The sequence below is a fragment of the Klebsiella sp. GN_Kp190 genome (assembly GCF_040061795.1).
Classification (GTDB): Bacteria; Pseudomonadota; Gammaproteobacteria; order Enterobacterales; family Enterobacteriaceae; genus Klebsiella; species Klebsiella michiganensis.
Map to the genome: position 1 here is coordinate 1 of NZ_JBEAFN010000027.1, position 57671 is coordinate 57671.

At 57.4% G+C, this 57671-nt stretch carries 51 protein-coding genes; 21 read left to right on the plus strand and 30 right to left on the minus strand.

All coding sequences use genetic code 11. The annotated features are described in order from the left end of the window. The coding region (locus ABLU67_RS14865) for a hypothetical protein (protein WP_348852361.1) at nt 1-229 on the plus strand (229 nt) is incomplete at its 5' end. 42 nt (nt 230-271) lie between these two features. On the opposite strand, the gene ABLU67_RS14870 is transcribed toward ABLU67_RS14865, so the two are convergent. The 3 genes from ABLU67_RS14870 to ABLU67_RS14880 form a co-directional block, all read right to left on the minus strand. Beyond that, a complete protein-coding gene (locus tag ABLU67_RS14870; RefSeq protein ID WP_201993336.1) occupies nt 272-1072 on the minus strand; it encodes a PhnD/SsuA/transferrin family substrate-binding protein in 801 nt (266 codons plus the stop codon). Continuing rightward, on the minus strand, nt 1065-2048 hold the full coding sequence (locus tag ABLU67_RS14875) for a fatty acid desaturase (protein WP_014229788.1): 984 nt from the start codon (nt 2046-2048) through the stop codon (nt 1065-1067). The genes ABLU67_RS14870 and ABLU67_RS14875 overlap by 8 nt, the downstream gene beginning before the upstream one ends. 104 nt (nt 2049-2152) lie before the next feature. Continuing rightward, nucleotides 2153-3292, minus strand: coding sequence for an MFS transporter (locus ABLU67_RS14880; RefSeq protein WP_348852362.1), 1140 nt, complete (start codon nt 3290-3292; stop codon nt 2153-2155). A gap of 94 nt (nt 3293-3386) precedes the next feature. Here ABLU67_RS14880 and ABLU67_RS14885 point away from each other — a divergent pair, with 94 nt between their 5' ends. After that, entirely contained in the window at nt 3387-4154 is a 768-nt protein-coding gene (locus ABLU67_RS14885; protein ID WP_201993337.1) for a helix-turn-helix transcriptional regulator, read from the plus strand. Here the strand turns inward: ABLU67_RS14885 and ABLU67_RS14890 are convergent. The 8 genes from ABLU67_RS14890 to ABLU67_RS14925 form a co-directional block, all read right to left on the minus strand. Then, a complete protein-coding gene (locus ABLU67_RS14890) occupies nt 4139-4891 on the minus strand; it encodes a proteasome-type protease (protein WP_102802954.1) in 753 nt (250 codons plus the stop codon). The genes ABLU67_RS14885 and ABLU67_RS14890 overlap by 16 nt on opposite strands. Nucleotides 4892-4909: 18 nt before the next feature. Continuing rightward, on the minus strand, nt 4910-5725 hold the full coding sequence (locus tag ABLU67_RS14895; RefSeq protein WP_048263754.1) for a transglutaminase family protein: 816 nt from the start codon (nt 5723-5725) through the stop codon (nt 4910-4912). After that, nucleotides 5722-6651: an alpha-E domain-containing protein gene (locus tag ABLU67_RS14900; RefSeq protein ID WP_004103215.1), complete on the minus strand. Its 930-nt coding sequence runs from the start codon at nt 6649-6651 to the stop codon at nt 5722-5724. The genes ABLU67_RS14895 and ABLU67_RS14900 overlap by 4 nt, the downstream gene beginning before the upstream one ends. Beyond that, nucleotides 6645-8084: a circularly permuted type 2 ATP-grasp protein gene (locus ABLU67_RS14905; RefSeq protein ID WP_014229793.1), complete on the minus strand. Its 1440-nt coding sequence runs from the start codon at nt 8082-8084 to the stop codon at nt 6645-6647. The genes ABLU67_RS14900 and ABLU67_RS14905 overlap by 7 nt, the downstream gene beginning before the upstream one ends. Before the next feature lie 207 nt (nt 8085-8291). Continuing rightward, complete coding sequence (locus ABLU67_RS14910; protein ID WP_348852363.1) at nt 8292-9182, minus strand: alpha/beta hydrolase; 891 nt, start codon at nt 9180-9182, stop codon at nt 8292-8294. A gap of 21 nt (nt 9183-9203) precedes the next feature. Then, nucleotides 9204-11984, minus strand: coding sequence for a glycoside hydrolase family 3 N-terminal domain-containing protein (locus ABLU67_RS14915; RefSeq protein ID WP_348852364.1), 2781 nt, complete (start codon nt 11982-11984; stop codon nt 9204-9206). Nucleotides 11985-12067: 83 nt separating this feature from the next. After that, nucleotides 12068-13459, minus strand: a complete 1392-nt coding sequence (locus ABLU67_RS14920; protein WP_122116768.1) for a carbohydrate porin — start codon at nt 13457-13459, stop codon at nt 12068-12070. Between the two features lie 99 nt (nt 13460-13558). Continuing rightward, a complete protein-coding gene (locus ABLU67_RS14925) occupies nt 13559-14917 on the minus strand; it encodes a glycoside-pentoside-hexuronide (GPH):cation symporter (RefSeq protein ID WP_025106155.1) in 1359 nt (452 codons plus the stop codon). A gap of 514 nt (nt 14918-15431) precedes the next feature. Between ABLU67_RS14925 and ABLU67_RS14930 the strand changes: the two genes are divergently transcribed. After that, nucleotides 15432-17180 carry an alpha,alpha-trehalase gene (locus ABLU67_RS14930; protein WP_201993347.1) on the plus strand — a complete coding sequence of 583 codons (1749 nt, stop codon included), beginning with the start codon at nt 15432-15434 and terminating at the stop codon, nt 17178-17180. 104 nt (nt 17181-17284) lie between these two features. Here ABLU67_RS14930 and emtA read toward each other — a convergent pair whose 3' ends face one another. Then, a complete protein-coding gene (gene emtA / locus ABLU67_RS14935; RefSeq protein WP_009651970.1) occupies nt 17285-17896 on the minus strand; it encodes a membrane-bound lytic murein transglycosylase EmtA in 612 nt (203 codons plus the stop codon). A gap of 95 nt (nt 17897-17991) precedes the next feature. Here emtA and ldcA point away from each other — a divergent pair, with 95 nt between their 5' ends. Next, complete coding sequence (gene ldcA / locus ABLU67_RS14940; protein WP_257198789.1) at nt 17992-18906, plus strand: muramoyltetrapeptide carboxypeptidase; 915 nt, start codon at nt 17992-17994, stop codon at nt 18904-18906. A gap of 92 nt (nt 18907-18998) precedes the next feature. Further along, nucleotides 18999-20732 carry a potassium/proton antiporter gene (locus ABLU67_RS14945; RefSeq protein WP_004851981.1) on the plus strand — a complete coding sequence of 578 codons (1734 nt, stop codon included), beginning with the start codon at nt 18999-19001 and terminating at the stop codon, nt 20730-20732. A 16-nt stretch (nt 20733-20748) separates the two neighbouring features. On the opposite strand, the gene dadX is transcribed toward ABLU67_RS14945, so the two are convergent. Beyond that, nucleotides 20749-21819: a catabolic alanine racemase DadX gene (gene dadX / locus ABLU67_RS14950; RefSeq protein ID WP_057173640.1), complete on the minus strand. Its 1071-nt coding sequence runs from the start codon at nt 21817-21819 to the stop codon at nt 20749-20751. A gap of 12 nt (nt 21820-21831) precedes the next feature. Next, nucleotides 21832-23130 carry a D-amino acid dehydrogenase gene (locus ABLU67_RS14955; RefSeq protein WP_025106152.1) on the minus strand — a complete coding sequence of 433 codons (1299 nt, stop codon included), beginning with the start codon at nt 23128-23130 and terminating at the stop codon, nt 21832-21834. Between the two features lie 321 nt (nt 23131-23451). On the opposite strand from ABLU67_RS14955, the gene ABLU67_RS14960 reads away from it, so the two are divergent. Continuing rightward, nucleotides 23452-24984 carry a SpoVR family protein gene (locus ABLU67_RS14960; RefSeq protein ID WP_004138526.1) on the plus strand — a complete coding sequence of 511 codons (1533 nt, stop codon included), beginning with the start codon at nt 23452-23454 and terminating at the stop codon, nt 24982-24984. Between the two features lie 59 nt (nt 24985-25043). Here ABLU67_RS14960 and fadR read toward each other — a convergent pair whose 3' ends face one another. Next, complete coding sequence (fadR, locus tag ABLU67_RS14965) at nt 25044-25763, minus strand: fatty acid metabolism transcriptional regulator FadR (RefSeq protein WP_004851987.1); 720 nt, start codon at nt 25761-25763, stop codon at nt 25044-25046. A gap of 245 nt (nt 25764-26008) precedes the next feature. Between fadR and nhaB the strand changes: the two genes are divergently transcribed. From nhaB to ABLU67_RS14980, 3 genes are all read left to right on the plus strand, one after another. Continuing rightward, the gene (gene nhaB / locus ABLU67_RS14970) at nt 26009-27562 is read left to right on the plus strand and encodes a sodium/proton antiporter NhaB (protein ID WP_348852384.1); all 1554 of its coding nucleotides are present in this window, start codon (nt 26009-26011) and stop codon (nt 27560-27562) included. Between the two features lie 128 nt (nt 27563-27690). Then, a complete protein-coding gene (dsbB, locus tag ABLU67_RS14975) occupies nt 27691-28221 on the plus strand; it encodes a disulfide bond formation protein DsbB (protein WP_025106150.1) in 531 nt (176 codons plus the stop codon). A gap of 116 nt (nt 28222-28337) precedes the next feature. After that, a complete protein-coding gene (locus tag ABLU67_RS14980; RefSeq protein WP_004103255.1) occupies nt 28338-28682 on the plus strand; it encodes a DUF1971 domain-containing protein in 345 nt (114 codons plus the stop codon). Between the two features lie 8 nt (nt 28683-28690). Here the strand turns inward: ABLU67_RS14980 and ABLU67_RS14985 are convergent, their stop codons facing one another. From ABLU67_RS14985 to ABLU67_RS14995, 3 genes are all read right to left on the minus strand, one after another. Further along, a complete protein-coding gene (locus ABLU67_RS14985; protein WP_004851995.1) occupies nt 28691-29137 on the minus strand; it encodes a YcgN family cysteine cluster protein in 447 nt (148 codons plus the stop codon). 94 nt (nt 29138-29231) lie between these two features. Beyond that, nucleotides 29232-29891, minus strand: a complete 660-nt coding sequence (locus ABLU67_RS14990) for a fumarylacetoacetate hydrolase family protein (RefSeq protein ID WP_102802992.1) — start codon at nt 29889-29891, stop codon at nt 29232-29234. A 17-nt stretch (nt 29892-29908) separates the two neighbouring features. After that, the gene (locus tag ABLU67_RS14995; protein ID WP_004138522.1) at nt 29909-30190 is read right to left on the minus strand and encodes a YcgL domain-containing protein; all 282 of its coding nucleotides are present in this window, start codon (nt 30188-30190) and stop codon (nt 29909-29911) included. Nucleotides 30191-30316: 126 nt separating this feature from the next. On the opposite strand from ABLU67_RS14995, the gene minC reads away from it, so the two are divergent. The 3 genes from minC to minE are packed head-to-tail and all read left to right on the plus strand — an operon-like array spanning nt 30317 to nt 32124. Then, nucleotides 30317-31015: a septum site-determining protein MinC gene (gene minC, locus ABLU67_RS15000; RefSeq protein ID WP_004852000.1), complete on the plus strand. Its 699-nt coding sequence runs from the start codon at nt 30317-30319 to the stop codon at nt 31013-31015. Nucleotides 31016-31038: 23 nt separating this feature from the next. Next, nucleotides 31039-31851, plus strand: a complete 813-nt coding sequence (gene minD, locus ABLU67_RS15005) for a septum site-determining protein MinD (protein WP_004103267.1) — start codon at nt 31039-31041, stop codon at nt 31849-31851. A gap of 3 nt (nt 31852-31854) precedes the next feature. Beyond that, complete coding sequence (minE, locus tag ABLU67_RS15010; RefSeq protein ID WP_002910902.1) at nt 31855-32124, plus strand: cell division topological specificity factor MinE; 270 nt, start codon at nt 31855-31857, stop codon at nt 32122-32124. A 64-nt stretch (nt 32125-32188) separates the two neighbouring features. Here minE and rnd read toward each other — a convergent pair whose 3' ends face one another. From rnd to ABLU67_RS15035, 5 genes are all read right to left on the minus strand, one after another. After that, on the minus strand, nt 32189-33304 hold the full coding sequence (gene rnd / locus ABLU67_RS15015) for a ribonuclease D (RefSeq protein ID WP_221687218.1): 1116 nt from the start codon (nt 33302-33304) through the stop codon (nt 32189-32191). An 81-nt stretch (nt 33305-33385) separates the two neighbouring features. After that, nucleotides 33386-35071, minus strand: coding sequence for a long-chain-fatty-acid--CoA ligase FadD (fadD, locus tag ABLU67_RS15020; RefSeq protein WP_014229806.1), 1686 nt, complete (start codon nt 35069-35071; stop codon nt 33386-33388). 208 nt (nt 35072-35279) lie between these two features. Further along, complete coding sequence (locus ABLU67_RS15025) at nt 35280-35864, minus strand: Slp family lipoprotein (protein ID WP_004852007.1); 585 nt, start codon at nt 35862-35864, stop codon at nt 35280-35282. Nucleotides 35865-35907: 43 nt separating this feature from the next. Further along, nucleotides 35908-36603 carry a tRNA (adenosine(37)-N6)-threonylcarbamoyltransferase complex dimerization subunit type 1 TsaB gene (gene tsaB / locus ABLU67_RS15030; protein WP_064377671.1) on the minus strand — a complete coding sequence of 232 codons (696 nt, stop codon included), beginning with the start codon at nt 36601-36603 and terminating at the stop codon, nt 35908-35910. 67 nt (nt 36604-36670) lie between these two features. Continuing rightward, nucleotides 36671-38581, minus strand: coding sequence for an ATP-dependent DNA helicase (locus ABLU67_RS15035; RefSeq protein ID WP_219538908.1), 1911 nt, complete (start codon nt 38579-38581; stop codon nt 36671-36673). A gap of 132 nt (nt 38582-38713) precedes the next feature. On the opposite strand from ABLU67_RS15035, the gene ABLU67_RS15040 reads away from it, so the two are divergent. Continuing rightward, entirely contained in the window at nt 38714-39058 is a 345-nt protein-coding gene (locus ABLU67_RS15040) for a RidA family protein (RefSeq protein ID WP_004113724.1), read from the plus strand. A gap of 170 nt (nt 39059-39228) precedes the next feature. Here ABLU67_RS15040 and ABLU67_RS15045 read toward each other — a convergent pair whose 3' ends face one another. From ABLU67_RS15045 to ABLU67_RS15065, 5 genes are read right to left on the minus strand one after another with little or no spacing between them, the layout of a single operon-like run. After that, complete coding sequence (locus ABLU67_RS15045) at nt 39229-40368, minus strand: alginate lyase family protein (protein ID WP_014229808.1); 1140 nt, start codon at nt 40366-40368, stop codon at nt 39229-39231. Nucleotides 40369-40375: 7 nt separating this feature from the next. After that, on the minus strand, nt 40376-41470 hold the full coding sequence (gene ugpC, locus ABLU67_RS15050) for a sn-glycerol-3-phosphate ABC transporter ATP-binding protein UgpC (RefSeq protein WP_014229809.1): 1095 nt from the start codon (nt 41468-41470) through the stop codon (nt 40376-40378). A 10-nt stretch (nt 41471-41480) separates the two neighbouring features. Beyond that, nucleotides 41481-42320, minus strand: coding sequence for a carbohydrate ABC transporter permease (locus ABLU67_RS15055; protein ID WP_009651976.1), 840 nt, complete (start codon nt 42318-42320; stop codon nt 41481-41483). A 9-nt stretch (nt 42321-42329) separates the two neighbouring features. Further along, nucleotides 42330-43271, minus strand: a complete 942-nt coding sequence (locus ABLU67_RS15060) for a sugar ABC transporter permease (RefSeq protein WP_025106147.1) — start codon at nt 43269-43271, stop codon at nt 42330-42332. 11 nt (nt 43272-43282) lie between these two features. Continuing rightward, a complete protein-coding gene (locus ABLU67_RS15065; RefSeq protein WP_048263761.1) occupies nt 43283-44572 on the minus strand; it encodes a sugar ABC transporter substrate-binding protein in 1290 nt (429 codons plus the stop codon). A 525-nt stretch (nt 44573-45097) separates the two neighbouring features. On the opposite strand from ABLU67_RS15065, the gene ABLU67_RS15070 reads away from it, so the two are divergent. Continuing rightward, nucleotides 45098-46336 carry an alginate lyase family protein gene (locus ABLU67_RS15070; protein ID WP_025106145.1) on the plus strand — a complete coding sequence of 413 codons (1239 nt, stop codon included), beginning with the start codon at nt 45098-45100 and terminating at the stop codon, nt 46334-46336. Further along, on the plus strand, nt 46336-48348 hold the full coding sequence (locus ABLU67_RS15075) for a heparinase II/III family protein (protein WP_148851781.1): 2013 nt from the start codon (nt 46336-46338) through the stop codon (nt 48346-48348). Before ABLU67_RS15070 ends, ABLU67_RS15075 begins: the two co-directional genes overlap by 1 nt. Nucleotides 48349-48362: 14 nt before the next feature. Here ABLU67_RS15075 and ABLU67_RS15080 read toward each other — a convergent pair whose 3' ends face one another. Continuing rightward, complete coding sequence (locus ABLU67_RS15080; RefSeq protein ID WP_004103292.1) at nt 48363-48542, minus strand: YoaH family protein; 180 nt, start codon at nt 48540-48542, stop codon at nt 48363-48365. A 90-nt stretch (nt 48543-48632) separates the two neighbouring features. On the opposite strand from ABLU67_RS15080, the gene pabB reads away from it, so the two are divergent. The 4 genes from pabB to ABLU67_RS15100 all read left to right on the plus strand — a co-directional run bounded on the left by pabB (nt 48633) and on the right by ABLU67_RS15100 (nt 53794). Beyond that, on the plus strand, nt 48633-49988 hold the full coding sequence (gene pabB / locus ABLU67_RS15085) for an aminodeoxychorismate synthase component 1 (RefSeq protein WP_148851782.1): 1356 nt from the start codon (nt 48633-48635) through the stop codon (nt 49986-49988). Nucleotides 49989-49991: 3 nt separating this feature from the next. Further along, entirely contained in the window at nt 49992-50570 is a 579-nt protein-coding gene (locus ABLU67_RS15090; protein ID WP_004852034.1) for a CoA pyrophosphatase, read from the plus strand. Between the two features lie 162 nt (nt 50571-50732). After that, the gene (sdaA, locus tag ABLU67_RS15095; protein WP_014229814.1) at nt 50733-52097 is read left to right on the plus strand and encodes an L-serine ammonia-lyase; all 1365 of its coding nucleotides are present in this window, start codon (nt 50733-50735) and stop codon (nt 52095-52097) included. A 131-nt stretch (nt 52098-52228) separates the two neighbouring features. Further along, entirely contained in the window at nt 52229-53794 is a 1566-nt protein-coding gene (locus ABLU67_RS15100) for an EAL domain-containing protein (protein WP_046878459.1), read from the plus strand. A 38-nt stretch (nt 53795-53832) separates the two neighbouring features. Here the strand turns inward: ABLU67_RS15100 and yoaE are convergent, their stop codons facing one another. Then, nucleotides 53833-55392 carry a CNNM family cation transport protein YoaE gene (gene yoaE, locus ABLU67_RS15105; protein ID WP_004852040.1) on the minus strand — a complete coding sequence of 520 codons (1560 nt, stop codon included), beginning with the start codon at nt 55390-55392 and terminating at the stop codon, nt 53833-53835. A 446-nt stretch (nt 55393-55838) separates the two neighbouring features. Between yoaE and manX the strand changes: the two genes are divergently transcribed. Together manX and manY are read left to right on the plus strand one after the other, a co-directional pair. Further along, nucleotides 55839-56807: a PTS mannose transporter subunit IIAB gene (gene manX, locus ABLU67_RS15110; RefSeq protein ID WP_004103303.1), complete on the plus strand. Its 969-nt coding sequence runs from the start codon at nt 55839-55841 to the stop codon at nt 56805-56807. A gap of 60 nt (nt 56808-56867) precedes the next feature. Continuing rightward, nucleotides 56868-57668, plus strand: a complete 801-nt coding sequence (gene manY / locus ABLU67_RS15115; protein ID WP_004103305.1) for a PTS mannose transporter subunit IIC — start codon at nt 56868-56870, stop codon at nt 57666-57668. Nucleotides 57669-57671: the final 3 nt, after the last annotated feature.

A 57671-nucleotide genomic window follows, 5' to 3' on the forward strand; every position in this document is an offset into this window, starting at 1 on the left:
CGCCTCCGGGAAAGGTGCGCTGCCTGATGCCTTGCTGCGGTTTTCTTCCCGGCTTGCGCTGCGCTTAGCCGCGCTACGGGTTCACAACCGCCTGCGGATCGGTAGCCCGGACAGGCGCAACGCGCCGCCTCCGGGAAAGGTGCGCTGCCGGATGCTTTGCTGCGGTTTTCTTCCCGGTGGCGCTGCGCTTAGCCGGGCTACGGGTTCACAACCGCCTGCGGGCCGGTAGCCCGGGCAAGGCGCTTGCGCCGCGGCCCGGGGAAATTGCCGCCTACAGCCGCACAACGCCCCTGGCCGCCGCCTCATCACGCCACGCCAGCAGGGGCTGATAGTCCGCGCGCCGCATATCGCTGTAGCCGCAGATAAACAGCGCTTCGCAAAGCGGCCGGTAGCGTTCATCGCTCACCAGCTGCTGCAATGCCTCTCTCAGCAGCCCCAGCGTCGCCGCGGACGTCGTCGCCGACGTAATCAGCGGCAGACCCGGGGCGAGCGGGCTGCGCGCAATCACCGCCAGCCCCGCCAGCGCCTCCGGCTGATGATGCTGCAGCAGCGCCCAGGTCACGCAATCAATAGCGGCAATATCCGCCGTCCCCTGCTGAAGTTCACGCAGCGACTGGCGATGGCTGCCGCTAAACGCGACCGCCGAGAAGAAACGCCCATCGCGCGACAGCGGCGCGACCATGTTTAACAGCACGTTATAGCCGGACTGGGAATCCGGCGAATTGCACACGACCCGGCGCCCGCGAAAATCCGCCAGCGTCTGACCACCGTCCGCCTCACGTACCGCCAGCAGGCTGCGGTAGTTCCGCCCTTCGCATCCGGGCGCGGAATAGTGAAAACAGCCGACCGTTTGCACTGCCGGCAGCCGCGTCATCAGCGGATAACCGCAGGTCTGGCTCAACAGCAGCGCCGGATGGCGCCAGTGCGTCAGCAGATCCTCAGGTACCTGATACGACAGCGTATCCTCCTCCACCACGCCGCGGGCCGCCAGCAGCTGCCGCACCGCCCGCCAGAGCGCCTGAGTATCCTCGTCATTCACCGCGTACATCGGAAACGCCAGCCTTTCACTCATGCTCTTCATCCGCCTTACCCTGCTGGTTGAAGCCGGGATGGGCATTCACCGCCACCGGCCTGGCAAAAAAATGCCGCAGCCATTCACCGTAGCCGCGCACCACAAACCCGGCGTTGCGCCGCTGATACTCCGCCTGATTATGCAGATAGATTTTTCGCAGCCCGTACCACGGTACCCCCGGCAAATCGTGATGCACTGAATGGTAGTTGAGATTGAGGAACAGCACCCGCCAGACCAGCCCCGCCTCGTTAATCACCGAACGGGCCAGCGGATCGTCCGCGGCGCGGTGTTCAAGGAAAGAGCGCACTTTGGTCAACGCCAGCGCCGGGTAGCTGATAGCCAGCACGAAGTAAAGCGGCGAAAAGCCGAGGTGATTCATCCACGCGAACAGCGCCGCCAGCAGCAGGCCGTGAACCAGCCACATCGCTATTGTGTTCACCCGCCGGTGTCGAAATGCCGCCAGCGCGCTGCCGAGCGTCTGGGCAATATCCAGCAGCGGCGCCACCAGCAGCCTGCCGATAAACGTATTGCGCAGATGAATAAGGCTACGCTGCCAGGGGGCAAAACGCTGCCAGCTCTGCGGCGTAAAATAGTAGGATTCCGGATCGTCAACCGGCTGCGTCAGCAAATGATGATGATGGTGCGCCAGGTGCGAGTCGCGGTACAGCCCGTAGGGATACCAGACCGCCAGCGGCAGGGTCCCCAGCAGCTGGTTAAACCATGGTCGCGACGTGGGGTGACCGTGAATAAGCTCATGCTGCAATGACATATACCAGGCGGTGAACCAGATGAGCAGCAGCGTGGCGGGGAAAATGCCCAGCTCGCGCCACCAGGCCAGCGAGGCAAACCAGCCGCCGTAGACGGCAACGATCAGTAGCCAGGTGGGCAGCTCGCTGCGCCACAGCCAGCTACGGGAAAACTGATGAATCCGCTCGCGCTGCTGCGGATGCAGATAGACCGACCTGCTTTTTGCCATTCCTGCCACTGCCTTTTCGCGTTATCGTTTGATCCTCCGAAGATGTGAGATAACGCGTTAAATAACAAAGAATTTAAATCGCTTAGCTTTGCCAGAAAATCACCTTAGCCCTCGTTGAGCACGATGATATAACGCCACCCGGCGAGCATACTCACGCCCGCGCACGCCAGCAGCGACGCACCCAGCGATTGCCCCCACCCGGCCGCCAGCAGACCGGCGCCAATCAGGACATAATAAAACAGGCCGAAAAAGGCGCCGGCGGTGCCCCGACAGTCGCCGTAGGCGCTCAGCGCCGACCCCAGCACCAGCGGGATCGCCATGGCCCAGGCAAGGGTGACCAGCGCAACCGGCGCCACAAACCAGATTGATTCCCGCAGCACGTACACCGCGACGCCGCCGGCTAAGTGCAGAATGCAGGCGATGGCGAGTATCCGCCCCAGCGAGACATTCCGACGCAGCAGCCGGTGGTTAAGCAGCGCGCCGAGCAGCGAACCCGCGGCAAGCGACATACCGCTGTAGCCAAACGTCAGGGCATCAAGATCGAATCGGGCGAACAGAAACGGAGCCAGGCTGTAGTAGCTGAACAGGCTGACGTTAAATGCCGCCACCAGGATTGCCGCCAGGGCGATACGCGTATCGCCCACCATCCGCCGCAGCACGTGAAGAAACGGCCCTCTCCTGAGGTTTTGCGGACGCGTTTCCGGCATCAATGCCAGGCAGCCCAGCAGAAGCGCGGCGGCCAAAAGCGCCAGCGCGCTGAATACGCCGCGCATCCCCCAGAGGGCGGTCAACCCGCCGCCGATATAGACCCCGACGGCCGGGCTCACCGCCAGCGCCAGGCCGATAAACGAAAAAATTCCCGCCAGCTGCCGCCCGCGATAGCAGTCCCGCAGGACCGTCTGCGTCACCACTGAACCGGTTGCCGCGCCAGCGGCCGTGACGATCCGTGCCGCCAGCAGCAGCGAAAAATCCGTCGCCCACAGCGCCATCAGGCACCCCAATGCGTAAACCCCTAACCCCGCCAGCAGGGCCGGACGCCGGCCGTAGCGATCGCTGAATCCGCCCCACAGCAAAACGCCGACGGCAAAACCGATAAAGTACACGGAAAGGGTTAGCGCCGCCTGCGGCGCGCTCACGGAAAAACGGGCGCTGATATCGGTCAGCGCCGGGCTATAAATCGTTTCCGCTATTTGCGGAAACATCAGTAGCGCGGTCACCAGCACCAGCGCGGCACGTCCCAACATATCCACCTCCTGATTAACAAGAGGCGCTATTGTAGGGAAGCCGTTTATCGAACATTATAAACATAATGACTTTAAATATCGGAAATCAGACATTATGGCCTGGCTTGACGCTGACGCGGCATTCGATCCGGATGCGTTGAAAAGTAGCCTGATTGGCGTGCAGTCGGCGCTCGGTAACCACGACTCCGGCAGCCACTGGCATAAGATGGCGCAGATCCTGTTTACCCGTCAGGGATGCGTGCGTTTAACGCTCGACGATGGCGCCCTGCTGTGCCTGCTGCCGCCGGGGCGCGCGGCGTGGATCCCCGCTGAAGTCAGCCATCGCGCGGAGATGAAAAACATTGTCGACTATCGTTCCGTCTGGTTTCAGCCGCAGCGTTACCCTCAGTTGCCAACGCAGTCGGCGATACTCAACGTGGTGCCGCTGCTGCGCGAACTATTAGAGCGCATCAGCGCCAGCCCCTGGGATACCGACTGGGAGGCCGAGCCGGCACGGCATCTCGCCGCCCTGTGCCAGGCGGAAATTCGCGCCGCCGCGCGGGAGCCGATGATGCTCGCGCTGCCGCAGGATAAACGGCTGGCGATGGTTTGCGGCGACGCGCTGCCGCCGCCGCTTGGGACGCTCGCTGCCCGCTGCGGCGCCAGCGAAAAAACCATCAGCCGACTGTTTCGCCGCGATACCGGGATGTCCTACCAGCAGTGGCGTCAACAGTGGCGATTAATGAAAGCGGTCGAGATGCTGGCAACCGGGGGGCGGATTACCGATACGGCGCAGGCGCTCGACTTCGCCAGCGACAGCGCCTTTATCTACTTCTTCCGCACCATGACCGGCATGACGCCGGGGCGTTATTTTTCCGCCTGATGGTGGCCGCCCGGCGTGAACGGCGGCAGCTTCAGAAAGGTGTTCTGCAGCCCTTCGGACCACGCTTTGCGAATGGTATTGAAATAGGGATCGCTTTCGGTGATCCGATGCTGTTCGGCGCTGCTAAGGCTACCGCTGCGGTACAGCAGGGTGTCCAGCGGCAGCCCCACCGAAAGATTGCTGCGCAGGGTGGAGTCGATCGAAATCAGCGCGCAGCACATCGCCTGCTCCAGGGGAGTATCGATGGTCAGAACCCGGTCGATAATCGGCTTGCCGTATTTGCTCTCGCCAATCTGGAAATAGGGCGTGTCGCGCGTGGCTTCAATAAAGTTGCCTTCCGGATAGATATGAAACAGCCGGTGCGTTTCGCCGGCGATCTGCCCGCCGAGCAGCAGGTTGCAGTTGAAGTTGGTATTGCCGCAGTTCTGCTGATTGCTGCTGTCGCGCTGAATCACCTCCTGTAAGGTTTTACCGATCAGCATCGCCGCGTCGTATAGCGAGGTCACCTGCATCAGGTTAGGCTCCTGCTGGGTGCGAATGCGGGCGCTGAGCAGGCTAATCACGCTCTGAGTGGTGGCCAGGTTGCCCGCCGACTGCAGGACCATGACCCGTTCGCCATCCTGATGGAAAACGTGCAGTTTTTTAAACGTTGCAATATGGTCCACTCCCGCGTTGGTGCGGGAGTCTGAGGCAAATACCAGTCCATCTGACAAACACATGGCCACACAGTAGGTCATCGTTTTTTGTTCCTGCCGTTATTGCTGCTGCGCCTGCTGCGAATGCTCGCGCACTTCAGCGTTAGTTAACATGATTTCCCCCCCGCCGCCGAGGCGGGTGCCGCGTACCGGGCACGCATCAAGATAGTCCAGCCCGGTCGCCAGCCGCAAATGTTGATTCAGGCTGCGGGTGTTATTGGTGATATCAAACGACTGCCAGCGCTCGTTGAGCCACACTTCGGCCCAGGCGTGCATGGCGACGTGCTCGGCGTTATCGCTGTAAACGTAGCCGCTGACGTAGCGCGCCGGGATCTCCAGCGCCCGACAGCAGGCGAGAAACACGTGGGTGTGATCCTGGCAAACCCCTTTCGCGCGCGCAAAGGCATCGGCGGCGGAGTCCTGCACCTGGGTGGCGCCCGGCGAATAGGGCATTCTCAGCAGCAGCTCGGCCATTAACCGGTTCAGGCTCTCCTCCTGCGCCTCCGGCTGATACCAGCGCTGAGCGAATTCGCGGATCGGGCCGTCGGCGCGGGTGAGCGGCGTACAGCGCAAGAAAACCAGCGGCGACAGCAGCTCCTGCGGCTCCGTGCCGATGTCGTCCCCCTCTTCCGCGATATCGACGATCCCGCTGGCGCGGATGGTAATCTCTTTATGCGGATTATCCAGCGTCAGCACGTGCAGCACGTTGCCCCAGGCGTCGGTGGTAGCGACGGCGGAACCGTCCGGCAGGGTTAATGTCCAGGCGGTGATCTTCTGCCGACCGCTGCTGCGCGGCGTCAGGCGCAGATACTGGGTCGAAAACTTCACTTCTTCATCGTAGCCGTAGCGGGTCAGGTGATCGATAACCAGTTTCATAACGCCTCCAGATAGGTTTGTCTGATGCTGTCGGAAAGCGCGTTAATCCGCGCCAGCAGTGCATTAAGGGTGACCTGTAAATCGGCCTGCGCCAGATCGTCGCGGGTGCTGAAACGCAGGTCGACGTTGAGCTGGTGCGCCAGCCGCAGCGGCAAGTGCGAGCGGTCGTTGGCAATCTGTTCCAGCTGCCCGACGAGGTCGGAAATACTCGCTCTCAGCGATCTCGGCACATCGTTGCGCAGGATCAGCAGCTCCATCACCGTTTCGCGGCTGACCGGCTGGCGGTAAATGCTGTTGTAGGCCTCGCGGGCGCTGACCGCATTAAGTAGCGTATCCAGCCGGTAGTACTCGCGTACCGGATCGGGATCGCTGTTCAACTGCTGATCCTTAATCAACAGCAGCTGCGCGGTGGCGGATGCCCGCTCGATCAGCGTCCCGATCCCGATAAAGCTCAGGGCGTCGTTACGCAGCAGCGTGCCGAGGATCGCCCCGCGAAACAGATGTACCCGCTCTTTTACCCACTCAAAGAAAGCGTCGTTGCCCAGCTCGCCGATCCCCTGCTGGCGCAGCTTTCGCAGCTCAATGCGCGTGGCGTTGATGCTTTCCCACACCTCCGCCGACAGGCTGCCGCGCACCGCATGGGCGTTGTTCCACGCCATCTCGACGCAGCTGAAAATGCTGTACGGGTTGTTGCCGTCGAGCGCGAAAAAATTAAGCAGGTTGCTCATAGTGAAACGCGCGTGCCGCGCCTGAAACAGCTCATGGGTCAGCGACAGATTCAGCGGCAAGGCTAAATCCCGTGACTGCTGGCTGTGGCGGGGGATCATCGACAGCTTCCAGGTCACGTCCAGCACCCGGGCATAGCTTTCCGCGCGCTCAAGGTAGCGCGCCATCCAGAAGAGTTCACTCGCTGTGCGGCTTAACATGATTCATCATCCTCCATCACCCAGGTATCCTTGGTGCCGCCGCCCTGCGACGAGTTCACCACCAGCGAGCCTTCGGTTAGCGCCACCCGCGTCAGCCCGCCGGGAACCAGGCGGATCTCCTGGCCGGAAAGGACGAAGGGACGTAAATCGATATGGCGCGGCGCCAGCCCCTCGTCGACAAAGGTTGGGCAGGTCGACAGCGCCAGGGTGTCCTGGGCGATATAGTTGGCCGGATTCGCCAGCAGGCGCTGGCGAAACGCATCGCGCTCCTCTTTGGTCGAGCGCGGGCCAACCAGCATGCCGTAGCCGCCCGCGCCGTGAACCTCTTTCACGACCATCAGTTCAAGATTGCTCAGCACGTAGCTGAGATCTTCCGCCTTACGACACTGCCAGGTGGGAATATTGCTCAGGATCGGCTGCTCGCCCAGATAGAAGCGGATCATCTCCGGTACGAAGGGGTAGATCGATTTATCGTCGGCGACGCCGGTACCGATGGCGTTGGCCAGCACCACGCCCCCGGCGCGATACACCGACAGCAGCCCCGGAACGCCTAGCATGGAGTCGGCGCGGAAGGCCAGCGGGTCAAGGTATGCGTCGTCGATACGCCGGTAAATGACGTCCACGCGCCGCGGTCCTTCGGTGGTGCGCATGTACACCGCCCCGGTTTTAATAAACAGATCCGCGCTTTCCACCAGCTCAACGCCCATCTGCTGGGCCAAAAAGCTGTGTTCAAAATAGGCGCTGTTAAACCGCCCCGGGGTCATCACCACCACGCACGGATCGTCCACCGGCGAGCTTTCGCGCAGCGTTTGCAGCAGATAGCTGGGGTAGCGTTCTACCGGCGCAATATGGTGCTGTTCGAACATTTCGGGATACAGCCGCATCATCATTTTGCGGTTTTCCAGCATATAGGAGACGCCGGAGGGGGTGCGCAGATTATCCTCCAGCACGTAATACTGGCCGTCGCTGTTGCGCACCATATCGACTCCGGTGATATGGGCGTAGGTGTTATTGGGTAAATTTATCCCCTGCATACAGGGTTGATACTGTTCGTTCGCCAGCACCTGTTCGGCCGGGATCAGCCCCGCGCGAAGGATATTTTGATCGTGGTAGATATCGTAAAGAAAAGCGTTGAGCGCTTTCACCCGCTGGCGGATGCCGCGGTCAATCCGCTGCCACTCGCCGGCGGGAATAATACGCGGCACGCTGTCGAAAGGGATCAGTCGTTCGGTGCCCTCATCCTCGCCGTAGACGTTAAAGGTGATGCCGATGCGGTGAAAGAGCAGCTCCGCCTGCTCTTTCTTCTGCCGGATAGAGAATTGATCGGTACTGCGAAACCATTGCCACCAGGCGTTATAGTGCTGACGCTGCTCTCCCTGTGCGGTAAGCATCTCATCATAATAATGCCCGTCAGGAAGCGTTATTTTTATCATGGCCGTCTCCTCCGGTTGTACTCACTTTGAGGTAATCCCGGTAAGAGATAAGCATTAATTATGCCAGGTAACGCAGCGCGGCGGCGCGGCGTTACGCTGTTATGCCATGACGCTGAATTGAATAAAAAACAATCAGACGCTTTGCTTATTTATGGCCTGTTTTTCGCTTAAAGCGCACCAATTTGGGGCAAGTCGATTCACGCGATGCTAACGCGCCGCGAGCCACGCAGCGTAGCGCTCGGGCCACTCGACGCTGGACGTACCGGCCCGGCCCAGCGCAAAACCGTGACCGCCGCTGGCGTAACGATACAGGGTGACCGGGACCTGATGCTGACGGCAGGCGGCGGCCATTATCAACGTATTGTGCGGATCGGAGACATTATCGTCCTCCGCCTGAACCAGAAAACAGGGCGGCGTCCGCCCGCTGACCCAGGTTTGTACCGACCAGGCGCGATCCACCTCCTCCGCGGCGTGAGGCCCGGCGAGGAGCCGATGGGTGGCGGTATGGGTGTACGGAGGTTCGAGAGAAATCACCGGATAAATCAGCGCGGCGCCGTCGGCCCGGGGCGGGGTGTCGTCCACGCCGTCGATCGGCGAGTAAGAGGCAAAATCAGCGCGACAGGCAGCCATTCCCGACAAATGTCCGCCGGCGGAAAACCCCAGAAGGCTGACTTTGGCTTCCCGCTGACGAATCAGGCGCAGCGCCCGCTGAGCGTCCTGCAGCGGAGCAAGGCCGCCCGCTTGCCACCCCTCCCCGGGAAGACGATAGGTCAGCACGTACGCGGTATAGCCGCGCATCGTTAGCCAGCGCGCGGCGGGCCAGGCCTCCTTCGCCATTTCAATGCGTCGATAGCCGCCGCCGGCAGCAATTAATACGCCGTGGCCGCGTGGCGCTGCGGGACGCCATACCGTCAGTTCAGGCTGGACGATATGGCTTAGCGCGCCGCGTGCCGATAAGCGAACGGGGCCGTCCGGTCCGCCGCCGCCGGGAGGCACGCCAGGCCACAGGCGGATCGTTTGCTGGCTTTCAGCGGCGCGAAGACGACCGCCCGCCAGCAGCGCGGCGGCGCTTAAAAACAAAAAATGGCGTCGGTTCATCGGCGGCTCCTGAGACGGAAATTAGTCATTAACGAGCCTGAGCTCCAGCCAGTCCACCACCAGACCCGGCTTGATAAAATCAAAGTCTACGCGATATTTCCCCGACTGTAGCTCAATCCGACACAGCTTCTGCACAATCTCACGACCGAGCGTACCGTTGGTCTGGATCGTCGCCACAAATTGTTCATTAAGCAGCAGGTTGCAGGCGGTTTGTGCGAGCGGCGCACCGTTAGCGTGAACGCTCACCAGCACGTCATATACCGCTGTTCGCTCAACGCTCAGCACCAGCTCCTCGTCGTAGCGCAGCCGCGACTGCTCGGCGATTTTAATTGCGCCAGGACAGGCCCCATCGCACGCAGGATCCGCCGCCAGGCGAATAATCCCCGCCCGCGGCATCTCCCCGCGCTTAAAGACCTGCGTCTGCATCATAAAGTCGAGGATGTTTATCGCGCAGCGCTGAAGCTCACCGAGCGTTAGCTCGCCTGTCGCCAGCGCCGCCAGGGTATTATCTCCCCCCGCATTAACTTCCGCGCCGTTATTATTGACCACCATATAAAGGTCGTTCTGCGCGCGGATCATCGCCGCGGTGTTGTGAGTGCTCGCCGCGCCGCCATCGATGGGATCGTTCATCGTTGCCCACCAGTCGGTCATCACGATCCCGCGAAAGCCCCACTCCTCGCGCAGTACGGTGGTGGTGAGATCGTAGTTGGATGCGGCATGGTGGCCGTTGACCGGGTTATAAGCGGTCATTACCGCATTTGCGCCGCCGGATTTCACCGCATACTCAAAACCTTTGAGATAGATTTCACGCAGCGCGCGCTCTGACACCACCGAATCCGCTTTGGCTCTGGCGAACTCCTGATTGTTGCAGGCAAAGTGCTTGAGGGTGGCAATCCCGCCGCCGCTGCGAATGCCGCGAACCACCGCCGCCGCCATCATCCCGGTGAGCAGCGGATCTTCGGAAAAGTACTCAAAATTACGCCCGTTCAGCGGATGGCGCTGGATGTTCATCCCCGGCCCTAACAGCAGGTCGATACCGTTGCGCAGCAGCTCTTTGCCTTCCATCACGTATAAGCGTTCCACGAGGATCGGGTCCCAGCTGGAGGCCAATAATGTACCGCTGGGAAGCAAAGTGGCCTTCGCGCCGTTATCCATGCGAATCCCGGATGGGCCGTCGGCGGTCGATGCCAGAGGAATGCCTTTTTCCAGCAGGCTGTCGGCTACGCCGCCAAAAGCCGATGCGACGCCGGGCGTCACTTTGTGGCTACACATGCCTTCTCCGCGCACCAGGCAGGCCAGTTCCTCAACAGACAGCTGAGCAACAAAGGCATTCATCGTGGTACGCCCTTCAGCCACGTCGTTGAGCGTCAGTCCCTGATTACCGGTAAGGGTGATAGCCTCTGGCAAACGCTCCTCAATGCGCGCGCGCAGATTAATCTCCCGCCGCGGCACGTCCTCCCACTCGATCTGATAGCGCCCATCATCGCCGTCCGCGACCGGTTTTATACGTACGAAAGGCACCGTCGGCGCCAGCACCTGCTGATGGCAGGAGAGGATCCGCAGCGTTTTCTGCGCGTACCCCGCCTCGCCGTCAACCGGCAGCGGCTGTAAATCGCGCACGCTGTTACCAAGCAGCAAGCGATAAAGCCCTGGCTCCATCACATAACAGTGTGGATGCCCGGTCGCCCCGCTATCGTCCAGAGAAGCAAAGCGTTCCAGCGGAATTGATAACGTTAAGGTCTCGCTTTCCCCCGGTTGCAGCAGGCGAGTTTTGGCAAAAGCCACCAGCGCTTTGGCCGGTTTGCCGAGCGCCCCCTGCGGCGCCTGGAGGTAGATTTGCACCACTTCTTTTCCCGCGAAGCGCTCCCCGCGATTGGTCACGGTGACGGTCGCCTTGATCAGGTCGCCAAAGGTCTCCGCCCGCGCCGATTGCAGGGTGAAAGAGGTGTATGAGAGACCAAAGCCAAAGGGGAACTGCAGGCTCTGCGCAGAGAAGGTTTCGAAATAGCGATAGCCAACGTAGATATCTTCCTGGTAGAGATTTTTTTCTTCCGCACCCCAGCAGGGGGATGCCGGATGATCGTCCAGCGATATCACAATGCTGCCAACCAGCTTACCTGAAGGGGTCACATCACCGTATAGCAACGAGGCTGCGGCCTGTGCGCCGTGCGCGCCACCGTGCCAGACATACAGAAGCGCGTGAATGCGTTGACGCAGCAGCGGATCGTCAGCCCATGAGAGATCGATAAGCCCGGCGGTATTCAACACGACTGCCACTTCATCAAACTCTCGGCATACCTGGTGTAGCATGTGCTTCTCATCGGCCGTGAGCCGGTACCCGCCTTCAACATCGGCATTATCCTGATCTTCACCCGCGGTACGACCGAGGACAATAACCGCCTGGGTCGAGACGGCGCGGGCCTGACGAATCTGCTCATCGCTCAGCGGCATCTCCTGCTGGTACCAGGGTTCCGCTGCCCAGCCCCCTCCGCCGTTGTCGAAGGGATGTTGTTCAATCCAGCTTTCGTAAAGCGCAGCCAGTTGCTCATTGAGCCTGCCCCTGCTTCGCTCCCGCATCGCCTGCAGCAAGGTTGTGCTGCTCACCACGTTAACCGCCCCGCCGGAACCGGTACCGCTGCGATAGTAGTCAATCTGCGTACGGCCAAATAGTGAAACCGGCTGCAGAGGATTAAGTGGGAGCATTCCGCGATCGTTTCTCAGCAATACCGCGCCTTCGGCGGCAGCGGCAGTGGCAAATTCGGCAAACCCTTCCAGCGGAGTGCCCGCTTTACTGTCAAACATGGTGTAGTCCTGTTAACTCGAGCCTCCGCAGGAGGCGTAATGGCATAATGAACAGAGCCCGCACAATGCGGGCTCTGCTTTGATCAGAAGAAATATTTGAAACGTAGACGGCCGCCGTAGCGGGAGTCTTCATGTTTGTCGCCATCCGTTGGTTTCGCTTCAATCCACGAGGCGTAAGCGCCAAGGTAGATGTTGAAGTTCTTCATATCCATGACATTGGGGAACAGGTACGATGCGTGAATGGTGTGGATATCGTAGTCACCCACGTTGGAGATCCAGCAGCCATCGTCGCAGGTAGAGACATAATTAGCCGAGTTAAACTTGTCGATTTTGTTGTGGGCGTAGATGTAACCCAGTTCAAAACGATGCCAGAGGGAGTTAATAGCTGCGGTGAAATCCTTCTCATCGGAGGCATCCATATAGGCCACGTTCAGGTTAGTGGTGACCCCATCTTCCGGATCGGTTTTTTGTCCATTCCATGACATCGTCAAGCCATAGCCGGTACGGTCCGACTGGTCGACCCAACTGCCGCGATTGTCGTAATAACCGTAAGCATTCTTCACGACGTTCTTTTCCATCGCTACTGCGGTAGAGAAGCGACCGCTATTCCACGCAATCACCGGACGTAAATAGGCGACGTTTTTCTCATTTTCCAGGGTATTGCCGTGATAGCTGGAGTCCTGGAACAGCGTACTGCCGTTTTCCACCAGGTTATTAAGTTCGAAATACCAGTTATCTATCGTTTTACTGAGCAGGAAGTTGCCGCCGCTGCTGCTACGGCCGCGGCCCTCTTTCATCATGTAAATATAGCCGTAGCCATCGCTATAGAGGTCGTTAGCCGTGTTGCCGGAATATTCGATAAACGTATCCTGATTCAGCGGGAACATATCGTAGGCCTCGAAACGACCAACTTTTACCTTCCAGTCATCTTCCCTGCCAAAGAAGAATACCGCATCGTCAAGGTTCATTTTACCGGTCATATCAGCCAGCGGCTGGGCGGAGAAACCGGCAAAATTGCCGTTATCCATTTTGCGCATACCATCGAAGCCCAGCAGAATACGGCCGTTAATATCCCAACGTTCTTTAGTACCCGGCGCCCAGTTTTTATTCGAAGAGGTTTTTACCGACGTCAGGCTACCGCTACCGCTGGCACCATCCATATTGAATTCCACATCACCATAAAACTTCAGGTCGCCATAGCCTGAGAGCGTAAGTTTCGTAGGAGTCGCGCCGGGAACGACCGGCTCAGCGGCATCGACTTTCACCGCCGGCGCGGTTTTTGCTGGCGTTGTTTGCTGTTGTTTAAGCGTTTGTATCTGCGCTTCAGCGTCCGCGGCGCGCTGTTCAGCGTTAATTAATCTTTGCTCCAGTTGCGCAAGGCGCTGGTCAATATCGGCAGAGGTATTATTTTTTGCTGCTATCACATTAGAGGACATAATGGCGCCAATAGCCAAAGCCATATATTTTATTTTCATTTGAATATCCCTAAATTAATTATTGTTTATTTCATTCAGGATACACCTGTGGCTATGTGAAGATGAATTCACAACGCCACAAGTGTTATTCTGTTATTTTCAGGACTCGGCAAAAGTTCCTTTTTTCAAATCATCAACAATGCCATTCATTCTATTTTCTGTTAAGCCATAGAATTTAATAGAGACTGCGGTAAGAACATAGAAAATTGACGGTACCAGCGTGAACAATAGCACTACGCCATGTACCGCAGAGGCTGGTTGCACCGTGGTGTTAGCCGCGTAATGGTAGTAAGCCAGCACCCATCCAAGAATCGCACCACCAACGGCTACGCCGAGCTTAATCACAAAAATATTCGCCGCGACGTTCATTCCAGTGATACGACGCTGGGTTTTCCATTCACCATAGTTATTCACGTCGGTAATCATCGACCACTGCAGCGCGCCGTTGCCGCCCTGAATAATAGAGATCAGAATATGCACGCCGAGCACCAGCACCCAATATTGTACCGGCACCATAAAGCATACGACGCCCAGCGCAGCGGTGACGAGATTTATCCAGAAAGAGAGTCTGACCTTACAGAAACGCGTACCAAACGGTTTTGCCAGCACCGAACCCAGCATGGAGGCAAACATCCCGCCGAGCATGAATATTGTAATAACGTCCGCACCTTTATTCAGCACGCTATTGACGTAATATACCACCGCCCCGCCGCGAATCACCACGGCAACCAGCATCATAAAGTTGTAAACGGAGAGAATACGCCACTGATCGTTGCGGAAAAGAATTTTCACATCGCGGGCAATATTCAGATTTTCTTCTTTTATCGGCTGGACGCGCTCTTTAGTGGTCGCGAAACAGACGACAAACATCAGGCAGCCGATAACGCCAAATATCGCCATGGAGACCTGAATACCCGTCGCCCGATCGCCAGGATAAAGAAGATCAGCCAGCGGTAAAATAAACGCGGTACCCAGCGCGCCGCCAATCGGCGTGATGGCAAAACGCCAGGATTGCAGAGAGAGGCTTTCACGCGGATCGGAAGTCAGCGCCGCACCCAGCGAGCAGTAAGGAATATTAATGGCGGTGTACATCAACGTCATAAATATATATGCCGCAACCGCATAAACCACTTTCCCCGAGTCGGAGAAAGACGGTATGGAGTAAACCAGCACGCAGCTCACGGCAAAAGGTACGCAGATAGCCAGCAGCCACGGACGGAAGCGCCCCCAGCGGGTTGAGGTGGCATCCGCAATCGCCCCCATAATCGGATCGGTAATCGCATCCAGCAGACGAACCAGCAAAAACATCGTCCCCATCACGGCGGGCGGTAGACCATAAATATCGGTATAGAAGTAGGCTAAGATGGCAACGGAGGAGTCAAATACAATATGGCTCGCTGCGTCCCCCAGGCTGTAACCTACTTTTTCTCTGACAGAAATTTTGTCGCCAGCAGACATACATCACTCCTTTACGAAAAAATGAAACCGGTTTCTGTAATGTCTGCATTTTTTACTTTTCTCTCCTACAGATGCCATTATGTTTTTTTATTAATTATTTATGTTTTTTTATTTATGTGATCCTGTCAGCCTTCAATGGTATTAGAACCCGTTTTTTTGTTTGGCAGATCACATGTTTTAATACTTCGCTAACTTTTTTCAGGCGACAGGGATGAGCAGATAAAAATGCCATATAGGAATACCATGCCGCTTGTCTATTTATTTTTCTTATTCGCGGATTATGTTTTTTATCAATTGCCAGATATTCAGCGAAAATATCCCCCGAAGTACCCTACAAGACAGCGCTGTTTTAACCGCCAATATTTTGTCGGTGCGGAACAGAGCAGTGCCCGGTAAATACTCTGTTTTCACTTAAAATGTTACCTCGGACACGCGCAGCGGCGGATATTCGTCTAAGGTTTTCTGATGGCCGAATGCAGTGGCACATAGTCTGCAATGATAAGGAGAACAATCTATGACGAGTCCCGTTTCCCGTCGCCCCGCTACCCTGCCTTTTGCTCTTCGTCTGGCGCTAGGGGGCGCGTTTGTCGCCCTGGCGACGTTGACGGCTCAGGCTGAAGAAACCCGTCCCACCCCGCAATCACCCGATATCCTGCTCGGTCCGCTATTTAACGATGTGCAAAGCGCGAAACTTTTTTCTGACCAGAAAACGTTTGCTGACGCCATTCCGAACGGCGACCCGCTGATGATCCTTGCCGATTATCGTATGCAGAAAAGCCAGACCAGCTTTGATTTGCGGCACTTCGTAGAACTCAACTTTACCCTGCCTCGCGAAAACGACCAGTACGTTCCGCCAAAAGGACAAACGCTGCGCCAGCATATCAACGGATTATGGCCCGTACTGACCCGCAGTACCGTCGACGTCGAAAAATGGGATTCGCTGCTGCCGCTGCCAAAGCCCTACGTGGTGCCCGGCGGACGCTTTCGCGAAGTCTATTACTGGGACAGCTACTTCACCATGCTCGGCCTGGCTGAGAGCGGCCACTGGGATAAAATTGAAGATATGGTGACCAACTTCGCCGCGGAGATCGACGCCTGGGGCCATATTCCCAACGGCAACCGCACCTACTATCTGAGCCGCTCGCAGCCGCCGTTCTTCCCGTTTATGGTTGAACTGCTGGCCACGCACGAGGGCGATGAGGCGCTCAAAAAATGGCTGCCGCAGATGGAGAAAGAGTACCAGTACTGGATGGATGGCGCTGAGGCGCTTGAGCCCGGTAGCGCCAATAAGCGCGTGGTGCGGATGGCCGACGGCGCCCTGCTCAACCGCTACTGGGACGATAACGACACGCCGCGTCCGGAATCCTGGCTGGACGACGTCACAACCGCCAAAAACAATCCCAACCGCCCGGCCACTGAAATCTACCGCGATCTGCGCTCCGCCGCGGCATCCGGCTGGGACTTCAGCTCCCGCTGGATGGATAACCCGCAGCAGCTCGGCACCATCCGCACCACCTCGATTGTTCCGGTCGATCTGAACTCGCTGATGTTCCACATGGAAAAAACCATCGCCCGCGCCAGTAAAGCGGCAGGGGATAGCGCTAAATCCGCGCAGTATGACGCATTAGCCAACGCCCGTCAGAAAGCGCTGGAGAAATATCTGTGGAACGATAAAGAGGGCTGGTACGCCGATTACGATCTGAAAAGTCATAAGGTGCGCAATCAGCTGACCGCCGCGGCGCTGTTCCCGCTGTACGTCAACGCCGCCTCCAGCGAACGCGCCGCGAAGGTCGCCGCCGCCACCGAAGCGCGACTGCTCAAGCCCGGCGGCCTGACCACCACGACCGTCAATAGCGGCCAGCAGTGGGATGCGCCGAACGGCTGGGCGCCGCTGCAGTGGGTCGCCGCTGAAGGCCTGCAAAAGTATGGCCAGCAGAAAATCGCAATGGAGGTGAGCTGGCGGTTCCTCAGCAACGTTCAGCACACCTACAACAGCGAACAGAAGCTGGTGGAAAAATATGATGTCAGCTCGACCGGAACAGGCGGCGGTGGCGGAGAGTATCCGCTACAGGACGGCTTTGGCTGGACCAACGGCGTCACCCTGAAGATGCTGGACCTGGTGTGTCCGAAAGAGAAGCCGTGTGACTCCGTCCCCACCGCGCGCCCGGCGGCGAATGACGACAACGGCAAAGCGGCGGACGCCTCGGCGCAGCCTGCCGCTCAGCAGCCGGCTGCGGTAGAGGAGAAAAAAGTCGCGCCGTAAACCTCCGCGCGGCGGGGGCCCGCCGCGCGTCTTTATCAATGTGCAGTTCCAGAATCGGCCGGGCCGATGGCTCCCCGGCAAGCTGAGCCTGCGGGGAGCGCCCTTTACATGGCGTCCAGCGCCTTCTGCAGCTTCCAGATATAGCGCGGCGCCTGCGGTGCCGGGTGCTTTTTCACCACGTGCTCAAAGAAATCATCGGCGTCCATATCGTTAATCTCTTCAATCGCATCCTGGCGATTGGACGAGAACGTCCGCAGCAGCGCGCCCGCGCCGTTGGCATAGGACACCACCACCGCATAGCGCATCACCTGCGGGTCTTTAATCCCCGCCAGCGGACCGTTTTCGAGGATGCTGAGGTAGGCCGCCCCCATCGAAATATTGCGCTCGGGATTCTTCAGCTCGCTCACCGAAGGATCCCCGCTCCAGCCCATCCGCCGGTAAACATCGCGACCGGAGGTCGAGGGCTTCAGCTGCATCAGACCAACCGCGCCGGATTTGCTGACCACCGTCGGGTTACCGCCGGACTCAATGGCGATGATGGCGGTAATCAGCTGGGGATCGACGCCCCACGCCGCACCGGCTTTTTCGCTGATTGGCATCCACTGCATCGCCCGCTTAACCGGGACTTCCGGGTTCCACGGCGGGTTACGATAATCGTGTTTTGAACTACAACCGGCCAACAATACACATAAAAAAACACACCATCTCAATTTCACACATCTATCCTTATTGGCTGAAGTTTGCCGCACGGAGATGACAATAAACGCTCCAGGCGGCATGATAACCCTTTCATTCTTAGCAAGGAATTGTCATGTCTCAGTTTTATCTCGTAGCCCCTTCCGGTTACTGCATCAACCAGGAGGCGGCGTATCGCGGCGTGCAGCGTCTGCAGGAGGCCGGGCATCAGGTCGCGCACCAGGAAGTCATTCCCCGCCGGGCGCTGCGCTTTGCCGGAACTGAGAATGAACGCCTTGCCGATATCAACCAGCTCGCCGCCCTCGCCGGTAAAAACCGCATCGTGCTGGCGGTACGCGGCGGCTACGGCGCGACTCGCCTGCTGCCGCAGATTGACTGGCAGGCGCTGATCGCCCGCCAGCAGCAGGATCCGCTGCTTATTTGCGGCCACAGCGATTTCACCGCCATCCAGCTGGGGCTGCTGGCAAAGGGTAGCATAATCACTTTTAGCGGGCCGATGCTGGCGGGAAACTTCGGCGCTGAAACGCTGAACGAATTTACCGAGCACCATTTCTGGCAGGCGCTGCGCAACCCGGCGTTTACGCTTGAATGGCACGGTGAAGGCCCGGACTGTCGCGCCGACGGCACGCTGTGGGGCGGCAACCTGGCGATGCTGACCTCGCTTATCGGCACCCCGTGGATGCCGCAGATTAGCGACGGAATTCTGGTGGTGGAAGATATTAACGAACACCCGTTCCGCGTCGAACGCATGCTATTACAGCTGCTCAACAGCGGTATTCTCGCGCGCCAGCGGGCGATTATCCTCGGCAGTTTTACCGGCGCAGACGCCAACGACTACGATGCCGGATACGATCTGCCGATGGTATACGACTACCTTCGCCAGCAGCTTAACATTCCGGTCATCAGCGGCCTGGATTTCGGTCACGAGCAGCGTACGGTCACCCTGCCGCTTGGCGCCAGAGCATTGCTGGTCAACAACGCATCCATCACCACGTTAAGCATCAGCGGCCACCCGGTTCTGGCGGAATAAAAATTCCTCTAACGCATATCCCGATCGGCGTCAGATTGTTAAAATGGTGTAGTTTTTAATTTATCTTCACGCCGGTAAGGAGTACGTCAACATTGGACGCCGCTGCGGTCATCAGTCTGTTTATCCTGGGTTCTGTTTTAGTAACCTGTAGTATTTTATTAAGTTCCTTTTCCTCACGCCTCGGCATCCCGATTCTGGTTATCTTCCTGGCGATTGGGATGCTGGCGGGCATTGACGGTATCGGCGGCATTCCGTTTGACAACTACCCTTTCGCCTACATGGTGAGCAACCTGGCGCTGGCGGTTATCCTGCTTGACGGCGGGATGCGCACTCAGGCCAGCTCTTTTCGCGTGGCGCTGTGGCCCGCCCTCTCGCTCGCCACGGTCGGGGTGCTAATCACCTCGGCCCTGACCGGACTGATGGCGGCCTGGCTGTTTCATCTCAACCTGATTGAAGGGCTGCTGATCGGCGCTATCGTCGGCTCAACCGATGCCGCGGCGGTATTCTCACTCCTCGGCGGTAAAGGGCTGAACGAACGCGTCGGCTCGACGCTGGAAATTGAATCCGGCAGCAACGACCCGATGGCGGTGTTCCTGACCATTACCCTTATCGAGATGATTCAGCAGCACGAGACCGGCCTGAGCTGGATGTTCGCGGTGCATATCGTGCAGCAGTTCGGGTTGGGTATCGCTATTGGCCTCGGCGGCGGCTATCTGCTGCTGCAGATGATTAACCGCATTGTGCTGCCGGCCGGGCTTTATCCTCTGCTGGCGCTGAGCGGCGGGATCATGATTTTCGCCGCCACCACCTCGCTGGACGGCAGCGGCATCCTCGCGGTCTACCTGTGCGGATTCCTGCTCGGCAACCGGCCGATTCGCAACCGCCACGGTATCCTGCAAAACTTCGACGGCCTGGCGTGGCTGGCGCAGATCGCCATGTTCCTGGTGCTCGGCCTGCTGGTCACCCCGTCCGACCTGTGGCCTATCGCCATCCCGGCGCTCATTCTGTCGATGTGGATGATCTTTATCGCCCGTCCGCTGTCGGTGTTTGCCGGTCTGCTGCCGTTTCGCGGCTTCAACCTGCGCGAGCGGATATTTATCAGCTGGGTGGGCCTGCGCGGCGCGGTGCCGATTATTCTCGCCGTCTTCCCGATGATGGCGGGCCTGGAGAATGCGCGGTTGTTCTTTAACGTGGCCTTCTTCGTGGTGCTGGTCTCGCTGCTTTTACAGGGGACCTCGCTCTCCTGGGCGGCGAAGAAAGCCAAAGTGGTGGTGCCGCCGGTCGGCTCGCCCATCTCCCGCGTCGGGCTGGATATCCATCCGGAAAACCCGTGGGAGCAGTTCGTGTACCAGCTTAGCGCCGAAAAATGGTGCGTCGGCGCGGCGCTGCGCGACCTGCATATGCCGCCGGAGACGCGGATTGCCGCGCTGTTTCGCGACAACGTACTCCTGCACCCTACCGGCAGTACCCGACTGCTGGAAGGCGATATTCTCTGCGTGATTGGCCGCGAGCGCGACCTGCCCGCGCTGGGTAAACTGTTCAGCCAGTCGCCGCCGGTGGCGCTGGATCAGCGCTTCTTCGGTGATTTTATTCTCGATGCCAGTGCCAGATTTGCCGACGTCGCGCAGATTTACGGCATTGACGGGGGAGAAGAGTTTCGCGATCGCCAGCAGTCTCTGGGTGACGTCATACAGCACCTGTTAGGCGCCGCCCCGGTGGTCGGCGACCAGGTGGAATTTGCCGGGATGGTGTGGACGGTGGCGGAAAAAGAAGAGGATCACGTACTGCGGGTTGGCGTACGGATGGCGGAAGATGAGGCGGAGTGATCCGCCTCAGGCTAAGTTACACCGTCACAACCGGTACGCGCGGCGCGAGCGCGCACATTAATTCATATCCGACGGTGCCGCAGGCGGCCGCGACATCGTCAATTTTGATCTCTTTGCCCCACAGCTCAACCGGCGCGCCGATCCCTGCCTGCGGGCATGGGGTCAAATCCACGGCCAGCATATCCATTGAGATGCGCCCGACCGTCACGGTGCGTACGCCGTCAACCAGCACCGGCGTACCGCTCGGCGCCAGCCGCGGGTAACCATCAGCATAGCCGCAGGCAACGATGCCGATACGCCGCTCCTCCGCCGCGCGCCAGGTTGCGCCGTAGCCGACCGCTTCACCGGCTTTCAGGTTCTGTACGGCAATAATTTCGCTGCTTAGCGTCATCACCGGTTTCAGCCCGGTGTTGGCCACGTCCTGCCACAGGCCGGAAGGCGAGGCGCCGTACAGCACGATCCCCGGCCTCACCCAGTTAAAATGCGACTCCGGATGCCACAAGGTTGCCGCCGAGTTCGCCAGCGAGCGCGGGCAATCCAGCCCTTCCGCCGCCTGCTCAATACGCCGCATCGGCTCGACAATGCCGTCCGGGTTTTCCGCTTCGGCGAAATGCGACATTAACGTCATTTCGCTGACGTTACCCAGCGCTCGCAGCTGCTGCCAGACGATGTGCAAACGGTCCGGCATAAAACCCAGCCGATTCATCCCGCTATTCACCTTGACGTAAATATCGAGGGGCGCGTGCAGCTTCGCCTGCTGCAGCGCCTTGATTTGCCAGTTACTGTGCACGCTGGTAGTCAATCTGTATTTATCAAACAGCGCCAGCTCATCGGCATGGAAGAAACCTTCCAGCATCAGTATCGGCCCTTTCCAGCCGAGCTCGCGCAGCAGGATCGCCTCTTCAAGATTGAGCATCGCGAAACCGTCCGCGGCGCTCAGCGCGTTCCAGACCCTTGCCAGGCCGTGGCCATAAGCATTGGCTTTGACCACCGCCCACAGGCGCGAGCCGGGCGCCGCGCGGCGAACAATGTGTTGATTCTGGCGTAAGGCTGACATATCAATGCTGGCCTTTACAGGACGAGACATGAAAGCTCCTTGTTAATTGTGAACGCCATGCAGATGCTGAGCGCGGGCCGGCGTAAAGCCTCGGCTATAGCGGGCGACGGCAAGATCGTCATACGGGATCGCCGGCGTACGCCCGGAGATCAGATCGCTGATCAGCTGGCCTGAACCGCAGGCCATGGTCCATCCCAGCGTGCCGTGGCCGGTGTTGAGCCACAGATTTTTATACGCCGTGCGGCCCACCACCGGCGTACCGTCCGGGGTCATCGGACGCAGTCCGGTCCAGAAGGTTGCCTGTTCAACGTGGCCGCCGCGCGGGAACAGATCGCGCACCACCATCTCCAGGGTTTCACGCCGCGGCTGCAGCAGTTCTTTATTAAATCCCACAATTTCCGCCATTCCGCCAACGCGAATACGCCTGTCGAAACGGGTGATGGCGATTTTGTAGGTTTCATCAAGGATAGTCGAAACCGGCGCGCCGTCTTCTTCCGCGATCGGAATCGTTAGCGAATAGCCTTTCAGCGGGTAGACCGGAATATCCACCAGCCCTTTCAGCATGGCCGTCGAATATGATCCGAATGCCATCACGTAAGCGTCGGCTTTGATGATTTCAGCGCCGCACTTCACGCCGGAGATGAGATCCCCTTCATAGAGCAGTTCATCCACCGGTGTATTAAAACGGAAAGTCACGCCCGCCTGTTCCGCCATCAGGGCCAGACGCGTGGTGAAAAGCTGGCAGTCGCCGGTTTCATCATTAGGTAAACGTAAACCGCCCGTCAGTTTATGGCTCACTTCCGCCAGCGCCGGTTCAACGTCCAGCAGGCGGTTTGCCTCCAGCAGCTGGTAAGGCACGCCCGCCTCCTGCAGTACCGCGATATCGCGGGTCGCGTTTTCGAACTGCTTGTCGGTGCGGAAAAGCTGCAGCGTGCCGCCCTGCCGGCCTTCATACTGGATACCGGTGCTCTCGCGCAGCGCCTTCAGGCAGTCGCGGCTGTACTCCGCCAGGCGCACCATACGTCCTTTGTTTTCCATATAGTGGCGAGTGTCGCAGTTGCGCAGCATCTGCCACATCCATTTCAGCTGGAACGGCGTGCCATCCAGCCCAATAGCCAGCGGCGCGTGGCGCTGGAACATCCACTTAATCGCCTTCAACGGTACGCCCGGCGCCGCCCACGGCGCAGCGTAGCCGGGAGAGATCTGCCCGGCGTTAGCGGCGCTGGTCTCTTCGGCCGGCCCCGGCTGACGATCGATAACCGTCACTTCATGTCCTGCCTGGCTTAAGTACCAGGCGCTAGCGACTCCAACTACCCCACTTCCCAGTATGACGACGCGCATAGCGGCTCCGTAATCGTTAAAGAACAATCATCTGATTACAAATTGATAACTCAGATGAAAATATTATTCAACATACGCTTTATTTATGGTGACTTATCTCACAGGGTTCTGCGCCAGCACTGCCCCCGTCGGTTTACCATCTCCTGCTGCGCCTCATTTTTCTACAGAATAAAATCCTGTTTAAACCGTAAAACAACGCCTTTAAGATTGTGAAATCGCGAAGAAAAGAAAATGCGGATGCACGCAGTTTGCGACGCCGTGTTCTATGCTTGTTAAGAGGTTTTCCGTACAGAGAGAACCATCAACAACGAGGGCGCGCTAATGGCTACGATTGATTCCATGAACAAGGACACAACCCGTTTAAGCGATGGACCCGACTGGACTTTTGAGCTGCTGGAGACCTATCTGGCAGAAGTCGATCGGGTGGCGAAGCTGTATCGTCTTGACACCTATCCGCACCAAATCGAAGTCATTACTTCCGAACAGATGATGGATGCCTACTCCAGCGTCGGGATGCCGATTAACTATCCGCACTGGTCGTTTGGTAAAAAATTCATTGAGACCGAACAGGCCTATAAGCACGGGCAACAGGGGCTGGCCTATGAAATCGTCATTAACTCCAACCCCTGTATCGCCTATTTGATGGAAGAGAACACCATCACCATGCAGGCGCTGGTGATGGCGCACGCCTGCTACGGGCACAACTCGTTTTTCAAAAATAACTACCTCTTTCGCAGTTGGACCGACGCCAGCTCCATCATCGACTATCTCATCTTCGCGCGTAAATACATCACCGAATGTGAAGAGCGCTACGGCGTTGATGAAGTCGAGAAGCTGCTCGACTCCTGCCACGCCTTGATGAACTACGGCGTTGACCGCTATAAACGCCCGCAGAAAATCTCGCTGCAGGAGGAAAAGGCGCGGCAAAAAAGCCGGGAAGAGTATCTGCAAAGCCAGGTGAATATGCTGTGGCGCACCCTGCCGAAGCGCGAAGAGGAAAAGACCATTGAAGCGGCACGCCGCTATCCCTCTGAGCCGCAGGAAAACCTGCTCTACTTTATGGAGAAAAACGCGCCCCTGCTGGAGCCATGGCAGCGTGAGATCCTGCGTATCGTGCGTAAGGTCAGCCAGTATTTTTATCCACAGAAGCAGACTCAGGTGATGAACGAAGGCTGGGCGACCTTCTGGCACTACACCATCCTGAATCATCTTTATGATGAAGGAAAAGTCACCGAGCGCTTTATGCTGGAGTTTCTGCACAGCCACACCAACGTGGTGTTCCAGCCGCCCTATAACAGCCAGTGGTATAGCGGCATTAACCCCTATGCGCTGGGTTTCGCCATGTTCCAGGATATCAAACGTATTTGTCAGTCGCCGACGGAAGAGGACAGGTACTGGTTCCCGGATATTGCCGGATCCGACTGGCTCGAAACCCTGCACTTCGCCATGCGCGATTTCAAGGATGAAAGCTTTATCAGCCAGTTCCTGTCGCCGAAAATCATGCGCGATTTCCGCTTCTTTACCGTGCTCGATGACGATCACAACAACTATCTGGAAATATCCGCCATTCATAATGAAGAGGGATATCGTGAGATTCGTTCGAAGCTTTCAGCGCAGTACAACCTGAGCAACCTCGAGCCGAACATTCAGGTATGGAATGTGGATCTGCGCGGCGACCGTTCGCTCACCCTGCGCTACGTGCCGCACAACCGCGTGCCGCTGGATAAAGGCCGCCGCGAGGTGCTGAAGCACGTCCACCGCCTGTGGGGATTTGACGTTCTTCTGGAGCAGCAAAACGCCGATGGTAGCGTTGAGCTGCTGGAACGTACGCCGCCGCGGCCCAATCCGCTGTAGCGCGTAAACAGCAAAACGCCCGGTGACAGCACCGGGCGTTGTTTATTCGTGGGCGGGGTCTAGCGCATATTAATCGCCAGGTCACCCGGCAAATTCTTCTGCATACGATGCCAAATCTCCCCGCTGTCATGCCCGTAGCGGCGAACGATTTCATAAACCTGTTCATGAAGCCCTTCTTCACATACTTTCGCCAGCTGATGATAGAAGCCGAGCGCCAGGCTACGCGCTTCCGGGTTGGCAAAATAGTGACGACCTATGCGGGTGTACAGACCTTTCATCCCGTTGAGGATCAGGCCGTAGATGGGGTTACCTGAAGCAAAGGCCAGACCGCGGAAGATATTATAATCCAGCTCGGCAAACGCATCGGCGTGGTCTTCAATTTCACGCGCGCTCGCCAGAACCTCCAGCGCCTTATCCGGGTGCTGACGGAAAGCGGTGCGGATAAAAATAGTCGAAATATTGGTACGCACGGACAGCAGATTATCAATCAGCTGCGGAACGCTGTCGTGATCGAGACGCGCGAGGGTTTCGAGAATATTCAGACCTGACGTTTCCCAGAAGTTGTTCACTTTGGTAGGCTTACCGTGCTGAATGGTTAACCAGCCATCGCGGGCCAGACGCTGCAACACTTCACGTAAGGTTGTACGGGTAACACCAATCAGTTCAGAAAGTTCACGTTCAGCGGGAAGAATTGAACCAGGAGGGAAGCGGTTATTCCAGATACTTTCAATGATGTACTCTTCAGCGAAACCCGCAGGGCTTTGCGCCTTAATGACCATAATAAGATTTCCATTACACAGCGTTGCTATTCGACTCATCATACCAGAGCGGCCATAAGGCAGATAGCGCCAGAAAGTAATTAAAAAGGGATCGCCGTTTCATTTTCAACTTTTCATTTCACACTTTCTGTGGCTAAAGAACGTGATGCGAAGAAAGTTGCGTCTCGTTTTGCGCAACTGGTAATCTTGCGTATAGTTACGCATAAAATCATGTTTCAGAATTTGACGGAGAAAGGATGTCTGTCGTGGAAATGTCGTATGGCCGCGCCCTGTGGCGCAACTTTCTTGGTCAGTCCCCGGACTGGTACAAACTCACTCTCATCATTTTCCTGATCGTTAATCCGCTGGTCTTTTATCTTCATCCGTTTATTGCCGGATGGCTGCTGGTTATCGAATTTATCTTCACCCTGGCGATGGCGCTTAAATGTTATCCGCTGCTGCCGGGCGGCCTGCTGGCTATTGAAGCGGTATTTATCGGTATGACCACGCCCGGGCATATTCGCGAAGAAGTGGCCAGTAATCTTGAAGTCCTGCTGCTGCTGATGTTTATGGTGGCGGGTATCTACTTCATGAAGCAGCTGCTGCTGTTCATCTTCACCCGTTTGCTGCTCGGCATTCGCAGCAAGATGCTGCTGTCGCTGGCGTTTTGCGTCGCGTCCGCTTTCCTCTCCGCCTTCCTCGACGCGTTGACCGTTGTCGCCGTCGTGATCAGCGTAGCCGTTGGCTTCTACGGTATTTATCACAAAGCCGCTTCGGCGCGGCCGGACGATGACAACATGCTCGACGACAGCCATATCGAGCAGCACTATCGCGATGTTCTGGAGCAGTTTCGCGGCTTCTTGCGCAGCCTGATGATGCACGCCGGGGTCGGCACCGCGCTCGGCGGCGTAATGACGATGGTCGGCGAACCGCAGAACCTGATTATTGCCAAAGCCGCGGGCTGGCACTTCGGTGAATTCTTCATACGCATGCTGCCGGTAAGCTTACCGGTGCTGGTATGCGGCCTGCTCACCTGCCTGCTGCTGGAGAAATTCCGCCTGTTTGGCTACGGCGAACCGCTGCCGCCTACGGTGCGCAAAGTGCTACAGGATTTCGACGATCGTAGCCGTCAGAGCCGCAGCCGTCAGGATCGCCTGCGTCTTATCGCCCAGGGGGTTATTGGCGTCTGGCTGATCGTCGCGCTGGCGCTGCATCTGGCGGAAGTCGGCCTGATTGGCCTGTCGGTCATCATTCTGGCAACGACTTTTTCCGGCGTCACCGATGAACACGCCATCGGCAAAGCGTTTACCGAAGCGCTGCCGTTTACCGCGCTGCTGACGGTCTTTTTTGCCGTCGTGGCGGTGATCATCGATCAGCACCTGTTTGCCCCGGTGATCGAATTTGTTCTCCAGGCCTCGCCGCACGCCCAGCTATCGCTGTTCTATCTGTTTAACGGCCTGCTATCGTCGATTTCGGATAACGTCTTCGTCGGCACCGTGTACATCAACGAAGTGAAGACGGCCCTGGAGCATGGGACGATCGGCCTGCCGCAGTTTGAGCTGCTGGCGGTGGCCATTAATACCGGTACTAACCTGCCATCCGTCGCCACGCCGAACGGTCAGGCCGCGTTTCTGTTCCTGCTCACCTCCGCGCTGGCCCCGCTGATTCGCCTCTCCTATGGCCGTATGGTGTGGATGGCGCTGCCGTATACTCTCGTCCTGACCCTGGTGGGCCTGGCGTGCGTCGAGTTTACCTTGATGCCGGCGACCCATTGGATGCTGGAGCAGGGTTGGCTGGTGACGCCTCAGCTGCTGAAGTAAAAAGCAATACCCGGATCAAAAATCCGGGTATTCCATATTCGCTTACGTAATATTTTCAGACTAGCTGCTGGCGTCGCTTCGGTTTTCGTTTACACTGCCATGATTTAGCATGTTCCAGGGAAATGATTATGTTGCGATATTTAAACCAGTGCTCAAGGGGACGCGGTGCCTGGCTCCTGATGGCGCTTACCGCGTTTGTTCTTGAATTGGTTGCTTTGTGGTTCCAGCACGTCATGCTGCTGCAACCCTGCGTACTCTGTATTTACGAACGCTGCGCGCTTTTTGGCATTATGGGTGCCGGTATTGTCGGCGCCATCGCGCCAAAATCGCCTCTGCGCTATGTGGCGATCCTTATCTGGCTCTACAGCGCCCTGCGCGGGCTGCAGCTGGCATGGGAACACACCATGATTCAGCTTCACCCTTCCCCCTTCCAGACCTGCGATTTCGCCGCTCGTTTCCCCACGTGGCTGCCGCTGGATAAATGGCTGCCTCAGGTATTTGTCGCCACCGGTGACTGCTCCGTACGCCAGTGGGAATTCCTGACGCTGGAAATGCCGCAGTGGCTGGTCGGGATCTTCGCCGCCTATCTGGTTGTCGGCGCGCTGGTGCTTATCGCACAGCCGTTTAAACCTAAAAAGCGCGATCTGTTTGGCCGCTAAGAACGATTGCTGATAAAGCGCTCCTCCGGGAGCGTTTTTTTTGCCTGCACGTTGACGTCGGTCACATAAAGTTGCATATTAAATGCAACTTATCGATGTTAACTAAGGAGCACATGATGTCTCATTTGCGTATTCCCGCTAGCTGGAAGGTAAAACGCTCCACCCCATTCTTTACCAAACAGAACGTCCCTGCCGCTCTGCTGACGCACCACAACACCGCTGCGGGTGTTTTCGGCCAGCTTTGCGTGATGGAAGGTACGGTAACCTATTATGGCTTCGCCGACGAACAGGCGACAGAGCCTGAAGCAAAGGTCGTTATCAACGCCGGACAGTTCGCGACCAGCCCGCCGCAGTACTGGCACCGCATTGAACTTAGCGACGACGCGCAGTTCAATATTAACTTTTGGGTTGCAGATGACGCCGACGGTGAAAGCGGGCTATTCCACGCGAAGAAAGGCTAACTGAGCGCCTACTGCGCCCAGTCTGGTTTGTTCAGGATATGATCCTGCCAGTCAACCACCGTGGATTCTTTCACAGCAATATGGCGAACGGAGATGCGTTCGCCATGCATCGCCGCCTTCGAACCGGTTAACAGCGGGTGCCAGTGCGGCAGCGGTTGACCTTCCGCCAGCAGACGATAGGCGCAGGTCGGCGGCAGCCATTCAAACGTAGGCAGGTTGTCGCGGGTGAGCTTAATGCAGTCCGGTTCATATTCGAAACGGCGCTCATAGTTACGGCACTGGCAGGTTTTGATATTAAGCTGACGGCAGGCGACGTTGGTGAAGTAGATTTCGTCGGTATCCTCATCCATCAGCTTATGCAGGCAGCACTGTCCGCAGCCGTCGCAAAGTGATTCCCACTCCGCATCGCTCATTTCATCCAGTGTTTTGTGTTGCCAGAAAGGTTGTTCGCTCATTGGGATGTCCGTCATTGCAGTTCAGGGTGCACCTTATAACCAGTCTGGCACGCCGATGCAAGTTTTGCCGCCCGGAGAAGGCGGCAAGCGGTCGTTACAGCACGCGGGTGGTCAGCGAAAACCCGTTAAAACCGACTTCCAGCTCGTCGCCGCTGGCGAGCGGCCCCACGCCTTCCGGGGTGCCGGTCAGCACCACATCACCGGCTTTCAGGGTGAAGAAGCGCGACATATAGGCGATCAGCGGCACAATTTTATGAATCATGTCGGCCGTCGTGCCCTGCTGGCGCACCTCGCCGTTTATCTTCAGGCTCAGCGGCGTATTCTGCGCGTCGCCGTGAAATTCGCCGGCGGGAATAAACCCCGAAATCGGGCAGGAGTTATCAAAGCCTTTCGCCTTTTCCCACGGTTGCCCGGCTTTTTTCATTTTGCCCTGCAGATCGCGCAGAGTGAGGTCCAGCGCCACGCCATAGCCGGCGATGGCTTTGAGCACATGTTCGTCCGTCGCCTGACGCAGCGTGCCGCCAATCAGCACCGCCAGCTCAACCTCGTGGTGCACCGACCCCAGCCCCTCAGGAAGCACCAACGGCTGGCGGATGTCGCATAGCGCCGTCTCAGGTTTAATAAACAGCACCGGCTCTTCCGGCGTCGCACTGCCCATCTCCTTGATGTGTTTTGCGTAGTTGCTGCCCACGCACACCACTTTGCTTACCGGATAATCCAGTAGCGCACCCTGCCAGTTATGATGTTGGTACATTGTTTTCCCTCTGTGGGTTAATCAGATTTATTCCCCTGTTCCGCCAGGTGTTTCTTGAGTAAATTTTCAGACGGAGGAGGGAGCTGAAGGTAATAGCCCTGATCGGCCAGCGCCTGTTTCACTTTATCCAAATCGGCGTGGATGAGTTTTTTTCGCCCATCGAGCGGTAAAATCATTGCCAGTTTGGGCGTACCGAAGCTATACATTAATTCGTCAGGAACGCGGGAGAAATCGTCCTTTTTTTCGACATATAAATAGGTTTGCTCACGTTTAGTACTTCGATAGATCACACAAAACATAGTTTTACTCGGAATTAGACCTGTGGTCACTTGCCTCTATATATGAGTGACTATAACATGCCTTTTAGTCTTCGGAATATCACCGCACTTCAGCGAGTGATAAACAGCAAATTGAGTAAGGCCAGGATGTCAAATACGCCAATCGAACTTAAGGGCAGTAGCTTCACCTTATCTGTGATTCATTTGCACGATGCAAATCCCGAGGTTATTCGTCAGGCGTTAGAAGACAAAATCGCCCAGGCTCCCGCCTTTTTACGTCATGCCCCCGTGGTGGTGAATATCAGCAGCATTGAAGATGACGTCGACTGGCGCCCTCTTCATGAGGCTATCGCGGCTACCGGTCTGCGTATTATGGGCGTAAGCGGATGTAAACTTCCTCGGCTGAAAACCGAAATTGACCGCGCCGGGATCCCTTTATTAACCGAAGGGAAAGAAAAAATTACCCGTCAGGCCGCGCCAGAACCCGTTGCCCCGCCGCCAGCTGTTAATCAGATCACAAAAACGCGCTTGATCGATCAGCCGGTACGTTCCGGTCAGCGTATTTATGCGCCACACTGTGATCTAATTGTTACAAACCATGTGAGTGCCGGGGCTGAACTTATTGCCGATGGTAATATCCATGTATATGGCATGATGCGGGGACGTGCGCTTGCCGGCGCCGGCGGCGACAGAGACGCCCAAATATTTTGCAGCAACCTCTCGGCGGAACTGGTTTCCATCGCCGGGGAATACTGGCTGAGTGATAACATTCCGGCCGAATTTTATGGCAAAGCGGCCCGTCTACGTTTAGACGACAGCGCTTTGACGATTCAATCGTTGAATTAATCCCTTTTTAACAAGGAATTTCTATGGCACGCATTATTGTTGTGACTTCGGGTAAAGGAGGCGTTGGCAAGACCACCTCCAGCGCGGCCATCGCTACTGGTTTGGCCCAGAAGGGAAAGAAAACGGTCGTTATCGACTTCGACATCGGCCTGCGTAACCTCGATCTGATCATGGGCTGTGAACGCCGGGTCGTTTATGACTTCGTCAACGTCATCCAGGGCGATGCCACGTTGAACCAGGCGCTGATTAAAGACAAGCGCACGGAGAACCTCTACATCCTTCCGGCCTCCCAGACGCGTGACAAAGACGCCCTGACCCGCGAAGGCGTAGACAAAGTTCTCGAAGAACTGAAAAAAATGGATTTTGATTTTATCGTCTGTGACTCCCCTGCAGGCATCGAAACCGGTGCGCTGATGGCGCTGTACTTCGCTGATGAAGCCATCATCACCACCAACCCGGAAGTCTCCTCCGTTCGCGACTCCGACCGTATCCTTGGCATCCTGGCCTCCAAATCCCGCCGCGCGGAAAGGGGCGAAGATCCGATTAAAGAGCATCTGCTGCTGACGCGCTATAACCCAGGCCGCGTGAACAAAGGTGACATGCTGAGCATGGAAGACGTGCTGGAAATTCTGCGCATCAATCTGGTGGGCGTGATTCCGGAAGATCAGTCCGTGCTGCGCGCGTCTAACCAGGGCGAACCGGTTATTCTGGATGACGCCTCGGATGCGGGTAAAGCCTATGCCGATACCGTTGAACGTCTGCTCGGAGAAGAACGCCCTTTCCGCTTCGTAGAAGAAGAGAAGAAAGGTTTCCTCAAACGCCTGTTCGGAGGATAAATTATGGCATTACTCGACTTTTTTCTCTCGCGGAAAAAGAACACGGCCAACATTGCGAAAGAGCGCCTGCAAATTATCGTCGCGGAGCGCCGCCGCGGCGACGCTGAACCGCACTATCTTCCGCAGCTGCGCAAAGACATTCTCGAAGTGATTTGCAAGTATGTGCAAATCGACCCGGAAATGGTCAGCGTACAGCTGGAGCAGAGGGACGGTGATATTTCGATTCTGGAGCTGAACGTGACCCTGCCGGAAACTGAAGAGTCGAAGTCCTGAGCCTGAAGGTATAAAAAAACCGGCAACGCTGCGCGAAGCCGGTTTTTCACTATGCCGTTCGGCGCTAGCGCGGGTAGTCGCTCAATAGCGCATTCAGGCGATCGGCCATCAATTCTCCGCGCCAGCCGGAAACCAGTTCAGGCTGCCCGTTGCCGTTTTTAAGCCCCCAGTGCCAGTTCAGCAGCTGGTTAATCTGTCTTCTTGAGGCCAGCAGCTCCGCGCTGAGGCCCTTCTCGGCGCTCACGGTCTGCACAAGCGCTTTGATATCCTTAAACAGCTTGCGGTAGCCCGGCATGTCGATCAGGTTCTGCAGCGGCTCTGGCAGCGCCTCTTCCGGCAGCGCCTGCGCTTTCTCGACGAGGCCGATCAGCGTCTTGCCGTGGAAACGAATTTCGCTGCCCGAGAGTCCGAGGCTGTCAAGCTCCCCGAGGCTGGTGGGCATATAGCGCGCCACGTTCCACAAATGCTCTTCCCGGATCACAAAGTTGACGGCCAGGTCGCGCTCGCGCGCTTTGCGCAGACGCCACTCCGCCAGCAGCTGCAGGCAGCCCAGCTGACGAGTACGCAGCTGCCAGGCATTACCGATATCGCGCCACGCCTCGGCGGGATCCTGAATCTCCTGACGCCGCTGCTGCATCAGCTGACATTCATCCAGGGCGGCGGAGAGCCAGCCTGCGCTGTCGGTTTCAGCCATCAGCTTTCCGGCAATCGGCAGCAGGTACCAGACGTCGGCGGCAGCATAAATGCACTGGCGTTCGGTCAGCGGGCGCGCCAGCCAGTCGGTGCGGGACTCGCTCTTGTCCAGCGCCACGCCGGTAAACTCTTCCACCATCGACGCAAAGCCCCACGACATCGGGCGGCCGCAAAAAGCGGCGAGAATTTGCGTGTCGATCAGCGGCTGCGGCATCAAATGAAAAGCATTGAGGAATACTTCCAGATCTTCACTGCCGGCGTGCAGAAATTTGGTCACATCTTTATTCAGCAGCAGTTCACGCATCGGTTCCCAGTCGGTGATGACCAGCGGGTCAATCAGCGAAACCTGGCTGCCGTCGAACAGCTGGAGCAGACCGAGCTGCGGGTAGTAGGTACGAGTACGGACAAATTCCGTATCCAGCGCGATGGCGGAAACCGCGCTTGCCGCGTCGCAGACGGCGCGAAGGCCATCGTTGGTGGTGATCATCTGATAGTTCAAATCATACTCTCTTAACTTGCGCCCATAAAAAACGCCGGCTTAGCCGGCGTCTGGCGATTCACTCTTAGCTCAGGCTTTATTGTCTACTTTAGCACGGGCTTCGTCACGCAGTTCTCGACGTAAAATTTTCCCGACGTTGGATTTCGGCAGCTCATCGCGAAACTCCACCAGCTTCGGCACCTTGTAGCCGGTTAGCTGGCGACGGCAGAAAGCGATCAGCATCTCTTCCGTCAGCGCCGGATCTTTCTTGACCACGAAAATCTTCACCGCTTCACCGCTGCTGCCGGACGGCACGCCGACCGCGGCCACTTCCTGAACCCCGGCGTGCTGCATCACCACATCTTCGATTTCATTCGGATAGACGTTGAAGCCCGAGACAAGAATCATATCTTTTTTGCGATCGACGATACGCAGGAAACCCTCTTCATCCATCACCGCGATATCGCCGGTATGCAGCCAGCCGTCCTTGATAATTTCAGCGGTCGCGTCCGGACGCTGCCAGTAGCCCAGCATCACCTGCGGCCCTTTCACGCACAGCTCCCCCGGTTCTCCCGGCGCGACTTCATTATCGTCATCATCCACCAGCTTCGCTTCGGTGGAGGGCACCGGCAGGCCGATACTGCCGCTGTGATAATCGATATCGTGCGGATTGACGCTCACCAGCGGCGCGCACTCCGTCAGGCCATAGCCTTCCAGCAGATACTGCCCGGTCAGCTTAACCCAGCGCTCCGCCACCACCTGCTGTACCGGCATTCCGCCGCCGGCGGAGAGATGCAGTGAAGAGAAATCGAGCTGCTGAAACTCTTTGTTATTGAGCAGCGCGTTAAACAGGGTGTTGACCCCGGTCATCGCGGTGAAGGGGTATTTCGCCAGCTCTTTGACCAGGCCTGGAATATCGCGCGGATTGGTGATCAGCAGGTTCTGCCCGCCCAGCTCTATAAACAGCAGACAGTTCATGGTCAGGGCAAAAATGTGGTACAGCGGTAGCGCGGTAACAACCAGCTCTTTACCGCGGTGCAGCAGCGGCCCGTAGGTGCCGTTGACCTGCTCAAGGTTCGCCAGCATATTACGATGAGTCAGCATCGCCCCCTTCGCCACGCCGGTGGTCCCGCCGGTGTACTGGAGAAAAGCGAGATCCTGAGAGACGATTTCCGGCTTAATGTACTGCATACGGTAGCCATGCTGCAGCGCGCTGCGAAACGAGATGGCGTCCGGCAGATGATATTTTGGCACCAGCCGTTTGATGTACTTCACCACAAAGTTAACCAGCGTCCCTTTCGCCGTGGAAAGCTGATCGCCCATGCGGGTTAAGATCACGTGCTTGACCTGGGTTTTATCAACCACCTTTTCCAGGGTATGCGCGAAGTTGGAAACGATCACAATGGCGGCGGCGCCGCTGTCGTTGAGCTGGTGCTCCAGTTCGCGCGGGGTGTAGAGCGGATTAACGTTTACCACGATCATGCCGGCGCGCAGAATACCAAACAGCGCCACCGGATACTGCAGCAGGTTAGGCATCATCAGGGCGACGCGGTCGCCTTTTTGCAGTCCTAACCCTTCCTGTAGATAAGCGGCGAACGCCCGACTGCGCTCCTCCAGCTTACGGTAGGTCATCACCTCGCCCATATTGATAAAGGCCGGCTGATCGGCATAGCGGCGGACGGCGTGTTCAAACAGTTCAACCAGGGATTGATAGCGGTCAGGGTTTATCTCCGCAGGAACGTCCGCGGGATAACGGTTTAGCCAAACCTTTTTCACTGCATCACCTCTGAAATAGTTATTCGTCGTCATCACAGCCCCTGATCAACAAACATTTTGTTAACATTATATTAACTCAGCGTACCAGTTTATTAATTAGCCGTTGTACAGGTTGCGAAGCGCGTCACTATTTATTTTTCTTATTTGACTGAAAACGAAGAAACAGCGGACCAGCCGCTGTTTCTTTTTGCTTACAAAGACTACAAAATCATTCGGTTACAACGTTTCTGACTTCGGCAGGACCGGGGTTATACCAGCCCCAGCCGCCGTACCCGTAGCCCCACGGACGCGGGCCGAACATCCACGGGTCCATCATCGGCTGCGGCGGCATGACCACCTGCTGGACTACGTTCCAGCGTTTGTAGCCAGTGGCGTTCATCAGCATGAATTTATACGGCGTATTGCCCACTTTACCGTCGACGACGCCGACGATCGGGCCAACCACGGTAACCAGCTGTCCGCGAAAATCCACCGGGTCGATAAAGCCGTTCACGTCGGCAAAAATACGCCCGCGCGACGCTTCGCCCAGCTCCGGACGCGCGGCGTCGTCAAGCTGAACGGTGGCAATTTCCAGGCGAGTTTTACCCTGCTGATTCTGCACGCTGACGACCTTACCGCCAAAACGCGCTTCCTGACCGACATACAGCTGCGGCGCGTTCATCACGCGGACTAAATCCTGCTGCGGCGTCGGGGTGGTGCCCTTAATGGCATCCGGCACCGAAGCGCACCCGCTCAGCGCAGCAACGACTGCTGCCGCGACTAACCAACGCACTACCCTTTTTTGACCCGCCATGACGCGACTCCTTCCTTCTTCTCAGACATATAGTTACTGAGATTCACTCGCGGCCAGGAAGTTTCTTCCACGCCACTTCATTACGTAAATAAACTGGCTCAGCGTGTTCGACGGCCACGGTTTTTCCCGCCGTAAACAGGTGGCAGGCCAGCGGCAGCATATCCTGCGCTTCAGGCAGCTGAATGTCGCCATCGACGAGCGTTAAACCGCAGTCGCGAGCCATATCCGGCCACGCCTTCCAGCCAGTGCCCACGGTGGCCCACTCGCCTTCCAGCCGCTGAAGCCGCTCGCGAACCGCTTCCGGCTTCAGCACCGCCTCGCTCTCTTCGCCGTGCCAGACGCCCTGCTCATCGCGCTGATATTCCGCCCAGTAGACTTCGCCCATTCTGGCGTCGATGGCCGCCAGCACGCGGGTGGCGCCGTTTTTCCGCCACGCGCCCTGCGCCATGGTCGCCAGCGTAGATACGCCGATCATCGGCAGCCCGGCCCCCAGCGCCAGCCCCTGCGCGATACCGATGCCGATACGCACGCCGGTGAAGCTCCCCGGCCCGCGGCCAAAGGCCAGCGCATCAAGCTCGGTCAATAGCGTTCCGCTTTCATTGAGGACATCCTGCACCAGGGGCAGGATTCGTTGGGTATGTTCACGGGGGCAGATTTCAAAATGAGCACTGAGGGTGCCATCATTCCACAGCGCCGCGGAGCAGGCCTCCGTGGCGGTATCGATAGCTAAAATTCGCATGGGTTGTCGCGCTCTCGCTCTAGCAGATTGACAAAATGGCGCGCAGCTTACCACATTTTGCGCCGGATTACCTCGCCGGCGGCACCGCAAGAAAACGCACCGCCCGGCGGATATCGCGCGTGCGCGGCGCAGGCGGAAGGCTCGCCAGGAAGACCGCGCCGTAGGGACGCATCACCAGACGGTTGTCGCAGATAACCAGTACCCCGCGATCGTCGATGTCGCGAATCAGGCGCCCCACCCCCTGTTTAAGGGTAATCACCGCGTCCGGTAGCTGGACCTCGTCAAAAGGATCGCCGCCGCGCAGGCGACAATCTTCCATCCGCGCTTTGAGTAGCGGATCGTCCGGCGAGGTGAACGGCAGTTTGTCGATAATCACCAGCGAAAGCGCATCGCCGCGCACGTCCACCCCTTCCCAGAAGCTGCTGGTCGCTACCAGCAGCGCATTTCCGGCGCTGACGAACTGCTGCAAAAGCTGACCTTTGCTGGTTTCTCCCTGCAGGAGCACCGGCAGCGTCATGGTGGCACGGAACTGTTCCGCCAGATCGCGCATCATGGCGTGCGAGGTGCAGAGCATAAAGCAGCGCCCGTCGTTGGCCTCAATCAGCGGTTTGAGCATCGCCGCCAGATGGCGCGCCGCGCCGGGCTGGTTCGGCAAAGGTAAATTGCGCGGTACGCACAGCAGCGCCTGATGGGCATAATCAAAGGGGCTGGGCAGCAGCAAGGTTTGCGCTTCGCCAATCCCCAGGCGATCGGTAAAGTGGTGCAAATCGTCATTGACCGAGAGCGTCGCCGAGGTAAAAATCCAGCTCCCCGATTTTTGCGCCATCACCTCTTTAAACTTATCCGCCACCGTCAGCGGGGTCAGCGCCAGAGTAAAATTACGCGAAGTGCACTCATACCAGTAGCTAAAGCCGGGCTGGTTGGTCTCTTTGAGCCGCTTCAGGCGGCCGCGGTAGACGGTGGCCCGCTCAAAGGCGGCGTCGAGCAGCGCCGAGCGGCCCAGCGACAGCTTTGCCACGTCGTAACAGAGTTCGAGCGCATCATCAAGCAGCAGCAGCGCGCGCTGAATGTTGTTATCCGCCAGCAGCTCGCGCAGGTTGCCGCGATAGCCGGGTTCCCCCAGCTGCAGGCGAAAATCCTGCGCGCTCTGGGCCAGGCGGTCGGCGCATTTCTGCAGCTGCTGGGTGTCTTTGAGTTCGGTGCGATAAGCAATGGTGATATCTTTCGCCAGGTCCAGCAGCTGGCGGCTGGAGAGCGACTGGCCGAAGTACTGGCTGGCGATGTCCGGTAGCTGATGCGCTTCGTCGAAGATCATCACTTCCGCTTCGGGAATCAGCTCGGCAAATCCGCTCTCTTTGACCACCATATCGGCGAGGAACAGATGGTGGTTGACGACGACCACGTCAGCATCCATCGCCTTTTTCCGCGCCTTCACCACAAAACAGTCTTTATATAACGGGCAGTCGCTGCCGAGGCAGTTATCGTTGGTGCTGGTGACCAGCGGCCAGGCCTGGGAATCTTCGGCCACGCTAACGCAGGTGCTGATATCGCCATCAACGGTCTGGTTAGACCACGAACGCAGCAGAATGACATCGCTGAGGGTTTGCACCGGCAGGTCGCCGCCGGCGAGCGCCTGCTGTTCCAGCCGCTCCAGGCACAGGTAGTTCGAACGCCCTTTCAGCAGGGCCAGCTTACCGGTGTACTTCAGCGCTTTGGCGACAGTGGGTAAATCCCGACTGTAGAGCTGATCCTGTAGCGCTTTCGAGCCGGTGGAGATAATGACTTTCTTATTGGCGCGGAGCGCAGGCGCCAGGTAGGCGTAGGTTTTCCCGGTCCCGGTCCCCGCCTCAACCACCAGCGGACGGGTTTCTTCAATCGCGCTGGCGACGGCGAAAGCCATCTGACGCTGCGGCTCGCGTGGTTTAAATCCCGCAATCGCGCTGGCCAGCTGGCCTTCTGCTGCAAAATCGTCGATCACATTACCCCCTGGTTATTTGGACAGTGATTATGTCAGGGTGGAGTCGTTTTCGCCAGTGCGGGTAGTGACGCAGGTGAAACATTATGGCAGTCTTGCCGCAGCTTAATGAACCGGAACAAAGAGGAAATAAACATGACCATTACGCGTATTGATGCCGAAGCCCGCTGGTCTGATGTGGTGATTCACAACCAGACGCTGTACTACACCGGCGTGCCGTCCAACCTTGACGCCGATGCCTGCGCGCAAACCGCCGATACCCTGGCGCAGATTGACGCCGTGCTGGAGAAACAGGGCAGCAGCAAGTCGCGTATTCTTGATGCGACGATTTTTCTTGCCGACGGCGCAGACTTTGCGGCGATGAACCAGGCCTGGGATGCGTGGGTCGTCGCCGGTCATGCCCCGGTGCGCTGTACGGTGCAGGCGAAGCTGATGAATCCGAAGTACAAAGTCGAGATTAAAATCATCGCCGCCGTGTAAGACAGCGTGGCCCCGTAGCCCGGGCAAGCGTAGCGCCGCCCGGGAAGAAGCCGCGCCAAAGCCGTTATCCGGCGCATTCCCCGGATAGCGGCGTAAACGCCTTATCCGGGCTACATAGCAGCCAGGCCGATCGGGCACAGCGCCGTCGCGAGGGAAGAAGCATTGTTCTATCAGCCCGGACACCACATCAGCTGTTCCTTCAACTGCAGCGTCTCCTGCGGCACACATTTCAGCGCTTCACGATAGCTGGCAGATTGTTTTGCATAGCCCCGCACTGACTGCAACAGCACGCGCAGCGCGCTATCCCACACGATTCCCTGCAGGTCGCTGTAGGGCCAGAGATCCGGTTCCCGGATAAACGGCACCAGGTAATCAATCCCCTGCTTCACGCCTCGCCCATCGCGGATGGCGTTCCAGCGATCGAACTCAACGTGTTCGGCGTAGCGGTTGAGCAGCAGATGCGCCTCCAGATTAAACAGCGAGTAGTGGAACGGAATGGTACGTTCCAGCTCCATCGTCTGCCTGCCGTCCTGGTCAATCTGCGCCGCCATCCGCTGGGTGATCCCCTGCTCGATGATCCGCGCCGCCAGCCCTTTATCGCCATAAAATAGCGCGTTAACCGTCCGCTGAGCGTCGTACCAGGTGCCGTGGTTGTTGTGCCAGACGTACTCAGAGTGGCCGATGTCGCTGTAGTACATCCAGTGGTTAAAGTCGCGGAACCACTGGTGCAGGCCGATGATATCGTCGGTATCAAGCACGCTCGCCGCGTTAATCAAACCGATGGTGTCCACCACCATCCACATTAAGCGGGTATCGATAAGCCCGGTACCGCGACCGGAAACAATCCCCGGGATCGCCTGGCCATAGTTCAGATGCGGGTTCATCCGCGTTTCCGCATCAAGGAACCAGCAGCGGATCTGCGCAGCCGCCGCCTGCGCGTACTGGCGCTGACCGGTGAAGTACCACGCCAGCCCGAGGGTCAGGCACCGTTCGCACATGCGGATAATGCGCGAGGTATCCGTGTCGTTGTTCTCACACTGCGGATTAATATGCCCGTCGCGGCGAATATAGGGCAGCCCGTTGGGCCGCCGCGGGTTTGGCCACCAGTAGGTCCCCAGGCTGTAGTAATCGTGCGCGTCGCCGCTCGCCGGGCGCAGCTTTTTATGTACCACGCTTTCCGGCGCTTCCCGACGCAGGATATCCGCCTCCGATACCAGCTTGCTTAGCGCCAGCTGCAGCGGCGAGAAGGGCTGCTTCAGGCCCGCCCGGGCGTTTTCCAGGCAGGTTTCGTCAAGGGTGTACAGCTTCATCGCCACCTTAATTTCCCTCCCGGCAGGCTATGCGCTGGCCGCTTTGCGCATCGAACAGGTGCACGCCGGCGAGCTTCGGCTGCAGCCAGATCTTATCGCCCTCTTTTACGGCCAGACGCTGTTTGAACACCGATGTAAACGCCCCGCCGCCGGTATCGCAGAAGAGCTGCATATCCGAGCCGGTGTTCTCCACCGCCGTCACCTTCGCCGCCAGCGCATCGTCCCGCGCTTCATGAACCACGTTGACCTGTTCGGGGCGAATGGCGTACACCACCTGCTGGCCATCGGTGACCCGTAAACCGGCGGGCAAAGCCAACAGGGAGCCATCTTTCAGACGCAGGCTGGTGGCGCTACCGTTCAAGACCACGACGCCCGGCAGCTGGTTAATCTCCGGCGAGCCGATAAACCCGGCGACAAACAGATTCGCCGGCCGGTCGTACAGTTCCAGCGGGGTCCCCGCCTGCTCTATTCGCCCGTCGCGCAGCACCACAATCATCTGCCCCATGGTCATGGCTTCAATCTGATCGTGGGTGACGTACACCGAGGTGGTTTTCAGCCGACGATGCAGTTCGCGGATCTCGCCGCGTACCTGGGTTCGCAGCTTGGCGTCAAGGTTGGAGAGCGGTTCATCGAACAAGAACACCTGCGGCTTACGCACGATCGCCCGCCCCATCGCCACGCGCTGGCGCTGGCCGCCGGAGAGATCTTTGGGCAGGCGCTCCAGCAGCGGCTCCAGCCCCAGTAGCGCCGCCGCTTCATTCACCTTCTGGCTGATTTCCGCTTTCGGCAGCTTAGCCATCTTCAGGGCAAAGCCCATATTTTCACGCACCGTCATCTGCGGGTAGAGCGCATAGCTCTGGAACACCATCGCAATGTCGCGCAGCTTCGGCTCCACCTCGGTGACGTTACGCTCGTTGATATGTACTTCGCCGCCGGAGATCTCCTCCAGCCCGGCAATCATGCGCAGCAGCGTGGATTTGCCGCAGCCGCTGGGGCCAACGAGGACGCAGAACTCGCCGTCCGGAATCGTCAGCGACACATCTTTAATGACGTGGGCATCCCCGTATGATTTGCGCACGCTATTTAATACAACCGATCCCATCGTTAACCCCTTATCCTTTGACCGCGCCGGACATAATCCCGCGATTGAAATGTTTTTGCAGACCCAGATAGACGATGATGCTGGGCAGCATCGCCAGCAGCGTAATGGCGATAAAAATGTTCGGCGTGATGCTCTCATCGGTACGCAGCGTGCCGAGGATCACCGGAATGGTATTCAGGCTGTCCTGGTTGACCACAATCAGCGGCAGCAGGTACTGGTCCCAAATCATAATAAAGCCGAAGGTCACCACCGTGCCAAGCGCCGGTTTTACCAGCGGCAGAATGACGTGGAAGAAAATCTGCCATTCGTTCGCGCCGTCAATCCGCGCCGCCTCCTCCAGCTCTTTCGGTATCGCTGACATAAATTCGGTCAGGACAAAGATGGAGAACGCCCAGCCGACGACCGGTAAAATCATTCCGAGATAGCTGTTGTAGAGCGAGGCGTCGATCAGCGGCAGCCGCCAGTTGATAATCATGTACAGCGGAATGGCGATGACCTCTTCCGGCAGCATCATGGTGGACAAAATCACCAGGCTCACCAGCGCTACGCCGCGAAACTTCTTCCGCGCCAGGGCGTACGCCGCCAGCGCGCTGACCGACACCTGCAGAACGGTGCCGAAGAACACCACCAGAATGGAGTTCAGCAGATACTGCCAGACGCCGATATCCATCCACGCGAAGATGAAGTTTTCCAACGAGAACTGATGCGGCCAGGCCAGCAGCTCGCCCGGCTTCACCGGCGCGCCGCTGAATGCCGTGGCGACGATGCCCCAGAACGGCCCGACAAAGACAATCAGCAGCAGCGCGTAGATGCACCAGCGCCCTGCTGTATCCCAACGTTTGCTTAACATCGCGGCTCCTTAGTAACGGGCGATACGTTTTTTCAGCGTCAGATGACAGAGGGTTAAGATAACCGTGAAGGTGAACAGCAGGAACGACACCGCCGAAGCGTAGCCATAGTCAAACTGCTCAAAGCCCAGCTTGTAGATGTGGGTCATGACCATTTCCGTGGCGTTAGAAGGTCCCCCGCCGGTGGTGGCGTACACCTCGGCAAACACGCGGAAACCGCGAATGAAGGAGAGCATCAGTACCACCGAGAGCGCCGGGATCATGCCGGGCAGCGTGACGTAGCGCAGGCGGTTCCACCAGCTGGCGCCGTCGACGTTCGCCGCATCGTATAAATCGCGGCTGATTCCCGCCAGGCCGGCAATAAAGATCACCATGTTGTAGGGCACCGCTTTCCAGATATGCAGCAGCATGATGACGCCCAGCGCCTGATCGGAGCTGGCAAGAAAGCCCTGGTCGGCGACGCCAAACCAGCTGAGGATGTGGTTAACCACGCCGTTGGGCGTCGGGTTAAACAAAATGCGCCACATTTCGGCGACGATCGCCGCGCTGGTAACCGCCGGTAAAAAGATGGCGGTTCGAATAAAGCGCAGATGGCGCGCCGGGCCTTCCAGCAGCATGGCGAGGAAAAACGCCAGGATAGCCGCGGCGAACATCGTTACCACCACGTAAAGCAGGGTATTCACCACCGCCGCGTGCAGCTCTGCGTCGGCAAAAGCGCGGGTGAAGTTATCGAGCCCCACCCACTCGTTGGGCTGATTAAAGTTAACCTTGTAAAAGCTCATCACCAGACCCTGAATCATCGGGATAAACTTAAACCAGCTAAAAATAATCAGCGCAGGCGCTAAAAACAGCCACGGGATCAGCGCCCGCTTACGCTTTGCGCTCAGCCATCCGGTCGAGTCAGGCGAAGCGGCCTGCTTTATCGGCGAGGACTTCGTCTCATGCAGCGTCATAACCTATGTCCTCAGTTAGCCAGCACATTTTGTTTTTTCAGCTCAGCGTTCACCTTGCCGTCGAGCGTCTTCAGCTCGCCGGGAATATCGCTGCCGCAGTCGGCAAAAATCCGGTTAAAACCGTCGGCAACCACCTGGCGCACCGGCGTCCAGTTGGGGATTTGCGGCACGTAGCGTCCCTGTTCGTTGTAAAGTCTGGCGAAAGTTTCCCAGCGCGCGTCCTGATACACGGCTTTGACGTCGACGTTCTTATTCACCGGCAGACGCACTACCGGAATATGCTGGCTGCCTTTACCCATGCCGATCTCCTGACCTTCCGCAGAGATCATAAATTCGATAAATTTTCGCGCCGCCTCTTTCTGTATGCTGCTCTTCATCATAAAGACCGTGGTGCCCTCGGCGAGGGTGGCTTCGCCTTTCGGCCCCGCCACCGGGATCACTTCGAAGTTGTCTTTACCGGGGTCTTTATCGAACAGCGCGATATGGTACGGCCCGCTAAAGAACATGCCGCTTTGCCCGGAGCGGAAGGAGGGAATAACGTCGGCGGTGGTGGCGTTAATCGCGCCCGGCTGGGTGACTTTGTCGCACATCATGGTGCGCATAAAGGTCATCGCCTGAGCCACTTCCGGCGTATTGAGCGAAGCGCTGAATTTTCCGCTCTCTTCTTTAACGAAATCACCACCCGCCTGCCAGATAAAGCTGCTCATAAACCAGCTGGCGTAGCCGCGCGTCGTGGAAGCGGGAACGATAAAGCCGTAGGTATCATTTTTGCCGTTACCATCGGGATCCTGAGTGGTGAAGGCTTTCGCCAGCGTCTGGATATCATCCCAGTTCTTAGGCTGCGGCAGCCCCAGTTTTTCACGCCAGTCTTTACGCACGAAGAGCGCGAAAGTTTGCGCCGAGGTCGGCACGCCGTAATACTTACCGTCGATATAGCGGGTACTCTTCCAAGCCGTCTGGAATAGCTGGTCGCCGCCCGCGATCGCCTGCGGGTCAATTTCTTCGGCAATACCCAGCTGGATGAACTGCCCCAGCGACGCCGCATCGTTAAAAATCAAATCGGGTAAGGCGTTGCCCGCCGTGGCGCGCGCCAGCCGCTGTTCAAAGTCGGTGGTGGCGTTGAAATACGCGATTTTGATACCGGTTTTTTCTTCAAATTTTTCCGCCTCCTGTTTGTAGATATTCTTCGAGTCATTGCTGGCGCGGATCCAGACGTTGAGAGTGGTGGCGGCGTAACTTTGACTAACGCCGAGCCCGAGTGCGGTGAGAAGTAACAGTGAACGTAATTTACAGGCAGACATGATGGCATATCCTTTATTGTAGGGCACAAAGGTAATTAAATTCTCAATTAATACACGTAAAAGAATTTGAATATCGCTCAGGCGTTAATACAGCTGGCGCAAGAATTATTTCCATTCATTAGATAGAAATGTATTTCCCAATACAACCGTATAAAAAAGAAATTGCGTTTCAAAAACAAGAAAATTGAGACAGATCACACAGAGAAGTGACAAAAAAAGTGACAAAAAATAAATAATCATATAAATCAATTGATTATAATTTTACTGATTTTGTTAAAAGATTCAAAAAATAGAGAAAAACGGCAAAAAACGTGATGTACACTGCATTAAAAGCGTCATTATTTATCCAAAACGTTAAACTTGAAGGACATCACAAAAAAAATCACTTTGTCTTTTACACTGCTCGCCATCGAATATTTAAATATATTGTTTTTAATTACACCGCCTGTTTCACGCGTTCTTTAAATACGCGTCAGGTATAATTCTGTTGTTATCTTTTCTCATATTTGCAGAAGGGTTATCACGATGAACTCAATACCTCGCCGAGGTTTGTTAGGCATTGCGCTGTTTTGTTCCGGCCTGAGCGCCGCCTCGTATGCCGCCGAGCCGTACACGCTAGACGGAAAGGATTTAGCCTTTAGCCGGCAGCAGATCGCCGCGAAAGATCCGCTATTTGTTCAGGCGCAAGCGGCGCTGCTAAAAAAAGCCGATCTGGCGCTCAATCATCCGCTGTTCTCGGTGATGGATAAAACGCTGGTCGCCGCCAGCGGCAATAAGCACGACTACTACAGCTTTCCGCCTTACTGGTGGCCGAATCCCGATACCAAAGACGGGCTTCCTTATATTCGCAAAGATGGGCAAACCAACCCTGACGCCAATAGCGACGCCACCGATAAGAACCGGCTGGTGAAGATGAGTAACGACGTGTCAACGCTGGCGCTGGCGTGGTACTTCTCTCACGACGATCGCTACGCGCAAAAGGCGGCGGCGCAGTTAAAGACCTGGTTCCTCGATCCCAAAACGCGCATGACCCCCAACCTGCAGCATGCCCAGGCCATTCCCGGCATCAATACCGGACGCGGTATCGGCATTATTGATAGCCGCGCGCTGGTTGACGTCGTTGACGCCATCGCCCTGCTGCAATCCTCCGATGCGCTGAGCGAAAACGACGTTAGCGCATTGAAGCAGTGGTTTGGTGACTATTATCACTGGATGACCACCAGCCAGAACGGCTTTGAAGAAGAGAACTGGCATAACAATCACGGCAGCTATTTCGATATGCAGGCCGCCGCCTTCGCCCTGTTCAGCGGGAAAATCGACGAGGCGAAAAAGCGCCTGTACATCACCCAGCTGCGGCGTATTGCGGGACAATTTGATATTGAAGGCCGCCAGATGGCCGAACTGGAGCGCACGCGCCCGTGGCACTACAGCAATTTTAACCTTGAAGCCTACAACCGCCTGGGAAGGCTCGGCGAGAAGGCGGGCGTCGATATCTGGAACTTCACCCTCGACGACCATAGCCTGCGCAAAGGCTATCAGTACATCGCCGGGTTTATTAACAGCGATACGCCGTGGCCCTGGAAGGACCTGGATAAAATGGATGACAAGAAAGCGCTGCGCAATATCGCCACCGCCGCGCACGCCTGGCCGGAAGATCCGCTGTTCCGTGACAAAGCGCAGTGGCTGCGGGCGAAATACCCCGACGATATCACTACGCTCATCGCCCCGCTTTCCGCATCGTCAGAGGTCAGGGATAACCGCTAATGAAACAATTCTCCGGGCTCTGGCCCGACATTGTCGGACGTGCAGCCGCGAATAGCGGACTGCTTGAACGGCTGGTGAAGGATGCTCAGCCGGTATTAGATGCAGCGGTTCGCATTCCGCAGTCAGGGATCGCCAGCTGGAATCTCTACTACTTTTGTCCGCACCACGGCGTGCGCCTGGCGTGGCGGGCGGATACGCCCCACCAGCATGCCTGCCCGGTCGATGGGGAAATATTTAGCGGTGAACCGTGGGATGGCGCATGGTGGCGCGAGATGAATGGCCGTAACGCCAGCGCCTGTCAGCAGCTTGGCCTGTTATGGCGGCTGACAGGCGAAACGGCGTATCGCGATAAAGTTCGCACGCTGCTGATGGGCTACGCGGATGTCTATCCCGGCTATGAGATCCACGGCGATATTCCCAACAACGGACCGGGCAAGATGAACGCCCAGACGCTGTGCGAAGCCAACTGCATTCTGGAAATGGCGCTGGGTTATGACTTCATTCGCGACAGCCTGGCGCCCGGCGAGCAGCGGCACATCAGTGAAAACCTGCTGCGCTGCGCGGCAGCGTTTTTGCGCGACCATCGTAGTCCGCAGATCCATAACCATGAGGTTAAAATCAGCGCGGCGCTTGGCGTACTGGGTTTCATCCTCGAAGATGAGACGCTGCTGGAGTTTGCCGTGAACCAACCGTACGGCCTGCGCTGGCAGCTGGAAAATGGCCTGCTGGCGGAGGGGCTATGGTTTGAAGGCTCCGTTCACTATCACTACTACGCGCTGCAGGGCTTTCTGGCCTTTGAGAAGCTGGCGCGCGGCACCCGCTGGAGCCTGCTGGATGGCCCGTGGTATCAGGCGATGCTGACGTTCCCGCTGTCGCTGCTGCTGCCGGACGGCACCTTCCCGCGGCTTAATGACTGCCTCGCCGGGCAGGAGAAGCTCAACCATCGGGATCTTTACGAGTTCGCCTGGTTTATCTGGCGTGACCCGCAGTACGCCGCGGTGCTGCAGTTTACCGAAACGACGCCCGACAAGCGTGAAACCTTACTGTGGCGCGAACGCCCCCTGCCGGAAACGCCCCTGCCGCTGATCCCGCAGCAGTCGCTGTTTGCGCCCGGCGCCGGCCTGACGTTATGGCGGCGACCGCAGCAGGCGCTGCTGATTAAGCACAGCCCCTGGGGCGGCGAGCACGACCATTACGACAGGCTGGGGCTGATGCTCTGGCATCGCGACGGCTGGCTGCTCACGGATATGGGCACCACCGGCTACGGTGCGAAAATGCACTATGACTATTACAAAAACAGCGCCACCCACAATACGCTTTCGGTCAATCAGACCAACCAGCCTCCGGCCAATCCGCAGGTGCTAGGCTGGCATATGGATAGCGACTCTCTGTGGCTGGATAGCGAGGTTGACTGGGGGAAGCCGCCGCCGGAGCTCAACAGCCATAGCCGCATCGAGTGGGACGCGGCGGCCTGGCGAGGCGTGCGCTTTCGCCGTCGCCTGCTGTGGCTTGAAGAGGTACTGATCGATCTCTCTACCGTGGAAAATCCGCATCGCCAGCAGCTTGACTGGACCCTGCACCTGGCGGCGCGGGCGCTGGACCAGAGCGGTACGCCGCAGCCTTTTTCGCTCAGCGGACCGCTGCGACATATGGCCAATGCCACCATGACCCCGCTGAACGGCTGCCAGCCGCGCCACTTTGCGCGCGACAAAGACACCGTTGCGCTCTGGCTTTCCGGCGATGGTGAACTCTGGCAAGGGCTGGCGCCCGATAACCCGGCGATTCGCGATCTCAGCTATCTGGTGATGCGCAATCACCTGCCGCAGGCGCGTTTCGTCTGCCTGTGGGATTTCGCTAACCGCGCGCCGCTGACGGAGGTGAATGTGCATCATACGCCAGCCGGTACGCACATTACCTTCTGGCGCGGCGATCGCGTAACGCACGTAACGCTGTACGACGATCCCGGGAAACGACCTGATGCGATCCTTCCGCTCCCGGAAAGCGGCATCTGAACACAACGGGGGATTTACTCGTCTTCATCCTCAAAGCGCGCCACAATCCGATCCCCGGTATGCGAGGCGCGCAGTTCATCCGCCACTAAAGCAATCGCCTGGCCGCTGCTCATGCCCTGCGACATCAGCTCCTGAATTCGTTCCACTGCTTTTTGCTGCTGCTCGTGGCTCAGCGAAGGTAAACCTGCAAACATGACTGACTCCTGCTACATTGTGGGGCGTAATTATTTCACGCCGTCCGCGCGTATACCAGCGGACGGTAACGATCAGGATTGAAGAAGACGATGTTGTCCCCCGCTATGATTTCCCTGCCCTGGCGTCCGGATGCCGCTGAATACTATTTTAGCCCGTTAAGTTCCCAGCCCTGGGCGATGCTGCTGCATTCCGGTTTTGCCGAACATGCGCATAACCGTTTTGACATCATTGTCGCCCAGCCGCGCGCCACGCTGGTGACTCACGGTCAACTAACTACCCTACGCGAAGGGGAAACCGTCTCAACCTCCGCCGCCGATCCGCTTACGCTGGTGCATCAGCAGCTGGCGCACTGTAACCTGCAGCCGCAGCCTCATCCGCATCTGCCGTTTCTCGGCGGCGCGCTGGGACTGTTCGGCTACGATTTGGGTCGTCGTTTTGAACATCTGCCGGCGCGGGCCGACGCGGATATCGAACTGCCGGATATGGCGGTAGGTATTTATGACTGGGCGTTAATCGTCGATCATCAGCGCCGGGAGGTGTCGTTATTCAGCTATGACGATCCGCAGGCGCGCCTGGCGTGGCTGGAAGCACAGACTGCGCCTGTCGCTGCAACCTTTACCCTGACCTCAGCGTGGCGCGCGAATATGAGCCGCGAGGAGTATGGCGAGAAGTTCCGCCAGATTCAGGCTTATCTGCACAGCGGCGACTGCTATCAGGTCAACCTGGCGCAGCGGTTTACGGCGAGCTATCGCGGGGATGAGTGGCAGGCCTTCCGTCAGCTTAACCGCGCCAATCGCGCGCCGTTCAGCGCCTTTATTCGCCTGGATGAAGGGACTGTATTAAGCCTGTCGCCCGAGCGTTTTATTCAGCTCCGGCAAGGCGACATTCAGACCCGGCCCATTAAGGGGACATTACCCAGGCTGGCCGACCCTGAGCAGGACGCGCTGCAGGCGCAAAAGCTGGCGAACTCGCCAAAAGACCGCGCCGAAAATCTGATGATCGTCGATTTAATGCGTAACGATATTGGCCGGGTTGCGGTACCCGGTAGCGTTCGCGTTCCTGAGCTGTTTGTGGTGGAGCCCTTCCCCGCCGTGCATCATCTGGTGAGCACCGTCACCGCCAGGCTGCCCGCTCATCTGCACGCCGCCGACCTGCTGCGCGCGGCCTTTCCCGGCGGCTCAATCACCGGCGCGCCGAAGGTCAGAGCGATGGAGATCATCGATGAACTGGAACCGCAGCGGCGCAACGCGTGGTGCGGCAGCATCGGCTATCTCAGCTTCTGCGGCAACATGGATACCAGTATCACTATCCGTACGCTGACGGCCTGGCAGGGACACCTCTACTGCTCCGCCGGCGGCGGAATTGTGGCCGATAGCGAAGAGGCAGCGGAATATCAGGAAACTTTTGATAAAGTTAATCGTATCCTGCATCAACTGGAGAGCTAGAACATGGCGGACAGCGCCCTCGAACTTGACGATTTCCTCTCACGTTTTCAGCTTCTGCGTCCGCAGCCCACGCGCCACGCGCTCAACCAGCGCCAGGCCGCGGTGCTGGTACCGATAGTTCGCCGCCCGCAGCCGGGGCTGCTGCTGACCCAGCGTTCGCCGCTGATGCGCAAGCATGCGGGTCAGGTGGCCTTCCCCGGCGGCGCGGTAGATAACAGCGATGCAACGCTAATCGCCGCCGCGCTGCGTGAAGCGCAGGAAGAGGTGGCGATCCCGCCGGAGTCGGTTGAGGTGATTGGCGTTCTGCCGCCGGTCGATAGCGTGACCGGCTTTCAGGTTACTCCGGTGGTAGGGATTATCCCACCCAATTTGCACTATCACGCCAGCCAGGATGAAGTGGCCGCGGTCTTCGAAATGCCGCTGGCCGAAGCGCTGCGCCTGGGGCGCTACCATCCGCTGGATATCCATCGCCGCGGCAATTCGCATCGCGTCTGGCTCTCCTGGTACCAGCATTATTTTGTCTGGGGAATGACCGCCGGCATTATTCGCGAGCTGGCGCTACAGATAGGCGCCCGTCCTTAGCTATACTCAAACTGAGACGGCGTTCTCAGCATTAGTAAATCCGCGGTTATCCATTAGTTTAATTCATGTGAATAGATAAGCTGATGACCCGGTTCCCTCTTACACTATGCGCAGTGATTACATCGTTGTCGCACCCGCGACAACCCTGTCAGGAGTGTTAGCGTGATTAGTATATTCGACATGTTCAAGGTGGGGATCGGCCCCTCATCTTCCCATACTGTAGGGCCGATGAAGGCCGGTAAACAGTTCGTCGATGACCTGGTCGAAAAGGGATTGCTTAATGAAGTGACGCGCGTGGCGGTTGACGTCTACGGCTCACTGTCATTAACCGGCAAGGGCCACCATACGGATATCGCCATTATTATGGGACTGGCGGGCAATCAGCCCGATACGGTCGATATTGACGCGATACCGGCATTTATCCGCGACGTTGAAACGCGCGGTCGCCTGCTGCTGGCCCAGGGGCAGCATGAGGTCGATTTCCCGCAGAATGACGGCATGCGTTTTCGCAGCGACAACCTGCCGCTGCATGAAAACGGCATGACCATTCATGCCTGGGCTGGCGAGAAAGAAATCTACAGCAAAACCTATTACTCCATCGGCGGCGGTTTCATCGTCGATGAAGAGCATTTCGGCAAAGAGAGCGCCAGCGAACTCGCCGTACCCTATCCGTTTAAATCCGCTCAGGAAATGCTGGGCTACTGTAAAGAGACCGGCATGTCGCTCTCCGGCATGGTGATGCAGAATGAGCTGGCGCTGCACAGCAAAAAAGAGATTGAAGACTATTTTGCCAATATCTGGCAGACCATGCGCGCCTGTATCGATCGCGGAATGAATACCGAAGGCGTTCTGCCCGGCCCGCTGCGCGTGCCTCGTCGCGCCTCGGCGCTGCGGCGGATGCTGGTTGCCAGCGATAAACTCTCCCACGATCCGATGAACGTGGTGGACTGGGTCAACATGTTCGCGCTGGCGGTCAACGAAGAAAACGCCGCCGGTGGCCGCGTGGTGACGGCACCGACGAACGGCGCCTGCGGCATCGTACCGGCGGTGCTGGCTTACTACGACCACTTTATCGAGTCCGTCAGCCCGGATATCTATATTCGTTACTTCCTGGCGTCAGGGGCTATCGGCACGCTGTATAAAATGAACGCGTCCATTTCCGGCGCGGAGGTGGGCTGTCAGGGCGAAGTGGGCGTGGCCTGCTCGATGGCCGCTGCGGGCCTGGCGGAAATCCTTGGCGCCAGCCCCGAGCAGGTCTGCGTGGCGGCGGAAATCGGCATGGAGCACAACCTTGGCCTCACCTGCGACCCGGTGGCCGGCCAGGTACAGGTGCCGTGCATCGAACGTAACGCCATTGCCTCCGTCAAAGCGATCAACGCCAGCCGGATGGCCATGCGCCGCACCAGCGAGCCGCGCGTCTCGCTCGATAAAGTCATTGAGACCATGTACGAGACCGGTAAAGACATGAACGCCAAATACCGGGAAACGTCGCGCGGCGGCCTGGCAATTAAAGTTCAGTGCGACTAATCCGTGTCCTACAGAATGCGCCCCCGGGCGCATTCTTCTTTTTCCACGCTATATTATTATCTGCGCCCACTACACTTGCTCTATAACGGCTGTTACTCTCATTAACACTTTTAGCCGACAGGGCGTCGCGCATGCAGACTGCACAAAAAGTTATCACAACCTACCGCAGGAAACGTATCCTGGTTTGCTTGCTGGTCGCGCTACTGACCCTGACGACAACATTAGTGATACGATTTATTTCGCAGCGTAGCTTAAATCAGCAGCGCGTCCAGCTCAGCACCAATAAAATGGTGGCCGCGATGGATAATATTCTGCGGCCCCTGGCGGCCCAGCACGCCACGCTGCTGCAACTTGTGAACCATCCCTGTCAGGACGTCCACCTCACGTTACGTAAACTGGCGGCATCGCTGCAAACGGTACGTTCCATCGCGCTGGTCCAGTCTGACCTGCTCTATTGTTCGAGTATTTTTGGCCAACGAAATATTCCGGTTCACCAGTTACAGCCGGCGCTCCCCGCCAATCACGCCCTGCTCACCTTCAGCTACGACGCATCGCTGCTTAAAGGGACGCCGGTGCTTATCCAGTGGTATCCCGCTTCGCTTAGCGGCGCCGACGGCGTGCTGCTGGTGATCAATATCGAGCTGCTGGGCGAGTTAATTTTTAACGCAAAATCGCCATTAATTACCGGAATTGGCCTCAGCATTGGCGATAAAAGCTTTATTAGCGGTTCCGGGCTGATTAAACAGGAATCCTTGCCGGGCGAGCAAATCATCTACCGCCAGTCGTCGACGCAGTTTCCCTTCACCATTAACGTCAGCGGGCCGGGCGCCTCAGCGGTCGCCCTCAATGAGCTACCGGCCGAACTGCCGCTGGCGCTGATAATCAGCCTGTTAATGACCGGCATCGCCTGGCTGGCGACCGCGGGAAGAATGAGCTTTTCCCGGGAAATTAATCTCGGTATTGCCGCCCACGAGTTTACGCTTTGGTGCCAGCCCCTGCAGGACTTGCGCACCCGTCAGTGCTGCGGCGTGGAGATACTGCTGCGGTGGAATAATCCACGCAGAGGCGCTATTTCGCCGGAGGTATTTATCCCCATAGCCGAAGGTTATAATCTGATCGTTCCCCTCACCCGCTATGTCATCTCCCAGACGGCCCACAAATTAGCCCTTTTTCCGCAGGACAAACATTTTCACATCAGCATCAACGTCGCCGCCCGCCATTTCGCCAACGGCGAACTGCTGCGCGATCTGCATCACTACTGGTTCAGCGCCCATCCGGTACAGCAGCTGGTGGTGGAGCTCACCGAACGCGACGTACTTCAGGATGGCGACCACCATATGGCCGAGCATCTTCATTTCAAAGGGGTGCAGCTGGCTATCGATGATTTCGGCACCGGCAACAGCTCCCTCTCCTGGCTGGAAAAGCTGCGTCCTGATGTATTGAAGATCGATAAATCCTTCACCAGCGCAATTGGGATTGATAGCGTCAACGCAACGGTGACCGACATGATCATTGCTCTCGCCCATCGGCTGAAGATTGTGACGGTCGCGGAAGGCGTAGAGACCCGGGATCAGGAAGAGTATCTGCGCGGCAACGGCGTCGATTTATTGCAGGGATTTTACTACGCCCGGCCGATGCCGGTAGAGGACTTTCCGCAGTGGCTGGCGGCGGAAAAGCGTCGGGAGCTGAACGCTTAAAAATGCCCGTCGGCCCGAGGGCCGACGGGCATCAGCCGTTACTCTTCTTCGTCGTTATACTGTCGCAGCTTGACGACGCGTACCAGATCGACGCGATAGTCGTTGGCTTCAACAATCGTGAACTGCAGAGGTGATAGCTCAAGCACGTCGCCCGGACGCGGAATATGGCCGTTGACGGCAATCACCAGGCCGGCAACCGTGGCAATATCTTCGTCCTCATCAACCAGATCGTCTACCCCCAACGCCTGCTGCAACGCATGCACGTCGGTTGAACCTTTCACCAGCCAGCCGTCGCCGTCGATGACAATTTCCGGCGTTTCGTCAGCGTCCGGGAACTCGCCGGCAATCGCCTCCAGTACGTCCAGCGGCGTAACCAGCCCCTGTACGACGCCAAACTCGTTAGTCACGATGACAAAGCTACCGCGGGCGCGGCGCAGCACGCCCAGCAGGTTGATCGGGTCCAGCGTTTCCGGGACCACAATCGCCGGCGAGGCGGAAGCCAGAGCGGCAACATTGTCACCCGCTTCCAGCGCCACCAGCATCTCTTTCGCCCGCACGATACCGATGATTTCATCCAGCTCGCCGCGGCAGACCGGGAACAGGCTGTGCGGTGAAGAGAGCAGCTGACGGCGAATTTCCTCTTCGCTTTGCTCGGCGTTTACCCAGCTAATTTCCCCGCGCGGGGTCATAATGCTGCGCAACGAACGCTGGGCCAGGGTCAGCACGCCGTTAATCATATAGCGCTCTTCTTCCGCAAACGCGCCTTCGGGGATCGGCACGACCGACGCGCTATCGCTATCATGCGCCGCGGCGCTTTGCTTACGCCCGCCCATCAGACGGAGGATCGCATCGGCAGTGCGCGCGCGCAGAGGCAGGGTCGATTGATGACGAATAAAGTTACGGCGCGCAATCTGGTTAAAGAACTCGATGGTTATCGAGAAGCCAATCGCGGCGTACAGGTAACCTTTCGGTATATGGAAACCAAAACCTTCAGCCACCAAGCTCAGGCCGATCATCAGCAGGAAGCTCAGACAGAGCACTACCACCGTCGGATGCTGGTTGACAAAATTAGTCAACGGCTTCGAAGCCAGCAGCATCACCGCCATCGCGATCACCACCGCCGCCATCATCACCGGCAGGTGGTTAACCATCCCGACCGCGGTAATCACGGCGTCCAGCGAGAACACGGCGTCCAGCACCACGATTTGTAGTACCACCACCCAGAAGCTGGCATAGCCTTTACCATGACCGGAGTCATGCTGGCGGTTCTCCAGCCGTTCATGCAGTTCGGTGGTCGCCTTAAAGAGCAGGAATATCCCCCCGAGCAGCATGATCAGGTCGCGTCCGGAAAACGAGAAATCGGCAACGCTGAAAAGCGGTTTCGTCAGGGTCACCATCCACGAAATAACCGACAGCAGACCCAGGCGCATAAACAGCGCCAGCGAGAGGCCGATCAGGCGCGCCTTGTCCCGCTGCTTTGGCGGCAGCTTGTCGGCAAGGATGGCGATAAACACCAGGTTGTCGATACCCAGTACGATTTCAAGGACGACAAGCGTCAGCAAACCGGCCCAAATAGAGGGATCCATTAAGAATTCCATGAGCAGCTCCAGTTAACGACAGGCGTAGTCATCGCTGTGTCATGCACAGACGAGACACTTGTTGCTGGTGAAAAGACGTAGCAGGTGGCGGCGGCAAACGCGTGCCGGAAGGTGAAAAGACGTCGGTGACGGTCCATATAGCGGGCTATGCCCTATACTCCTGAGTAATTAAACGGAACGTAAACATAGCAAAATATAGAGCATAATTGGAAAAAATTTACCTGTCTTTGCAATAGCTAAGACTATTTTTTGCGCTGCAAAATAATTACCAACAGATGCATAATTAGCGGAGCTTCATCACATTAATTATTTTTTCACTGTCTAAAATAATTCGCTGTAGTAATTACTTTATATCTTACACCCTTACTGAATCGATTTTGTTCGCAAGAGTGATTCAGGATGTATCAGAACAGATGATGCATTCACGATTATAAAGGAGGTAGCAAGTGACGATTGCTATTGTAATAGGCACACATGGTTGGGCTGCAGAACAGCTGTTAAAAACGGCAGAAATGCTGCTGGGCGAACAGGAAAACGTTGGCTGGATTGATTTCGTCCCTGGCGAAAACGCAGAAACGTTAATCGAAAAGTACAACGCTCAGCTGGCAAAGCTGGATACAGCAAAAGGCGTGTTATTTCTCGTCGATACATGGGGAGGCAGCCCGTTTAACGCGGCCAGCCGCATTGTCGTCGATAAAGAACACTATGAAGTCATCGCGGGCGTTAATATTCCGATGCTGGTCGAAACGCTGATGGCGCGTGACGACAACCCGTCGTTCGATGAGCTGGTTGCCCTGGCGGTAGAAACCGGTCGCGAAGGCGTTAAGGCGCTGAAAGCGAAGCCGGTGGAAAAGGCCGCCCCTGCTCCGGTTCAGGCTGCTGCACCGAAAGCGGCTGCGCCATTGAAGCCAATGGGTCCAAACGACTACATGGTTATCGGGCTTGCGCGTATTGATGACCGTTTAATCCACGGCCAGGTCGCCACTCGCTGGACTAAAGAAACCAACGTTTCCCGCATTATCGTCGTCAGCGACGAAGTTGCGGCGGATACCGTACGTAAAACGCTGCTGACTCAGGTTGCTCCTCCGGGCGTTACCGCCCACGTTGTAGACGTCGCGAAAATGATCCGCGTCTATAACAACCCCAAATACGCAGGCGAGCGCATTATGCTGCTGTTCACTAACCCAACGGACGTTGAACGCGTGGTTGAAGGCGGTGTGAAAATCACCAGCGTCAACATCGGCGGCATGGCTTTCCGCCAGGGTAAAACGCAGGTGAACAACGCCATTTCGGTCGATGAGAAAGATATCGAAGCGTTCAAAAAGCTGAATGCCCGCGGTATCGAACTGGAGGCCCGCAAAGTTTCCACCGACCAGAAACTGAAAATGATGGATCTGATCGCCAAGGTGAAATAAGTCACCCCGCGGATCGCAACGCAATTTTCAACTTAAGACTTAATCAACAGGAGAAGTACAATGGAGATTACCTTTCTTCAGATTGTGCTGGTGTTCATCGTCGCGTGTATTGCGGGTATGGAGTCGGTACTTGATGAATTTCAGTTCCACCGTCCTCTGGTGGCCTGTACGCTGATTGGCGCCGTTCTCGGGGATATGAAAACCGGTATTATTATCGGTGGTACCCTGGAAATGATCGCCCTGGGCTGGATGAACATCGGTGCGGCCGTTGCGCCGGATGCCGCCCTTGCTTCCATCATCTCTACCGTTCTGGTTATCGCCGGCCATCAAAGCATCGGTGCCGGTATCGCGCTGGCAATCCCGCTGGCCGCGGCAGGCCAGGTTCTGACCATTATCGTTCGTACCATCACCGTTGCCTTCCAGCACGCGGCGGATAAGGCCGCGGAGAATGGAAACCTGACGGCCATATCCTGGCTGCACGTTTCATCGCTGTTCCTGCAGGCTATGCGTATCGCAATCCCTGCCGTTATCGTGGCGATTTCCGTCGGCACCAGCGAAGTACAGGGTATGCTGAACGCCATTCCAGAAGTGGTTACCGGCGGTCTGAACATCGCGGGCGGCATGATCGTGGTTGTCGGTTACGCGATGGTCATCAACATGATGCGCGCAGGCTACCTGATGCCGTTCTTCTACCTGGGCTTTGTTACCGCCGCGTTCACCGATTTCAACCTGGTTGCTCTGGGTGTAATTGGTACCGTGATGGCGGTGCTCTACATCCAGCTGAGCCCGAAATACAACCGCGTAGCGGGTGCGCCTGTGCAGGCTGCTGGTAATAACGATCTCGACAACGAACTGGACTAACAG

Excerpts from the sequence above, each read along its gene's own strand:
- ABLU67_RS15075 (WP_148851781.1), top strand. The coding sequence starts at position 46,336 with ATGAAACAATTCTCCGGGCTCTGGCCCGACATTGTCGGACGTGCAGCC.
- ABLU67_RS14885 (WP_201993337.1), top strand. The coding sequence starts at position 3,387 with ATGGCCTGGCTTGACGCTGACGCGGCATTCGATCCGGATGCGTTGAAA.
- ldcA (WP_257198789.1), top strand. The coding sequence starts at position 17,992 with ATGTCTCAGTTTTATCTCGTAGCCCCTTCCGGTTACTGCATCAACCAG.
- ABLU67_RS15055 (WP_009651976.1), bottom strand. The coding sequence starts at position 42,320 with ATGTTAAGCAAACGTTGGGATACAGCAGGGCGCTGGTGCATCTACGCG.
- ABLU67_RS14910 (WP_348852363.1), bottom strand. The coding sequence starts at position 9,182 with ATGAACCGACGCCATTTTTTGTTTTTAAGCGCCGCCGCGCTGCTGGCG.
- ugpC (WP_014229809.1), bottom strand. The coding sequence starts at position 41,470 with ATGGGATCGGTTGTATTAAATAGCGTGCGCAAATCATACGGGGATGCC.
- ABLU67_RS14980 (WP_004103255.1), top strand. The coding sequence starts at position 28,338 with ATGTCTCATTTGCGTATTCCCGCTAGCTGGAAGGTAAAACGCTCCACC.
- minD (WP_004103267.1), top strand. The coding sequence starts at position 31,039 with ATGGCACGCATTATTGTTGTGACTTCGGGTAAAGGAGGCGTTGGCAAG.
- minC (WP_004852000.1), top strand. The coding sequence starts at position 30,317 with ATGTCAAATACGCCAATCGAACTTAAGGGCAGTAGCTTCACCTTATCT.
- dadX (WP_057173640.1), bottom strand. The coding sequence starts at position 21,819 with ATGTCTCGTCCTGTAAAGGCCAGCATTGATATGTCAGCCTTACGCCAG.
- dsbB (WP_025106150.1), top strand. The coding sequence starts at position 27,691 with ATGTTGCGATATTTAAACCAGTGCTCAAGGGGACGCGGTGCCTGGCTC.
- ABLU67_RS14875 (WP_014229788.1), bottom strand. The coding sequence starts at position 2,048 with ATGGCAAAAAGCAGGTCGGTCTATCTGCATCCGCAGCAGCGCGAGCGG.
- ABLU67_RS14900 (WP_004103215.1), bottom strand. The coding sequence starts at position 6,651 with ATGTTAAGCCGCACAGCGAGTGAACTCTTCTGGATGGCGCGCTACCTT.
- ABLU67_RS14925 (WP_025106155.1), bottom strand. The coding sequence starts at position 14,917 with ATGTCTGCTGGCGACAAAATTTCTGTCAGAGAAAAAGTAGGTTACAGC.
- ABLU67_RS14915 (WP_348852364.1), bottom strand. The coding sequence starts at position 11,984 with ATGTTTGACAGTAAAGCGGGCACTCCGCTGGAAGGGTTTGCCGAATTT.
- yoaE (WP_004852040.1), bottom strand. The coding sequence starts at position 55,392 with ATGGAATTCTTAATGGATCCCTCTATTTGGGCCGGTTTGCTGACGCTT.
- ABLU67_RS15070 (WP_025106145.1), top strand. The coding sequence starts at position 45,098 with ATGAACTCAATACCTCGCCGAGGTTTGTTAGGCATTGCGCTGTTTTGT.
- ABLU67_RS14890 (WP_102802954.1), bottom strand. The coding sequence starts at position 4,891 with ATGACCTACTGTGTGGCCATGTGTTTGTCAGATGGACTGGTATTTGCC.
- ABLU67_RS14880 (WP_348852362.1), bottom strand. The coding sequence starts at position 3,292 with ATGTTGGGACGTGCCGCGCTGGTGCTGGTGACCGCGCTACTGATGTTT.
- ABLU67_RS15080 (WP_004103292.1), bottom strand. The coding sequence starts at position 48,542 with ATGTTTGCAGGTTTACCTTCGCTGAGCCACGAGCAGCAGCAAAAAGCA.
- ABLU67_RS15040 (WP_004113724.1), top strand. The coding sequence starts at position 38,714 with ATGACCATTACGCGTATTGATGCCGAAGCCCGCTGGTCTGATGTGGTG.
- rnd (WP_221687218.1), bottom strand. The coding sequence starts at position 33,304 with ATGATCACCACCAACGATGGCCTTCGCGCCGTCTGCGACGCGGCAAGC.
- ABLU67_RS15100 (WP_046878459.1), top strand. The coding sequence starts at position 52,229 with ATGCAGACTGCACAAAAAGTTATCACAACCTACCGCAGGAAACGTATC.
- ABLU67_RS14955 (WP_025106152.1), bottom strand. The coding sequence starts at position 23,130 with ATGCGCGTCGTCATACTGGGAAGTGGGGTAGTTGGAGTCGCTAGCGCC.
- ABLU67_RS15090 (WP_004852034.1), top strand. The coding sequence starts at position 49,992 with ATGGCGGACAGCGCCCTCGAACTTGACGATTTCCTCTCACGTTTTCAG.
- pabB (WP_148851782.1), top strand. The coding sequence starts at position 48,633 with ATGTTGTCCCCCGCTATGATTTCCCTGCCCTGGCGTCCGGATGCCGCT.
- ABLU67_RS15065 (WP_048263761.1), bottom strand. The coding sequence starts at position 44,572 with ATGTCTGCCTGTAAATTACGTTCACTGTTACTTCTCACCGCACTCGGG.
- tsaB (WP_064377671.1), bottom strand. The coding sequence starts at position 36,603 with ATGCGAATTTTAGCTATCGATACCGCCACGGAGGCCTGCTCCGCGGCG.
- ABLU67_RS14895 (WP_048263754.1), bottom strand. The coding sequence starts at position 5,725 with ATGAAACTGGTTATCGATCACCTGACCCGCTACGGCTACGATGAAGAA.
- ABLU67_RS14985 (WP_004851995.1), bottom strand. The coding sequence starts at position 29,137 with ATGAGCGAACAACCTTTCTGGCAACACAAAACACTGGATGAAATGAGC.
- ABLU67_RS14990 (WP_102802992.1), bottom strand. The coding sequence starts at position 29,891 with ATGTACCAACATCATAACTGGCAGGGTGCGCTACTGGATTATCCGGTA.
- ABLU67_RS14905 (WP_014229793.1), bottom strand. The coding sequence starts at position 8,084 with ATGATAAAAATAACGCTTCCTGACGGGCATTATTATGATGAGATGCTT.
- ABLU67_RS14995 (WP_004138522.1), bottom strand. The coding sequence starts at position 30,190 with ATGTTTTGTGTGATCTATCGAAGTACTAAACGTGAGCAAACCTATTTA.
- ABLU67_RS15060 (WP_025106147.1), bottom strand. The coding sequence starts at position 43,271 with ATGACGCTGCATGAGACGAAGTCCTCGCCGATAAAGCAGGCCGCTTCG.
- manY (WP_004103305.1), top strand. The coding sequence starts at position 56,868 with ATGGAGATTACCTTTCTTCAGATTGTGCTGGTGTTCATCGTCGCGTGT.
- ABLU67_RS15025 (WP_004852007.1), bottom strand. The coding sequence starts at position 35,864 with ATGGCGGGTCAAAAAAGGGTAGTGCGTTGGTTAGTCGCGGCAGCAGTC.
- ABLU67_RS14930 (WP_201993347.1), top strand. The coding sequence starts at position 15,432 with ATGACGAGTCCCGTTTCCCGTCGCCCCGCTACCCTGCCTTTTGCTCTT.
- ABLU67_RS14920 (WP_122116768.1), bottom strand. The coding sequence starts at position 13,459 with ATGAAAATAAAATATATGGCTTTGGCTATTGGCGCCATTATGTCCTCT.
- ABLU67_RS15045 (WP_014229808.1), bottom strand. The coding sequence starts at position 40,368 with ATGAAGCTGTACACCCTTGACGAAACCTGCCTGGAAAACGCCCGGGCG.
- minE (WP_002910902.1), top strand. The coding sequence starts at position 31,855 with ATGGCATTACTCGACTTTTTTCTCTCGCGGAAAAAGAACACGGCCAAC.
- ABLU67_RS14960 (WP_004138526.1), top strand. The coding sequence starts at position 23,452 with ATGGCTACGATTGATTCCATGAACAAGGACACAACCCGTTTAAGCGAT.
- ABLU67_RS14870 (WP_201993336.1), bottom strand. The coding sequence starts at position 1,072 with ATGAGTGAAAGGCTGGCGTTTCCGATGTACGCGGTGAATGACGAGGAT.
- fadR (WP_004851987.1), bottom strand. The coding sequence starts at position 25,763 with ATGGTCATTAAGGCGCAAAGCCCTGCGGGTTTCGCTGAAGAGTACATC.